This window comes from Enterovibrio norvegicus DSM 15893, assembly GCF_900115495.1.
GTDB classification, from domain to species: Bacteria; Pseudomonadota; Gammaproteobacteria; order Enterobacterales; family Vibrionaceae; genus Enterovibrio; species Enterovibrio norvegicus.
Window position 1 is genome coordinate 1 of the sequence record NZ_FOWR01000043.1, and the last position, 43,210, is coordinate 43,210.

The 43,210-nt window shown below is 47.6% G+C and carries 36 protein-coding genes; 21 read left to right on the forward strand and 15 right to left on the reverse strand.

Features of this window, described 5'->3' with window-relative positions; genetic code table 11:
* The first annotated feature begins 805 nt into the window (after positions 1-805).
* Both BM082_RS20550 and BM082_RS20555 read left to right on the forward strand, forming a co-directional pair.
* Positions 806-1,039, forward strand: a complete 234-nt coding sequence (locus BM082_RS20550; protein WP_017014285.1) for a DUF2789 family protein — start codon at positions 806-808, stop codon at positions 1,037-1,039.
* A gap of 98 nt (positions 1,040-1,137) precedes the next feature.
* Positions 1,138-1,419 (forward strand): hypothetical protein, encoded by a 282-nt coding sequence (locus BM082_RS20555; RefSeq protein WP_017017477.1) that lies wholly within the window; start codon positions 1,138-1,140, stop codon positions 1,417-1,419.
* On the opposite strand, the gene BM082_RS20560 is transcribed toward BM082_RS20555, so the two are convergent.
* Both BM082_RS20560 and syd read right to left on the reverse strand, forming a co-directional pair.
* Positions 1,420-2,193, reverse strand: coding sequence for a Zn-ribbon-containing protein (locus BM082_RS20560; RefSeq protein WP_074928431.1), 774 nt, complete (start codon positions 2,191-2,193; stop codon positions 1,420-1,422).
* Positions 2,194-2,197: 4 nt separating this feature from the next.
* The gene (syd, locus tag BM082_RS20565; RefSeq protein WP_017017476.1) at positions 2,198-2,743 is read right to left on the reverse strand and encodes a SecY-interacting protein; all 546 of its coding nucleotides are present in this window, start codon (positions 2,741-2,743) and stop codon (positions 2,198-2,200) included.
* Between the two features lie 62 nt (positions 2,744-2,805).
* Here syd and queF point away from each other — a divergent pair, with 62 nt between their 5' ends.
* The 5 genes from queF (at position 2,806) to xni (ending at position 10,165) form a co-directional block, all read left to right on the forward strand.
* Positions 2,806-3,651, forward strand: coding sequence for an NADPH-dependent 7-cyano-7-deazaguanine reductase QueF (queF, locus tag BM082_RS20570; protein WP_074928433.1), 846 nt, complete (start codon positions 2,806-2,808; stop codon positions 3,649-3,651).
* 105 nt (positions 3,652-3,756) lie between these two features.
* The gene (locus BM082_RS20575; RefSeq protein WP_074928435.1) at positions 3,757-6,027 is read left to right on the forward strand and encodes a tetratricopeptide repeat protein; all 2,271 of its coding nucleotides are present in this window, start codon (positions 3,757-3,759) and stop codon (positions 6,025-6,027) included.
* 130 nt (positions 6,028-6,157) lie between these two features.
* Complete coding sequence (locus BM082_RS20580; RefSeq protein ID WP_017012221.1) at positions 6,158-7,714, forward strand: GGDEF domain-containing protein; 1,557 nt, start codon at positions 6,158-6,160, stop codon at positions 7,712-7,714.
* Between the two features lie 231 nt (positions 7,715-7,945).
* Positions 7,946-9,313: a nucleotide 5'-monophosphate nucleosidase PpnN gene (ppnN, locus tag BM082_RS20585; RefSeq protein WP_017012222.1), complete on the forward strand. Its 1,368-nt coding sequence runs from the start codon at positions 7,946-7,948 to the stop codon at positions 9,311-9,313.
* A gap of 81 nt (positions 9,314-9,394) precedes the next feature.
* Positions 9,395-10,165: a flap endonuclease Xni gene (gene xni / locus BM082_RS20590; protein WP_017012223.1), complete on the forward strand. Its 771-nt coding sequence runs from the start codon at positions 9,395-9,397 to the stop codon at positions 10,163-10,165.
* A 69-nt stretch (positions 10,166-10,234) separates the two neighbouring features.
* Here the strand turns inward: xni and rlmM are convergent, their stop codons facing one another.
* From rlmM to BM082_RS20610, 4 genes are all read right to left on the reverse strand, one after another.
* A complete protein-coding gene (rlmM, locus tag BM082_RS20595) occupies positions 10,235-11,302 on the reverse strand; it encodes a 23S rRNA (cytidine(2498)-2'-O)-methyltransferase RlmM (RefSeq protein ID WP_017012224.1) in 1,068 nt (355 codons plus the stop codon).
* Positions 11,303-11,393: 91 nt separating this feature from the next.
* The gene (locus BM082_RS20600) at positions 11,394-11,768 is read right to left on the reverse strand and encodes a DUF423 domain-containing protein (RefSeq protein ID WP_017012225.1); all 375 of its coding nucleotides are present in this window, start codon (positions 11,766-11,768) and stop codon (positions 11,394-11,396) included.
* Entirely contained in the window at positions 11,765-12,385 is a 621-nt protein-coding gene (locus BM082_RS20605; RefSeq protein ID WP_074928438.1) for an alpha/beta family hydrolase, read from the reverse strand. Before BM082_RS20605 ends, BM082_RS20600 begins: the two co-directional genes overlap by 4 nt.
* A complete protein-coding gene (locus tag BM082_RS20610) occupies positions 12,382-13,287 on the reverse strand; it encodes a transcriptional regulator GcvA (protein WP_017012227.1) in 906 nt (301 codons plus the stop codon). The genes BM082_RS20605 and BM082_RS20610 overlap by 4 nt, the downstream gene beginning before the upstream one ends.
* A 408-nt stretch (positions 13,288-13,695) precedes the next feature.
* On the opposite strand from BM082_RS20610, the gene csdA reads away from it, so the two are divergent.
* From csdA to phaC, 6 genes are all read left to right on the forward strand, one after another.
* Positions 13,696-14,919: a cysteine desulfurase CsdA gene (gene csdA, locus BM082_RS20615; protein WP_017017470.1), complete on the forward strand. Its 1,224-nt coding sequence runs from the start codon at positions 13,696-13,698 to the stop codon at positions 14,917-14,919.
* Between the two features lie 16 nt (positions 14,920-14,935).
* Complete coding sequence (gene csdE / locus BM082_RS20620; RefSeq protein WP_017017469.1) at positions 14,936-15,358, forward strand: cysteine desulfurase sulfur acceptor subunit CsdE; 423 nt, start codon at positions 14,936-14,938, stop codon at positions 15,356-15,358.
* Between the two features lie 550 nt (positions 15,359-15,908).
* Positions 15,909-16,649: an SDR family oxidoreductase gene (locus tag BM082_RS20625; protein ID WP_017012230.1), complete on the forward strand. Its 741-nt coding sequence runs from the start codon at positions 15,909-15,911 to the stop codon at positions 16,647-16,649.
* A gap of 17 nt (positions 16,650-16,666) precedes the next feature.
* Positions 16,667-17,878, forward strand: coding sequence for an acetyl-CoA C-acetyltransferase (locus tag BM082_RS20630; protein ID WP_017012231.1), 1,212 nt, complete (start codon positions 16,667-16,669; stop codon positions 17,876-17,878).
* A gap of 49 nt (positions 17,879-17,927) precedes the next feature.
* Complete coding sequence (locus tag BM082_RS20635) at positions 17,928-18,275, forward strand: phasin family protein (protein ID WP_017012232.1); 348 nt, start codon at positions 17,928-17,930, stop codon at positions 18,273-18,275.
* Between the two features lie 61 nt (positions 18,276-18,336).
* Positions 18,337-20,157, forward strand: a complete 1,821-nt coding sequence (gene phaC, locus BM082_RS20640; RefSeq protein WP_017014294.1) for a class I poly(R)-hydroxyalkanoic acid synthase — start codon at positions 18,337-18,339, stop codon at positions 20,155-20,157.
* 94 nt (positions 20,158-20,251) lie between these two features.
* Here phaC and tcdA read toward each other — a convergent pair whose 3' ends face one another.
* Both tcdA and BM082_RS20650 read right to left on the reverse strand, forming a co-directional pair.
* Positions 20,252-21,055 (reverse strand): tRNA cyclic N6-threonylcarbamoyladenosine(37) synthase TcdA, encoded by an 804-nt coding sequence (tcdA, locus tag BM082_RS20645; RefSeq protein WP_017014295.1) that lies wholly within the window; start codon positions 21,053-21,055, stop codon positions 20,252-20,254.
* A 96-nt stretch (positions 21,056-21,151) separates the two neighbouring features.
* The gene (locus BM082_RS20650) at positions 21,152-22,033 is read right to left on the reverse strand and encodes a LysR substrate-binding domain-containing protein (RefSeq protein WP_017012235.1); all 882 of its coding nucleotides are present in this window, start codon (positions 22,031-22,033) and stop codon (positions 21,152-21,154) included.
* A gap of 134 nt (positions 22,034-22,167) precedes the next feature.
* On the opposite strand from BM082_RS20650, the gene BM082_RS20655 reads away from it, so the two are divergent.
* The 3 genes from BM082_RS20655 to BM082_RS20665 all read left to right on the forward strand — a co-directional run bounded on the left by BM082_RS20655 (position 22,168) and on the right by BM082_RS20665 (position 25,429).
* On the forward strand, positions 22,168-23,487 hold the full coding sequence (locus BM082_RS20655) for an aspartate aminotransferase family protein (RefSeq protein ID WP_017014296.1): 1,320 nt from the start codon (positions 22,168-22,170) through the stop codon (positions 23,485-23,487).
* A gap of 9 nt (positions 23,488-23,496) precedes the next feature.
* On the forward strand, positions 23,497-24,330 hold the full coding sequence (locus BM082_RS20660; RefSeq protein ID WP_017014297.1) for a beta-keto acid cleavage family enzyme: 834 nt from the start codon (positions 23,497-23,499) through the stop codon (positions 24,328-24,330).
* A gap of 127 nt (positions 24,331-24,457) precedes the next feature.
* A complete protein-coding gene (locus BM082_RS20665; protein WP_017012238.1) occupies positions 24,458-25,429 on the forward strand; it encodes a TAXI family TRAP transporter solute-binding subunit in 972 nt (323 codons plus the stop codon).
* 117 nt (positions 25,430-25,546) lie between these two features.
* On the opposite strand, the gene mltA is transcribed toward BM082_RS20665, so the two are convergent.
* Positions 25,547-26,647, reverse strand: coding sequence for a murein transglycosylase A (gene mltA / locus BM082_RS20670; protein ID WP_074928442.1), 1,101 nt, complete (start codon positions 26,645-26,647; stop codon positions 25,547-25,549).
* A 240-nt stretch (positions 26,648-26,887) separates the two neighbouring features.
* Here mltA and BM082_RS20675 point away from each other — a divergent pair, with 240 nt between their 5' ends.
* Positions 26,888-27,109 (forward strand): hypothetical protein, encoded by a 222-nt coding sequence (locus BM082_RS20675; protein ID WP_017012240.1) that lies wholly within the window; start codon positions 26,888-26,890, stop codon positions 27,107-27,109.
* 13 nt (positions 27,110-27,122) lie between these two features.
* On the opposite strand, the gene BM082_RS20680 is transcribed toward BM082_RS20675, so the two are convergent.
* Positions 27,123-27,470 carry a DUF2850 domain-containing protein gene (locus BM082_RS20680; RefSeq protein ID WP_017012241.1) on the reverse strand — a complete coding sequence of 116 codons (348 nt, stop codon included), beginning with the start codon at positions 27,468-27,470 and terminating at the stop codon, positions 27,123-27,125.
* A gap of 173 nt (positions 27,471-27,643) precedes the next feature.
* Here BM082_RS20680 and argA point away from each other — a divergent pair, with 173 nt between their 5' ends.
* Complete coding sequence (gene argA / locus BM082_RS20685) at positions 27,644-28,999, forward strand: amino-acid N-acetyltransferase (RefSeq protein ID WP_026024753.1); 1,356 nt, start codon at positions 27,644-27,646, stop codon at positions 28,997-28,999.
* Here the strand turns inward: argA and recD are convergent.
* Positions 28,965-30,980 (reverse strand): exodeoxyribonuclease V subunit alpha, encoded by a 2,016-nt coding sequence (gene recD, locus BM082_RS20690; protein ID WP_017014299.1) that lies wholly within the window; start codon positions 30,978-30,980, stop codon positions 28,965-28,967. The two genes, argA and recD, sit on opposite strands and share 35 nt — an antisense overlap.
* The gene (recB, locus tag BM082_RS20695; RefSeq protein ID WP_074928446.1) at positions 30,967-34,521 is read right to left on the reverse strand and encodes an exodeoxyribonuclease V subunit beta; all 3,555 of its coding nucleotides are present in this window, start codon (positions 34,519-34,521) and stop codon (positions 30,967-30,969) included. The genes recD and recB overlap by 14 nt, the downstream gene beginning before the upstream one ends.
* 268 nt (positions 34,522-34,789) lie before the next feature.
* Between recB and BM082_RS20700 the strand changes: the two genes are divergently transcribed.
* On the forward strand, positions 34,790-36,397 hold the full coding sequence (locus tag BM082_RS20700) for a methyl-accepting chemotaxis protein (protein WP_017012245.1): 1,608 nt from the start codon (positions 34,790-34,792) through the stop codon (positions 36,395-36,397).
* A 96-nt stretch (positions 36,398-36,493) separates the two neighbouring features.
* Here the strand turns inward: BM082_RS20700 and recC are convergent, their stop codons facing one another.
* Both recC and BM082_RS20710 read right to left on the reverse strand, forming a co-directional pair.
* Entirely contained in the window at positions 36,494-39,910 is a 3,417-nt protein-coding gene (recC, locus tag BM082_RS20705; protein ID WP_074928444.1) for an exodeoxyribonuclease V subunit gamma, read from the reverse strand.
* 156 nt (positions 39,911-40,066) lie between these two features.
* Positions 40,067-41,026 (reverse strand): TDT family transporter, encoded by a 960-nt coding sequence (locus BM082_RS20710; protein ID WP_457851776.1) that lies wholly within the window; start codon positions 41,024-41,026, stop codon positions 40,067-40,069.
* Between the two features lie 105 nt (positions 41,027-41,131).
* Between BM082_RS20710 and BM082_RS20715 the strand changes: the two genes are divergently transcribed.
* Complete coding sequence (locus BM082_RS20715; protein WP_017012248.1) at positions 41,132-42,040, forward strand: LysR substrate-binding domain-containing protein; 909 nt, start codon at positions 41,132-41,134, stop codon at positions 42,038-42,040.
* A gap of 2 nt (positions 42,041-42,042) precedes the next feature.
* Here BM082_RS20715 and BM082_RS20720 read toward each other — a convergent pair whose 3' ends face one another.
* The gene (locus BM082_RS20720) at positions 42,043-42,729 is read right to left on the reverse strand and encodes a DNA-3-methyladenine glycosylase I (protein ID WP_017012249.1); all 687 of its coding nucleotides are present in this window, start codon (positions 42,727-42,729) and stop codon (positions 42,043-42,045) included.
* Between the two features lie 82 nt (positions 42,730-42,811).
* On the opposite strand from BM082_RS20720, the gene BM082_RS20725 reads away from it, so the two are divergent.
* On the forward strand, positions 42,812-43,105 hold the full coding sequence (locus BM082_RS20725) for a YebG family protein (RefSeq protein WP_017012250.1): 294 nt from the start codon (positions 42,812-42,814) through the stop codon (positions 43,103-43,105).
* The last annotated feature ends 105 nt before the right edge of the window (positions 43,106-43,210 follow it).

The window sequence follows — 43,210 nt, forward strand, 5'->3', positions numbered from 1 at the left end:
AAGGGGGGAATGGTGACGTTTTCAAAGCCAGAAAAAGAACGGGCGCGACATATAGTCGCGCCCTGAGGTCTTACTTGCAGCTGTCCTGCTACGAAAGTGCTCCCTGCATCATTCCTTGATCAGTGGCTGAATCCTTCAGCGTTTTCCTTATCTCTCCGTCCTGGAGGTGTCCTTCGGTCTTACCATGACCCATCGAGCTTTCCTGTCTCGATTCTCGTCCTCATCCTGAGGGTGTCCTTAACTTCGTCCTGAAGTGATTCCTTAAGCCCCCATCCTGGGTTGTCCTAAGTGTCATCCTGACCGATAAAATTCCATTTCATCGCTACGGTTCCATCCATTCCCTATTCCGTCTTCCTTGCTAGTAACACAATCCTTGCGTTACCTGCTCATCCTGAGCAACCAAGTCCATGGTTTAGTTCCTGTTCCGTGTGTCAGTATCCTTCCGACACCGAGAAGATTACGCTAACTGGAATTCTAAACAAGATACTGATTAGCGATCAAAATCACATTTTTAATCCAGCCCAAAGACACTAACTGTAAGCTGTTGTATTTAAATTAAATAATTATCAAGCATGCGTAATAACCATAAAAGAAAGCATGAAATACGTACGGTCTTGTAAGAGATATCTCACACCTCACCTCCCGTTTATCCCAACCCCACATTTGGCACATATTGATCTCGGTTACCTTTTGAACAATTTTATGTCACTCCCAGTATCGAGCCACGCTTTTTTCACCACGAATGCACATGCTGAACTAATGTAGAAAGGGTGTCGTTTGGAAATATTACTGCGGGGAGATAACCATGGAAGTGTTTACACACAATCTCGAAAGTCTTTTTCAACAACTCGGTTTACCGTCTGAGGGTGATGCAATTTCCTCCTTTATTGCAGACCACCCTCTCACCGAAGATCAATCGCTGATATCTGCAGTATTTTGGACTGTCAGTCAGCGTCAATTCTTGGAAGAAGCACAGCTTCAAGATGCAGACTGGACAGAACAAATAGATACTCTCGATACCCTGCTCAGAAAAACCTGACCCAACCTGCGATTATATGCTTCGTATTCGGCAACCTTTTCAATGTTTAGCGCTTCAGGTAACGTGAACAGAAAAATCGTTAACGTAGGAAACCAAAGATGCAAACGGACTATACCGCGATGCTCGAGCAAGCCATTCACTCTTTAATTGCTGATGGCAAAGAGCCTAGTGTCGCGTTGATAAAATCTCGCCTTACTGGCGCAGTTCCCATGCCGTTGATCATCAGTGCGTTGCAACGCTGGAAGAAAAATGGCGTGGTGCCAAAAATTGAAAAGGTATCAGTAGACAAGAGTGCAGAAGCACGTATTGCAGAGCTAGAGCAGCAAGTTAGTACACTAACAGAACGGATAGAGGCGCTGGAAAAGCGCTTCATCGAGTAATCACTGAAAGTCCCAAGACAGGTTTGACACGATACGGCAATCATCGCACTTAAAGTGGAAAACATCATGTATCGGTGAATCGAGACGCCAATCGCCGCCACACTTGGGACATTTCCGTTCAAGTTCAGACTCTGCACTATCACCACCCACGCGATATTGATAGTAGTACGTAGGTACCTTCGTTAAATACTCAATACGCCCACGAATGTCCCACCCTTTACGAAACAATCTACTGTCAGCATCTTGGATTTCAGCGAGAGCTGCATACTCAGCATTGAACGAACCTGCCATTTGAATCTCATCGCAAGCCTGCCATTCCGTTTGCCATTTCACTACCGCTTTATGATCGCCATTGAAGGTAGCTGGAAGTCGATGTAAAGGAATGGGTAATAAGGTTTCACCACAACGAAGCGGTGAGCAAGTGTGCACATAAGTGGTATAAAGCACCTGCCAGCTGCGTGGCGTGTCTTCCGCACTGGCTTCTGAATTGATGTCTCGGCCAAGCACTTTCATTTTGGGTGAAAGCAAAGAGGCTTCAGACAATTGGCGAATCTTTAACGCGACTTGTGGGCTATGAAACTTCGGGTTCAAACTGTCTTTTTCAGGACAAACCGCACGTACATGAAATTGCCCATCCCCCATCACCATAGGAAACTCACGCCCTAACACCTGTCCGTTATACCTCAACGCATCCATCAAGCCATTCACAGCCAGATCGACGGCTGAAACAGTGGTGTCATCAAAACACTCAAACGTCAGTTCTACAACGTACATGGCGTTACACCTCCGGCGAGAGATGTTGAAGAAAGGTTTCAACGTTGGGCGCGAGCACATCACGGATCTTAGTGCCAATGCGCTCTTTGATGACTTCGCCCGTGACGTTACAGATGGAAATTACATCCAGCTCATCATCCGTCGCAGCAATAAACACGGTTGGGTTTTGCTTCAAACGCTTTTGCATCAACAAATGCCCCAACATGTTCTCTTGCAAGCGTGGTAAGTCTTCATCGCTCCACACTTGAATCAGTTCCAGGCTCAGGCCTTCAAATTGCGCCGTCATGTCGCCGCAATAGAGACCCGCGTAAAAAGAGATCACATCTTCATGCAGAGAAATGCCTATCCCCTCTTCAACATTACTGAAATCGGCGAACGCATCACGTTGAATAGGTTGCCAAATCACCACATCATCCGTCTCTTGCACAATGCACGGCGATGCTAAGCCAATATATGCATCACTTTGCGGCTTTGAGCCATGTTGTTCGTTCCACGCAGAGACAAAGCGCTCGCTGAATGACCAAAGCGCGTGAGTGACAGAGTGATTCATTAGCAAGATTCCTCAAGATTCAGTAAACTTTGCGCATTCTAATCGATCCGTGGCAAAACCGTATGAGCAAATATCAAGATGCAAAAGAACTTGCTGGCCTGACGCTAGGTCAGAAAACGGACTATCAGGAGCATTATGCCCCTGAGCTTTTACAACCTGTTCCACGAAGCCTTAACCGCGACGATCTCGATATGGGAGAGACGCTGCCTTTTACCGGTTACGATGTTTGGACACTTTACGAACTGTCTTGGCTTAACGCAAAAGGTTTGCCTCAAGTGGCAATCGGCGAAGTGCGCCTGCCTGCAACCAGCCCAAACTTAATTGAATCCAAGTCATTCAAGCTTTACCTCAACAGCTTTAACCAGACAAAATTTAAAAACTGGCAAGAAGTGGTCGACACTTTAGCGAAAGATTTGTCAGCGTGTGCTGGCGAAGATGTCGACGTGACCATTCTTCCAGTGGAAGAATTCACCAACACACCCGTGGTTGCTTTCGGCGGCGAGAACATTGATGAGCAAGACATCACGATTGATGACTATGTATTCGATTCTCGCCTACTGAAAGGTGCCGCAGACGGCCCGATGGTAAGCGAAACCCTTAACAGTAACCTGTTAAAATCAAACTGCCTGATCACCAGCCAGCCTGATTGGGGTTCAGTGCGTATTGCTTACAAAGGCAAACGCATCAACCGCGAAAAATTGCTGCGTTACATCGTGTCTTTCCGCAGTCACAACGAATTTCACGAGCAATGTGTTGAACGTATTTTCACGGATATCATGAAATACTGCCAACCAGAGTTGCTAACGGTTTACGCGCGTTACACACGTCGCGGCGGCTTAGACATTAACCCATACCGTACTAACATGGGTAAAACACCAAGCGAAAATAATCGACTCGCTCGACAATAACTGAACGACTGGCCTGTTTATCACCCCGACCAACACTCGCTGAATAAGCATGTTGAGGTTACTGGGTAAACAGGCCAGATTCACTTCCAACGACAAGAAACCAACATGCGATTATTGCCAACCGCACTGCTCTTTTTTTCAATGCTGTTCAGCCTGAATGGACAAGCAAGGATGTATTCCCCCCCTATTCTTTCTGAAGCAGAAGAAATGGTGGTGACGGCCCCTGAACAAGCGTTAGAAATCACCGAACGATATTTAGAGCAGCGCCGTTTATCGAAAGCGACTAATCGCCCACACAGCAACAACGAAACAGATCGTTCTATTCGCACCCCATTAAACACCGTTCACGCCTACCTCATTATAGGTAAAGCACAAAGTACTCTGGGTGATCACAATGCCACATGGGAAGCCCTTGCGACAGCAAGAAGCATGGTCGAAAAAAACAGCTTAAAGCTCGCAGAGCTTGAGCTTCTCTTCACAGAAGCCTCTGTGCTGTACTATCTCGATGAAGACAAACAAGCAGCAAAAAAGGCGCTTGAAACCGTCATCAGCGAAATTGGAAAGCGCGACCCTAAACGTGCAAATACCATTGCCAACCTGACATTCGAAGCGTTGTTGCTTAATGCCATCATCACGTCAGAAACGAACCACAGTGCTGAGACGATCGCGCAATTCGATGCAGTAAAAAATGAACTGGGTGATACGCCTGAATTAAAGCAAAAGACACGATATCAAATTGCACTCGGTAACTACTTCCTAAACGAAAAATCTTACGAGCGCGCGCTGTCTGAATTACTCAGTGCCTATTGGCTCGCCAGCGAAAATGACTTCGCCATTCAAATTGCCAGTGCCAACGTTTCTCTGACCAAGCTTTATCAACAGCAAGGTGTACTCGACAAGGCATTACAACACGCCAACCAAGCCGCTGAGTTTTACGAGAACTTTGATTTAGTCCGAGGCTTGTCTGAAGCACAAACCCTACTCGCTGATATTTACAGTCAACAAGGGCGATATAATTTTGCGCTGGTGCATTATTTCAATGCGCTCGACATTGAACAATTGCTCGATCGTACTAAAAACATTGCCAGCATCAACGTATCAATCGCCAGTACTTACCTTAAGTTGCTCAGATATAAGCAAGCAGAAGAGTACGTAGCGAATGCCATTGAAATCGCAGAAAAGGCCGTACTCACTCGCCCACTGACAAAAGCCTACATTCTTCAAGGTGAACTGGCAGTCATTACTCAAATGCCTGATGTCGCCATTGATGCATTGAAGAAAGCCTTCGGCGGTGCAGAAGTCTTGCGTGACCGCACCCTCATGCTTGAGTGCCTTTCTCGCCTTTCCCGAGCTTACGAGCAAAAAGGGGAGTATCAGAAAGCGCTCGAAATTCAACGTCGCTATGACCAAATCAGCCGTCGAAGTGAAAACCGCCGACAAATTCTTGAAGCCGAGTCATTCATAGAACGTCAACGCGTGATCGAGCGCCAACTGCAACTTGATGATATTGAACGCCGACAAGGTGAAAACGTCAGCTCCTTGGTAGAACAGAAGAAAATTAACCTTTTCTTGCTGGGCAGTTTAAGCGTCATTTTATTGGTGTTGATTTTACGCCATCGCGCCGCTAACCAACGACTTGGTGAACTGCAAGATTTACGTAAAGCGCTTTACACCCACCCTCGCAGTGGGCTACGAAACCTGCGAATGCTCAATGACAGGCTATCGAATTCACTGGCGAAAACCAGTGCCAACTTTGAACAGTGGTATTTGGGTGAGATGATCCACGAGCCACTCAGTGACAAACTGAGTTTTGCCATGTTTGAAGTGCCTTTCTTGAAAGTGGTGTATCTCCAGCATGGCTACCATCAAGGTCTAGAATTGGAACGCGAACTGGGTGACTACCTTGTGTCTCAGATATCTGACCCCGCACGCGTGTATCATTTTTCTGATGCCATGTTTATCTACATCGAGCCAGATTCCGTCACACTCAACGACCCTGATAAAATGGCAAAAAGAATTCAATCCATGGTGAATGATTTTGTCGTTCACGCGAAATTGGATGACGTGGATGATCGTCTTCGTATTGGTATGGCGGATTACCCATTTTTGCCTCGCGCATTTACATCAATCAATGACAAAGAACTCATCGATATTCTCTTAATGGCCACCAGCGCCGCGCGCCAAGCCTGTAAGGCTGAACAAACCAGTCAATGGGTACATTTAAGCGCAATTGAATCCACACCCGCAGCATGTTTTGCCAATACCAATGTGCGAAAAGCCTGCTTTGACGCCATTGGTTCTGGCTTAATTAAGGTTAAAACTTCAGCAAGCGAAGGCATTAACTGGCAGACGCTTCACGAATCTGACAAAAATTAGCGCCAGCTTATTGATAACCATAGTAATAAACCGTTATAGCTAGAGGCTGTGCCTGTAACTTTTTCAGGCACGACACCCTGTATTCAGTGAGTTTTTCACTGTGCGTTGTTTGGAGCCGTCGTCGAGTTTTATGTCCAACTTCTCATCAGATGAAGAAGTCATCACACTGAAAGAAAAGTTGCAGCATTCTCAGCTGGTGTTCCGAGATTTAGCCCTTAAATCTCGGCGCGAGACGACGATCCTGAAAAGGTTAATCTCCCGACTGATTGCCGCTTCACAAGCGCAAGATGATCCATTGCTCCATGAGCGACTGTCTCAGATTCGCCGAGAACTTGAAGCGCAAGATGATGTCAGTCGAATAATTCCTCAGCTCGCATTGGTGGAGCGAATGGTCAACCGACATACTCATACTCAGAAAAAAGCCAGCGATGCCCTAGAATGCCAATTTCAGCAAAGCGGTGAGACCCTCAAATGCTTAACAGGCTTACCCGCACAGCTAAAGCGTGACCTTCGAAACTTACTTCAAAGTTCCGGCTCGGAAAGCAAAAGCAGCACAGATAAGATAGTGGCATTGCTTCAACTCTATGAACGTGCACTCAAATTGCTCTCTCTGCCATCGAACGGATTGTCTGCCAAAGAACTCCTGAATATTGACCGCATCTCTCAGCTTTCAAGTGAACTTCAGCACTTGATCACTGAGTTAGATTTCGATGATGAAGTGGGTGATCGCCTGCTAGACATCCGCAATAGACTCTTGCTGTCGCCCGATGCACAAACCTTGCTTGAGCTGACATTAGAATCGGTGCAGCTCATTCTGGATGGCACACGTAACGAGAGAAAAGCCTCTCAAGCTTTTTTGTCGCAATTGAATGAAGATCTATCAATTCTCCAGCGCCACAACGGCCGCTCTATCGACAACTCTCAAACCATCTCCACCCAACGTAGCGCCTTTAACGAAGAATTAGCGTCTTCCGTGAACGCCATCGAAACACACCTTGAGGAAGCCGAATCGTTAGAGCAAGTAAGGCCTCACCTTTCTCAAGTCGCAGTGAATCTGTCATCGCTCGTTGCAAGAAACAAAGAACTGGAAGAGCGTGAACAACAGCTACTAGAACAACTCAAACACAACGACCAAAAACTGGAAGCGCTTTACCAGCAAACCATGGATTACCGTCGTCGTTTAGGTGACCAAGAACGAAAATTGCTGCTCGATCCGCTGACCAAGGTGTACAACCGCGCCGCTCTTGATGATCGTTTAGAACATGAGTACCGCTGCTGGTTGAGGTATCAAACGCCATTTTGCCTAGCCATGATCGACATCGACCACTTTAAAAGCGTGAATGACACCTACGGGCATTTAGTGGGTGATAAAGTGCTCAAGGTCGTTGCTCGCTCCATTCACCAATGCCTTCGAGACACCGACTTCATTGCGCGATTTGGTGGCGAAGAATTCGTGGTATTGCTTCCAGATGCAAAACCCGAAGAACGTGAAGAAATGCTCAATAATGTACGAGAAACCGTGTCCAAACTTCCCTTCAAGTTTAAGGACAGCCGTCTCACTGTCACCGTGTCCATCGGCGCAAGCATGTTCCAAGACGGCGACAGCACGGTGACCGTGCTAGAACGCTCGGATGGCGCACTCTACAACGCAAAAAATAATGGCCGCAACAAGCTAATTTGGGCATAACAGCACTGTCAATGGCAGTGCTGTTTACCCCTCCCCTCGCTCTCTCCCGCCACCCGCTTTTTTCTATTGATAACTGGATAAACTAAAAGTCTGTGTGTATGGTTAATTAACACACTGATTTTTATAACAATGAAAGTGTTGATTAATTAACCACCTGTAATCTTCATTGAAATAAAATTCTTAGGGTCCCCCTCTAATACAAAGTGTGTTTTCTCTGCACAGGAGGTGACTATGATCACGCATATCAGCCCAGTCGGGGCAATGGATCTACTCTCCCAACTTGAAGTCGATAGGCTCAAGGACACCGCGAAAAGCGATCTGTACCGCTTGTACCGTAACTGTTCGTTAGCGGTACTTAACTCTGGTAGCCACACTGACAGCTCTAAAGAGCTACTGGAACAATATAAGAGCTTTGACATTCGCGTCATGCGTCGAGAACGCGGCGTGAAGCTCGAGCTCATCAACCCACCTGAACATGCGTTTGTTGATGGAAAAATCATTCGTGGTATTCAAGAACACATGTTCTCAGTGCTTCGAGACATCATTCACTTAAACATGCAGCTAGAACACGCCAAAGTGTTCAACCTGACCAATTCCAGCCACGTCACCAACCTCATCTTCGACATTCTGCGCAATGCGAAAGCCTTGGTGCCGGGGCGAGATCCTAATTTGGTTGTCTGCTGGGGCGGACACTCCATCAATGCCATCGAGTATCAGTACACAAGAGAGGTAGGTAACGAGCTGGGGCTACGAGAGCTGAATGTATGCACGGGGTGCGGACCCGGCGCAATGGAAGGCCCAATGAAAGGGGCTGCCATTGGCCACGCCAAGCAACGTGTGCCCAACAGCCGCTTCCTTGGCATGACTGAGCCATCAATCATCGCAGCAGAGCCACCAAACCCTATCGTCAATGAACTGGTTATCATGCCAGACATCGAAAAACGCTTGGAAGCCTTTGTGCGCTGTGGCCACGGGATCATTATTTTCCCTGGTGGCGCAGGAACAGCAGAAGAGTTGCTGTATTTACTGGGTATCTTGATGCACCCAGACAATGCAGATCAGCCGATGCCCGTGGTGCTGACAGGACCAAAAGAAAGCGCGGATTACTTCCGTGTGATAGACGAATTCATTCGAGATGTTATTGGTGAAGAGGCCACAAAATATTACGAAATCGTCATCGGTGATCCGGAAAAAGCCGCGCGTATTATTAAGCAAGCAATGCCTGCGGTGAAAGCTCACCGCCAATCAACAGGCGATGCCTACTCGTTTAACTGGTCGTTAAAAATCGCACCTGAATTCCAGCTGCCTTTTGCACCCACACACGAAAACATGGCGAACCTTGATTTGCACATGAATCAACGCCCTGAACTTCTCGCATCTGCACTGCGCCAAGCGTTTTCCGGCATCGTCGCCGGCAATGTGAAAGAAGAAGGTATTCGAGAAATAGAGCGCCACGGCCCGTTCAAGATTAACGGTGACGCGGAACTCATGAAGAAAATGGACAAACTGCTGCGTGGTTTCGTTGAACAACAACGCATGAAACTTCCAGGCACGGCTTATGTTCCTTGCTATGAGATTGTCCAAGGGAATGGCAACTAATCGCAGTTGTTAACCTTTCATTTATCTCTCAAGCAATTAGAATGGCCCTATCGGGCCATTTTTTCATTTAGCGGACACATCATGTCTATCCACCTTGTCATCATTGATGCAATGAACCTTATCCGTCGCGTTCACGCCGCTCAGCCCAACCCTGATGATATTGCCTCTACCGCGCAAGTCTGTTGCCGCGCTTTAACCAAGATCATTCGTTCATCCGAACCCACACACATGGTCGCAGTATTTGACCATACAGAACAAGATCGCGGATGGCGTGCCGAGCTCGTGCCTGAATACAAACAAGGCCGTAAGCCGATGCCTGAAGCACTACAACAAGGGTTAGATACAATCCAAGATGCGTTTTGGGAAATGGGCATTGATTCATTGTTATCATCAGGTGATGAAGCCGACGACATGATTGCGACGCTGGCGTTAAAAGTCGCCAGCCACAATGGTCAAGTAACAATTGTTTCTACCGACAAAGGCTACTGTCAGCTTCTGCAGCCTACATTACGTATTCGTGACTACTTTCAACAGCGTTGGCTGGACAGCCCGTTTATCGAAAAAGAATTTTCAGTCGCGCCCCAACAACTGACAGATTATTGGGGATTGGTCGGCATCAGCTCCAGCGGCGTCACCGGGGTGCCGGGTATCGGCCCCAAATCAGCATCTAGCTTGCTCAACCAATATGGCACACTTGATGATTTGTTTGCAGCAGAGAATATTGAGCCAAAGTGGCAAAAGAAACTCGAAGGCAATCAAGGACTGGCCATGCGCTGTAAGCAAGTTGCTACCTTGAAAACAGACATAACGCTCGGGTTCAACCTGCAAGATATTCGGTTTTCCGCTAAGTAACATTCCTACCCTATCACGCACAAAAAAGGGCAAGTATCGTACTTGCCCTTTTTTCTCAGCAGAACGTAATCAGTTTGTGCGTCGAATATGCACAGTCACTTCATCACGATCATGGAACAGGTGTTTTACTTGAATATCGAATTTAACGCCGTTTTCTATCAGCTGTTTTTTCAAATTACCGATGTCTTCAGTCACTTGCTCGTAACGGCGGCTCATTGGCAACTTCAAGTTGAAAATGGTTTCTACAGCCCAACGTGCAACTAACCATTTACCAATTAAAGGCGCGACGCGATAGGGTTTTTCGATCATGTCACACACCAGCCAAGTGATGTTTTTTCTTGGTGGCTCAAACTTAAAACCGTCCGCAGCATGATATTTAACCTGCCCCGTTTCCATCAGGCTTTCTGCCATTTGGCCATTATCCACCGCGTGGATGAACATAGAGCGCTTCACCAGTTGATACGTCCAGCCCCCCGGACAAGCACCTAAATCCACCGCTTTCATCCCAGGCGCCAAACGCTCATCCCATTCATCTTTTGGAATGAAGGCATGGAAGGCTTCTTCTAGCTTAAGCGTAGAACGGCTTGGCGCTTCAGATGGAAACTTCAAACGATGAATACCCATGTAATGCGGGGAGTTGTTGTTTGATACAGAGTAACCAACAAAGCAACAGCCAGGTTCCGTAAAACACACATGCAATACCGGTTTTTTCGAATGCTCTTTCGCATACAAAACACCACGTTTACGCAGCGACTGACGCAATGGCACCGTAAACTTACGGCAGAACTTCAGCAGCTCTTTCGCTTGGTTGGTGTCTGGCGTTTCTACGCGAACATCACCACATTTTGGCAGTTCCCCCCCCATCGCAAGGATAGGAGAAATGCGGTCACCTGGGTCCAAATCACTCAGTTGACCCACCACAACAATCATTTGGCGCGCAAAGATCAACGAACTAAATGGAAGCTTCTGAATCAACTTTTCTGCATCGCCTTGCTGGTAACACTCAAACACTACATACCCAGAGTTTTTGACCACTCGTGGGAAGCCATACACTTCTACCTGTGTCGCTTTGTCCTGAATTTCACCCGCACACTCTTTCTCAAAGCCTTGGCGGCAATACAATAAAATCTGATTCACACGATGCCTTTAACTATGCCGTGGTAAAAATAACGCGCCATTATACCCAAATTGCCCAAAGTTTCAGGTTTACGTGACCGATGAAACACAATCAGGCGCTGCGCCAAAGTCCCCAGGCTGCCAATGCCCATCCCACAAGGAAGCTCAGTCCCCCCAAAGGTGTGATAGGCCACAACCATGTCCAATCCGTTAGTGCTAGGCCATAAAGACTGCCGCTAAAGCAAACAACACCGAGAGAAAGAAACACGCCTGACAGCGCAACGTACGTGCAATCCGTTTGTTTTTGCCACAATGCCAATGCAATGAGGGCCAGCGCATGCCAGAACTGATAGTGAACACCTTTCTCGATGATCGACAATTCATATTCCGAAAGATGTGCCTTTAACCCGTGCGCAGCAAACGCACCAATGGCCACCGCTATACCAGCAAAAACACACCCTAAAGCTGCCAGCCGATTGTTTTTCATTGGCATACCTCAACGATAAAAGCGGCAATTTTATCCGCAGCAAGTTGGCGATTATCTTCTTCCGTGTGGCCTGAAGCTTTACGCGGTTTTAGACTATGGTCGCCATCTGGTACAAACACCAAAGAAACGGACGATGAAAACGGGTAATTTTCTAATTCAGCACGGTTTCCGAATGTGTCGCGTTCACCTTGCAAAATCAGTGTCGGTTTTTCGATATGGGCAAGATGTTCCCCTTTGTCCTTTTCAGGTTTACCCGGTGGATGGAAAGGAAAGCCCAAACACGCGATGCCCACCACACGCGACTCTTCGCTCAAATGACTCGCCATCCTTCCACCCATAGATTTACCGCCAATCACAGTGTGTTTACTGCCGTATGTCGCGATGATTTCTTGGTAGTGCTCTAGCAACTTTGGCGCACGATCGGGTGGCCGTTTTTTCCCATCTTCCGAGCGCTTCACCATGTAGGGAAAGTTAAAGCGAACGACACGAATACCATGGGCAGCGATTTTCTTTGCGACCACTGCCATGAACTCATGTTCCATGCCAGCACCCGCACCATGTGCAAAAATAAACGTTGTGTCAGCCTCAGAAGAGCCATCGATAAGAACCTGATTCATGCAGAAATACTCTCCTGTTCTGCGGCGGCTTTCGCCAACACCCAGTCCCTGAACGCGGCAATACGCCCAGAATCTGCGTCCTTTTGTTGGCTCACTAAATAAAAGGCGTTTTTACTCATCAAGAAATGATCAAACGGACACACTAAACGTCCAGACTCAAGTTCGGGTTGTGCCAGAACGTTATTGCTCAGTGCGACCCCTTGTCCAAGCGCTGCAGCCTGCAACACCATGGCTGAGTGACTAAAAATGGGGCCATAGTTTAGATTAATGTTACTAATCTGATAGTGCTTTGCGTACGCGGTCCAGTCGCGACGAGATCGATCATGCAGCAAGGTATGATGTTTCAAATCATCAAATGAAGTCAGTGGCTTATCCGCGCTCAATATAGAAGGGCTGCACACGGGCAATAAAAACTCAGGATAGAGTTCATCACACCTCAGCCCAGGCCAGTTGCCTCGCCCGTAATAAATCGCGACATCAACGTCATCCGTTAATGAACCGTCTTCTAAATCAACCGCTTTGATCCGCACGTCCACCTCTGGATGCTGTTGATTAAAATCTGACAGTCGAGGAACAAGCCACTGGATGGCAAAACTTGGCGGCAAACTGATGGTTAGTGCCCCCTTCGCGCCGCGCTCTAATACACGATCGGTCGCATCAGCAATAGATGTAAATATATCTTTAATATCAAGAAAATAGCTTTGCCCTTCTTCTGTCAGAAGTAACGAGCGATTCCTGCGACGAAACAACTTCAAGCCAAGAAACTCTTCAAGAGCCTTGATTTGATGGCTAACTGCAGCCTGCGTCACAAACAACTCTTCGGCTGCTCGCGTAAAACTTAAATGCCTTGCAGCAGCTTCAAACACTCGCAACGCATTTAAAGGAGGTAATCGTCTAGCCATACCGCTCCCTACACATAAGATTTTCTAATATAGAACATTATAAAATGTCCATTGTTCTGTCACCAGAGAAAACCTATAGTTCGCGGGCACCAATGAACAAGCGTACCCTACGCACGTTTTTTCTTGGTTGCGATGTTGTGTTTGCATTTTTTCGGCTTTACCGAGCCTCAGTAGCATTAGCTACATTTTTATATACGCTGCGTATATTTCATACTATCTACACAAAGATTTATCGTGCACTGAGCTGATGGCTCGGTGCTTTTTTTTATCTTTTTTGCTCCCTTTCACCAAATTAAACACACCAGCGACACGATGTTTTTCTGGCACAGCGCGCCAACACTTGAGTTAACCTCAGAGAAAAGCGATCATTCCCTTCATCAATAGCCCAGTCGAGCGACTAACCCTACTATGACAAGCCGTACCTTTCATCTCGATAGCATTCGACGCGTCTTTCCGTCGTTGAATCATTCCATCAATGGCCAGCGATTGGTGTATCTCGACAGCGCAGCGACAGCACAAAAACCGTTGCCAGTCATAGAATGCATCAGTGATTACTATTCAGGGGCGACGGCAAATGTGCACAGAGGTAGCCATTCACTCACGGCAACAGCGACCAATCGCTTTGAAGCAGCCAGAAAAACCGTCGCGACGTTTTTAGGTGCGAGTGAAGAATGCGTTGTTTGGACGCGTGGCGCGACAGAAGCACTCAACCTCATCGCGCAAAGCTATGGTCGACAAACACTGAAACCAGGCGACGAGATCCTCATTAGCGAGATGGAACATCACGCGAACATTGTCCCATGGCAATTGGTCGCCGAACAAACAGGTGCGAAAGTCGTAAAATCTCCGATAAATACGGACAGGTGCACGCTCGACATGCGCGCCTTCGATGTCTTGCTCAATGAAAAAACTAAAATCGTTGCAATTGGCCACATCAGCAACGTCACGGGCACGCGTAATCCTATCGAAACCATCATCCAAAAAGCACATGCTCATGGAGCAATAGTGGTCGTTGATGGCGCTCAAGCCGTGGTACACGAAGAGGTGGACGTCGCGGCACTTGATGCTGACTTCTATGTGTTTTCCGGCCATAAATTGTTTGCACCGGCGGGTATCGGGGCGCTTTATGGCAAGGCGGAACTACTAGAATCCATGCCTCCTTGGCATGGCGGCGGAAAAATGGTCGAAAGAGTCACGTTTGAAGGGACACAATTTTCAGCGTCTCCGGCCAAGTTTGAAGCAGGAACCCCAAACGTCGCTGGCGCATTAGCGCTAGCAAAAGCCATTGATTGGCTAAACACGCTCGATAAAAAAGCCGCGGAAGCACATATCGCTACCTTACAAAAACAATTGGTTGAAGGCATAAAGGACATTGATGATCTTTTTCTCATTGGTTTGCAGGCTGGAGCAAGTGTGGTGGCTTTTACACTTAAGGGAGTTCATCACTCTGATATTGCCACCTTACTGGATCAACAAGGCATAGCGGTACGCTCAGGACACCACTGCGCTCACCCACTGATGGATGCACTAAACATCAAAGGTTGTGTGCGCGTATCCATCGCTTTGTATAATACACAAGAAGACATTGAACGCTGCATCGCTGCCATTCAAAAAGCCTGCGACATTCTTTAACCACTATTGAGCAAACATGAATAACTTTCCCAAACATCCATTCGGTACTGAAATCACCAACACCTCAATCCTTCGTGATATGGCAAAGTGCCGAAGCTGGGAAGATAAATATCGACTTGTCATCCAATTAGGAAGAAAACTTCCCTCTTTAGATCAGTCACTTAAAGCTCAAAGCGTGGACATACCCGGTTGTGAGAGTGAGGTTTGGTTAATCTGGCAAGAGATTGACGGGGTCTATCATTTTTCGGCAGACTCTGACGCCCGAATTGTAAAAGGGCTTATTTCATTAATTCTGGCGGAAATTGAGGGTAAAACACGTGAAGATCTTCGAAAAATTGATTTTGATGCCTACTTCGACGCCATGGACTTACTCAATCATTTAAGCCAGTCTCGCAGCAATGGGATTCGCTCAATCATCGAACAAATAAAGAAAATATAATTCTGCAATTGTTGCGGTGATTTGATACGCATTTCACCGCATATAGACGCTACTTTACCGTACAATCCTCATTTTAGCAGTGCGACGCTGGTCAATTATTCCTCTCTTTTTTTGCATTAATCCCCCTCTAATTCTTAAATAATACTGCTTTATTTTTATGCCGCATCGTTTCTTCTTTAAACAGCATAAAAAGACATGTTTCTATAAAAAGCAAATACGAAAAACACAAAAAAAACCACAACAAAACACGAGGTACACTCCATTTTAACATCCTGTTAACTTTGGCTTATTTTTTGTCGAGCTAGATCTTGTTTCCACAATTATCACCTCCATCCTTTTGCCTTATTCACCAGATTGTATATCTTTGTTCTCGGTGGTCATAAAACCATCACAATAATAATTTATTTTATTTGAAGGCTAATTAAGTTTCTAAGCCTTAACCCTTATCGCGCTAAAACTAAATAATTATCGGTGCCTGTATTTTTGGATAACCAAATGCAGTTACAGGGGTCAATTTTAATTGCTTGTTGTTAAAAGAATGGAGTCATCAATGAAAAAACTCGCGCTCATCACCGGATCGAAAGGTGGTATCGGCTCGGCGATCACAGAAAAGCTGGTCAGCCAAGGCTATCGCGTGATTGCAACGTATTTCACCGGGAACCTAAGTTGTGCCGAGGAATGGTTCGAGGAGAAAGGATTCAACGCTGATCAAGTACGCCTCTTAGAACTGGACGTGACCAACACACAAGAGTGTGTTGAACGTCTGCCTCAACTTCTTGCCGAAGAAGGCACTATCGACGTTTTAGTTAACAACGCCGGTATTACCCGTGATGGTCAATTCAAGAAAATGGTCGCTGATAACTGGCATGCTGTTATCGATACCAACCTCAATAGCTTGTTCAATGTCACCCAACCTCTGTTTGCCGCCATGTGCGAAAAAGGCAATTGCCGAGTGATCAACATTTCTTCAGTAAATGGTTTGAAAGGTCAATTTGGCCAGACGAACTATGCTGCTGCGAAAGCAGGCATGATTGGTTTTACTAAAGCATTGGCTTTTGAAGGTGCACGCTCAGGCGTCACGGCAAATGTTGTTGCCCCTGGTTACACTGGTACGCCAATGGTAGAAGCGATGCGCGAAGAGGTGCTTGAATCTATCAAAAACGAGATCCCAATGAAGCGCCTTGCGCGTCCTGAGGAAATCGCAGAAGCAGTCGCGTACCTTGCAAGTGATGCAAGTGCTTACATCACCGGGGAAACGCTGTCCGTCAACGGCGGCTTGTACATGAACTAAGCAAGGAAATTTTTCACATGGAAAAAGTGTATATCGTTGCAGCCAAACGAACTGCTATCGGCGCATTCACAGGTTCACTAAAAGACACACCAGCAGGTCAACTTGCTGCTGTTGCAATCAAAGGCGCACTTGAAGCCGGTAACGTTGCTCCAGAAGCGGTTAACGAAGTTATCCTTGGTAACGTCGTTAGTGCAGGACAAGGCATGGGTATCGGTCGTCAGGCTGCTATTTTTGCAGGTTTGCCACAAACCGTTCCAGCTTACGCAATCAACATGGTTTGCGGAAGCGGCATGAAAGCTGTCATGGATGCAGTTACACACATTCGCTGTGGTGATGCTGATGTTGTCGTCGCAGCCGGTGTAGAAAACATGTCTCAAATCCCATTCGCGGCGTCAGGCTCACTGCGCGGCGGTCAAAAAATGGGTGATATCAGCATGAAAGACCTTCTAATTACTGATGGCCTGACTGATGTCTATAACCAATATCACATGGGCGTTACTGCAGAAAATGTCGCTGAACTTGTTGGCCTTACCCGCGAACAGCAAGACACCTATGCAGCACAAAGCCAACAAAAAGCCGTTGCAGCCGTTGAAGCAGGTCGATTCAAAGATGAAATCGTCCCTGTGGAAGTGAAGCAACGTCGTGAAACGGTTTCGTTCGATACCGATGAATACCCGAAAGCTGATACCACACAAGAAGGCCTAAGCAAATTGCGTCCGGCGTTTAACCGTGAAGGTACAGTTACCGCTGGTAATGCTTCTGGTTTGAACGATGGCGCAAGCGCAATCATTGTTGCTTCTGAAGCAGCAGTGCAACGTCTTGGCTTGAAGCCGTTAGCTGAAATCACCAGCTACGCACAAGTTGGGTTAGATCCAAAAATTATGGGCTTAGGCCCTGTGGGTGCAGTAACCGAAGCGCTGAAAAAAGCAGAGCTTTCGATTTCCGACGTGGATCTGTTTGAGCTCAATGAAGCCTTTGCGGCACAGGCGCTGGGTGTTGTCCACCAGCTTGCTGACACACACAGCGTCAGTCCTGAAGCCATTTTAGAAAAGGCAAATGTGAATGGTGGCGCAATTGCGTTGGGCCACCCTCTAGGTGCATCAGGTAACCGCGTTCTCGTTTCCCTGATCCACGAGTTGGAAAAGCGTGAAGGCACATATGGTGTGGCTTCACTATGTATTGGTGGCGGCATGGGTACGGCAGTTGTCGTGAAACGTGCTAGCAACTAACGAACGTAAAACCCCTTTGGAACTAATTCAAACACTTAGGAGATACACCATGTACACAGATATGTTTAAAGCATTCTCAGAGCAAACTGAAAAAACACTTGCCCCTTACGTTAAATTCAACAAGCTTGTTGCTAAAAATGTTGAAACGTTGACTGAACTTCAACTAAACGCAGTTCGCACTTACAGCGAAATGGGTCTAGCTCAAGTTAAAGCAGCAAGCAGCGTGACTGATGTGACTTCTTTGACGTCATACAGCAGCCAACAACTTGCAGCAATGACTAAGCTTTCTCAACAAATGATGGATGACAGCACGAAGCTTCAATCTGTTGCTAAAGAGTTCAAAGACGATTTGGAACAACTGACTTCAGAAAACCTTAAAGCGGCTACTCCAGCTTAATCAAGGTCACCGCCCTCCTTTCTAGGAGGGCGGTGTTGTATCCGATCAAGAGGGTTTACACATGTTTCAGAGCTTCTTCTCGGACTACCTTGAAAAACTCCAAGAGAGTAACCAGAAATGGTTTAAGGATCTTGAGCAAGGCAAGGCAGCCGTAAACACCCCCCTGAACAAAGCAATGCAAGAAATGAGTATCAATGATACAACTCAACTTCTTGAAAATGCCGCAAATCAACCTGCTGCAATGTTGCAAGTTCAGATGCAGTGGTGGGAAAAGCAACTCGAAATCTGGCAAAACGTGGCGCTCGCTTCAAACTGCGAAGACATTGTTGGCCCAGAAAAAGACGACAAACGATTCCAAGACAAAAGCTGGCAAGACGAAGCGTTTTATAGCTTCATCAAACAATCTTACCTGCTATTTGGACGTACTTTCCTTGAAACCATCAATGCCGTAGAAGGCCTAGATGAAAAAGCGAAAGAACGCCTCACTTTCTTCTCTCGCCAAGCCATCAATGCGATGTCTCCTAGCAACTTCATTGGGACAAACCCAGAGTTGTTTCGCTTAACGCTTGAGCAAAATGGTGAGAACTTAGTAAAAGGACTTGAGCAGCTTCAAGAAGACCTTGAATCTAGCTCTGACATCCTGAAGGTCAGAATGACAAACAACAATGCTTTCCGCATTGGTGAAGACATTGCGAACACCCCAGGTGATGTGGTGTATCAAAATGAATTGTTTGAACTGATCCAATACCGCCCAATGACAGAAAAGGTCAACGCAACACCATTATTGGTAGTGCCTCCTTTCGTCAATAAATACTACATTCTTGATCTTCGCGAGAAGAACTCGATGATGCGCTGGTTGGTTGAACAAGGCCATACCGTATTCATGATGTCATGGCGCAACCCAGGCGAACAGCAACGAAACGTTGAGTTTGGTGATTATGTCACTGAAGGTGTTGTTAAAGCAGTCACTGCGATTGAAGACATTACCGGTCAATCGCAAATCAATGCTGCAGGTTACTGCATCGGCGGTACTGTATTAGCAAGCACCATTGCTTACTATGCGGCAAAACGCATGAAAGCGCGTGTCAAATCTGCATCGTTCTTCACAACGATTCTCGATTTTGCTCAGCCTGGCGAAGTAGGCGCATACATTAACGATAGCGTTGTCAATGCAATTGAAGCACAAAACACCGAAAAAGGTTACATGGATGGCCGCTCACTGAGCGTCACCTTCAGCTTGCTTCGTGAAAACAGCTTGTACTGGAACTACTATGTCGACAACTACCTCAAGGGGAACAGCCCTGTCGACTTCGATCTCCTTTACTGGAACAGCGACAGCACGAATGTTGCGGGTGCAACTCATAACTTCATGCTGCGTGAACTTTATCTGAACAATAACCTAGTGAAAGATAAAGGCGTGAAAATTGGTGGTGTGTGGATTGATTTGAACAAAATCAAAGTCCCGACCTACTTCATTTCAACCAAAGAAGATCATATCGCACTTTGGCAAGGCACTTACCGTGGCGCGCTCAATGTCGGTGGTAACAAAACCTTTGTGTTGGGTGAATCAGGACACATTGCAGGCATCGTGAACCACCCTAGCCGCAACAAATACGGTTATTGGGTGAACTCTGAGTTGAGTGAATCTGCGGACGAATGGTTTGAATCCGCAAGTCACAACACAGGGTCATGGTGGCTTCACTGGGACAAATGGCTTGAAGCATATAGTCCGAAAGAGAAAATCGAACCCTATGCACAAGGTTCAGAGAACTTTCCTGTACTCACCGTTGCCCCAGGCAACTATGTGAAACAGGTACTGCCTATCGAGCCTAAAACTGAAAAGCCAGAACCAACAAAAGCACCAGCGAAAGCTGAAGCATAATGTTGAGTTAGGTGTACTTTAACACCAAACGCAAAAAGGCCGCTTCTCCATGAAGCGGCCTTTTTTATGTTCAACTTTTACCGCATTTTTCTTTTTATTTTTTCGCCGTCAATTTGGCAATGATGCGTGATACTGCTACAAAACCAAACGTTGCTGTCACCATGGTCGCCGCACCAAATCCGCTGGCACAATCCATGCGTTTAGGCCCTTCTGCACTCGCTTTGGTTTCGCACACGCTGCCATCAGGTTGCGGGTACTTCAATTGCTCTGTTGAGAACACGCAATCAATACCAAACTTACGCCCTTGAGTCTTGGTGAAGTTATGGAAACGACGTAGATTATTGCGCAGTTTCGCCGCCAAAGGGTCTTGGATTGTTTTCGTCAGATCGGCAACTTGAATTTGTGTTGGGTCGATTTGACCACCAGCACCGCCTACCGTGATGATTTTGATCTTGTTACGCTTACAATATGCAAGTAACGCGGTTTTTGGTTTGATGCTATCAATAGCATCTAACACGTAATCAAATTCTTTCGTGATGTACTCAGGGATATTGTCTTCTGAGATAAAGTCATCAATCAGATTGATTTGGCAATCAGGGTTAATGGCTCGCACGCGATCGGCCATCACTTCAATTTTGCTCTGACCAATGGTGCCAGACATTGCATGGATCTGGCGATTAATATTGGTGACACAGATGTCGTCCATATCAATCAAGGTCAACGTACCCACGCCGCTGCGCGCCAAAGCTTCTACAGCCCATGACCCAACACCACCTATGCCGATAACACACACATGTGATTGACGAAGGATCTCCAGTTCAGACATACCGTACAAACGGCGTGTACCGCCAAAGCGTTGTTGGTAGCTTTCTGATGCTGGTGAAGGTGATGTAGACATAGGTAGTGGCTCTGTTTCAGTTTGCATTGATGGACTGCGGTTTATACGCGTTTGACGTGAAAATGTCCACGCTCACAAAGCGTACTCTCGACGCTATTAAGATCTGATGATTTCACATTTCAGCCAATCGATCACTTGCTTTACAGCCGCTAAACGCCGCTTATGACCATGACAAAACAGGAAATACCCATACGCGCTATCAAAGCGCAATGACAAAGGATTCACCACCACACCTTGTTTGATAGATTCTTGAATCATAAATTGCGGGATGAGGGCAATTCCTTGACGGTGCCTCAGGGCCTCGAATGCCATATAGAAATGCTCAAATCCGCCACCATAGGTCGGGCTATCTGGTGACACCCCAAGTTCATGCCAAAACTGATTCCAGATCTGAGGGCGCGTGATGTGGCTTATCGACGTCAAAGATACCAGCTCAGAGATATCACGAATAGGCTGCGGACATTGATCTGGGTTTGCCACCAGCATCAGACGCTCACGGATAAGTAACTCTGCATCTTCTTCATGGGTTGAAAGTGGCAAACAATGTATCGCAATGTCACCTTGATAGTGGTTTTGAGTATCTGATGTCACGCTGGCGCGGATCGCAAGATCGATATTTGGGTGTAATTGCTTAAACCTATTCAATTTAGGAATAAGCCACATACTCGCTAACGACGGCGGCACAGAGATGTCTATACGACTTTGCGTCTCAGAGGTTTGCATTACGGTGGATGTTGCGTGCTGTAAATTTTCTAATGCTTCAACGACCGACGGTAAATAGCGCCGGCCTGCATCCGTCAACTCGACTTTCCCACCATTTCTTTCAAACAATGAACATCCCATCAATTCTTCCAAGTGAAGGATTTGTTTGCTGATGGCACTTTGCGTCAAATTCAAAATCTTCGCCGCTTTCGAAAAGCTCAACGTTTGCGCCACGATCGTAAAGGTGCGCAATGTTTTCATGGGAGGAATTGGCATCGCCATTCTTTACAGCCTCGCTACACTATGAGTTTTTAGCATACCCTCCGAATTTATATCGTTTGCTGTTCATTTTCCAACCCGTTAATACTAACTGTTGAATACTTCTATTTTTAGGGCGGCGCAGGGATACCATGACCCACATTTTACAAAGACATTGTCATTCTAAACTTCCAACGGTTACAGGCGGTGAAGGTGTTTTTCTTCTCGACACTGAAGGGCGTCAATACCTAGACGGTTGCGGTGGTGCAGCGGTTTCTTGTTTAGGTCACAGCCATCAAGGCGTGTTGAGTGCGATTCAAACTCAGCTGAATACTATTCCGTATGCTCATACTGGCTTTTTTACGTCTCCTGCTGCTGAAGAGTTGGCGGAGCGCCTTTGCGACAGAGCACCGGGGCCACTGAATCATGTTTACCTCGTTAGCGGTGGCTCGGAAGCGGTGGAATCCGCGCTAAAAATGGCACGTCAGTATTTTCTAGAGAAAGGCGAAACGTCACGTACTCGCTTTATCGCCAGACGACAGAGCTACCATGGTAATACGCTAGGCGCATTAGGTGTCGGTGGAAACATGTGGCGCAAAGAACCGTTCGCCCCTCTGCTTCAAAATGGGGAGCTCATTGCTCCTTGTTACGCCTACCGTGATAAACACGCTGATGAGACAGACTTTGATTACGGTCAGCGCGTGGCGAATGAACTTGAAGAGCGCCTACTGAGCGTTGGCCCGGAAACCGTCATTGCCTTTGTTGCTGAACCCGTCGTGGGCGCTACCGCTGGCGCGCTGGTTGCCGAGAAAGGTTACTTCAAACGCATCCGCGAAATCTGCGACAAATATGGGGTGCTCCTTATTCTCGATGAGGTGATGTGTGGTGCAGGAAGAACAGGCACCTATTTTGCTTATGAGCAAGAAGAGATCGTGCCTGATCTTGTCACACTCGCCAAAGGCTTAGCGGCAGGCTATCAGCCTATTGGTGCAGTCATGGTGCATGAGAAAATCTACAACGCTATCGCTGGTGGTACTGGCTACTTTCAGCACGGTCACACTTTTATGGCTCACCCCTTGGCGTGTGCAGCTGCGTGTGCCACGTTGAACGCTATTGATGCAGGACCATTGAACGAAGTGACCGAAAAGGGCCAATACCTAGTCAAACGTTTAAGCGAGACATTCGATGCTCACGACTATGTCGGTGACATTCGCGGGCGTGGACTTTTCATTGGTATTGAAATGGTGCAAGACAAAGCCACGAAAACCCCGTTCGCGTCATCGCGTCCACTGCACACCGAAATAAAGAAAACCGCGATGTCACAAGGACTAATGTGTTACCCAATGGGCGGCACAATCGATGGTCAGCAAGGGCACCATATCTTGCTTGCACCACCTTTCATCATTTCTGAAAACGAGATTGATGAGCTTGTTCGCCGACTCTCTCGCACCATGGATAACGTATTTGCGTAAGGATTGACCGTGCAAAAAGGAAGAACCATCATCGTCGCGCCCAACGGGGCGCGTCGAACCAAGGAAGATCACACGCAATTACCCATGACGCTCGACGACATGAATGTCTGCCTACGAGACGTTGCAAACGCGGGGGCAGCCATGGCTCACATGCATGTGAGAGACGTTCATGGAAAACACACCTTAGATGTTGGACTTAATCGAGAGTGGCTCACTGAAATGCGTGCTTGCTTCGATTCCGACTTGGTGATTCAACTCACCACCGAAGCTGTTGGCATGTACCAACCTGAAGAACAAATCGCCCTTGTTCAAGGCACTGAGCCTGAAACCGTCTCCCTCGCCCTTCGCGAACTTCGCCCCAACGCCAGTTATGAAAAAGCCGCGAGCCGTTTTTTCTACGAACTGGCTGAACGTCGAATCTATGTTCAATACATTTTGTATGATGCAGCAGATTTGTCGCTTTATTTTCAGATGGTTAATGACAAGACATTGCCTTATAACGGTCATCACCTACTATTGGTACTGGGGAAATACAAAAAAGACATGTTGTCGACCCCGACTGATTTACTCGAATTCGATATTAAACGTCTAACGAATGAGGGAATTTCTTGGGCGACATGCGCTTTTGGGCAATATGAACATCAATGTCTAAGCGCAGCAATGTCGCTAGGTGGTGATGTCCGAGTAGGATTTGAAAATAACCTAATAAATTTAATAGGACAGCATGCGGAAAATAATGCTGAGCTCGTCCATCAAATCACAAACTTGTCTCAAAAGATGGGTTTAAATATCAATTCTGCGGAAGATTTAAGAAAAAATATCTCTCGTAGCTTTGAAGCGTGAAGCCTATCTCTTGCGATCGGAAAAACAACTATTAGATAATCCTGTTGCAACTTGGATTCACATTCTATTTACAATTAGCGGACTCGCACCGCGAAAGCAATCACATCATCGACAAGGAACATAAAGCATGAAAGCGTTAAAACCTACGATCGTCGCAATGAGCTTTGCAGCTGCTTTAGGTACTGCCGTGCCAGCACAAGCTAACCAGTTTGTCACTATAGGTACTGGTGGTGTCACTGGTGTGTACTACCCAACGGGTGGTGCAATCTGCCGTTTGGTTAACAAATCTAAGAAAGACCACGGTATCCGTTGTTCAGTAGAAAGTACGGGCGGTTCTATCTACAACATCAATACCATCCGTGCAGGCGAGTTAGACATGGGTATTGCTCAGTCAGACTGGCAATTCCACGCGTACAACGGTAGCAGCAAATTCACTGAACAAGGTCCATATAAAAACCTTCGTGCAGTGTTCTCTGTTCACCCAGAACCGTTCACTGTTGTTGCTCGTGCCGATGCAGGGATCAAAACATTTGATGACCTGAAAGGCAAACGTGTAAACATTGGTAACCCAGGTTCAGGCCAACGCGGTACGATTGAAGTACTGATGGACGGCATGGGCTGGACAATGGACGACTTTAAGCAAGTGTCAGAGCTTAAAGCGGCAGAGCAATCTAAAGCGCTATGTGATAACAAAATCGACGCAATGGTTTACACCGTTGGCCATCCAAGTGGTGCGATCCAAGAAGCGACCACAGCGTGTGATAGCGTAGTAGTGGAAGTAAACAATGCAGCGGCTCAAAAGCTTGTTGCTGACAACGACTACTACCGCTCAGCAACTATTCCTGGTGGCATGTACCGTGGCAACGATGGCGATGTGAACACCTTCGGTGTTGGCGCAACGTTTGTTTCTTCAACTGAAGTACCAGACGAAGTGATCTACAACGTGGTTAAAGCTGTGTTCGAAAACTTTGACGATTTCCGTCGTCTACACCCAGCTTTCGCAAACCTGAAAAAAGAAGAAATGGTTTCTGACGGTTTGTCTGCACCACTTCACCCAGGTGCGGCGAAGTACTACAAAGAAGCAGGCCTAATCAAGTAATTGATTACCGAGTTTTGAAAGCAAAAAGGCGGGGTCAATACCCCGCCTTTTTCTTGTCTGTTGGAACATCGTTCAGCGCAGTTTAATCGCTTAGTTCATTCTTTTATTAATGAATGTCTATTTATCGGTTGCGTCTGGTGTTTCAGATACTGTTGCCTCTACAGGCTTTGTCAATTTCCACACACGACCAAAGTGTTTGTGATGACCCGCTTTAATCCCAGCCTCTTCACCCATACCATGGTACAAATCGAGATGGTTTTTCTTCACCGCACCGCCGGTGTCCAATGCCATCAAAAGTTTGAGAATATGTTGTCCATTCCAATTGCCTTGCTCATCAAGCTGAGGTATTTCTGCCAACAAAACAGAGCCCATAGGTAAGTATACACGATCTGCTGCAACAGACGCACCGGACAGCAGTGGTATACCAGCAGTGCCTGTCACTGGCGCTGCAGCTCTCGGCGCGAAGAATACATAAGACGGATTCTGGTTTAACAGTTCAACCACTGTCGCTTCATCTTGTTGAGCAGCCACCCAATCTTTGATGGCTTTTAACGACATTTTTTCTCTTGAAACTTCATCGCGTTCAATCAGCACTTTACCAATGCTGACATAAGGGTGGCCATTTTTCCCACCGTAGGCGAAATACTCAAGTTGGTCATTGTCACCAAAATCGATGAAGCCACTGCCTTGCACTTCCATGATGAAGTTATCAATCAAGGACGCGCTATAACCAAGTTCTAAACCTAAGCCGTCCAAAGCACCATTGTAAACTTCTTCGCGCGTAGGACATCGCTCACCACACGTTGGCTTCGCGTAAACCGGATAACGAAATAGCGCATCAGGTTGATGACGCATTTCGATCACTGGTGAGAAGTAGCCCGTGAACATCACATTGCCATTGCCATCACCACCACCCATTTGCTCGAGTTGGATGCCGTAATCGGTCAATGCCGTTGGCTCCCCGCTTTCCGCCAGCCACGCCTTAACACTGTCGTAAAGAGGCTGATTAGGTTGAGACAAAGAAGGCGACAAGGTTTCTACTTTTTCCAACTGCGCAGGGAAAAGCGAATAATCCTTGGTTTTATCTGAAGCTACCGATGTGACGGGATTAAGCACATCGCCAAAATTACCATCGATATACTGTTGCCCACGGTCTGTTGGGCGAGCACAAGCGGCGAGAAGTAGAGAAAAGCCGACAACAAAAAGAGTGCGATTCACGTTAAATCCTGATCGTAAAAACTGAAATAAAAGGGTGACAGATGCCCGTGTCTTCTGCAACGGAAACCGAGTTTCCCCTTCTTTTATCGAGGATAAAAAATGCGATCCAACACAACCATAGAGTTCAATGACTCAGCATTGAAACAATTTGTCACAAAAACGTAACTTTCATCCGTTTAAATGACCGACATAAAAATGTCTTAAAAGCTAAACAAAATTAAAATAAGAAGGGAGTTTGAAATGGACTTAAAAGTTGGCAGAAAAACCCTATTAGACCCTGATGCCGTTGAGTATCAATGGATAAGGACGCTCGCCAGTGATGGCAGTACCGATGAAATGATCAACCACAGCATTCGTCGTTGTTTGGGTGGAAATGAAGACACCGCAGATAAAATAAGACGTGTTGCATTAGGGATAGCACCAATGGCTGAACTCTTGCGTTCATTGCCGACGCACTACTAACCCCCTTTGAGTATCAGCGTACCTTTTCAAAAGGCGTACTGTAATGATACGGCTTTTCCCTTTGCAGTGTTTGCTTGTCTTCAACCGTATAAAGGTAGGTATTGTTACCCACGGTATAAATCAGCTTACTGCCCGTAAACTCGAAAAAGCTCGTGGTACGGGCACCTTTTATATAGATCCCATCTTTTCGTACTTCAAAACGGTCAGCAGCATAAGGGGCAACGCCCTGCTCTACCCACTCTCCGTAGATTGCAGATTCATCCACCTCGGAAAAAATATGCACGCCATTTGAAGTAAGGAAAATGACAGCACTAACAACAAGGGCAACAAACAGCGCAATAGATTGTCCAATTATGCCCACGGCCAAAACTCTCAGAAATAAGAAAATGCATTATTAACAATACTATTATAAAAAATCTGGTATTGCCTTCAAAGTCATATATTCAGAGTTTGAACCCGAATCACGCCTATTGCCAAACAGGGAATAGTTAGTCAATATGAGGACATAAACAGTCATAAAAATGGAGTAAGGTGTTGAAACTTCGCAGTACAGCACTTGTAAAAGGATTTAGGCAATCAGCCCCCTATGTCAATGCGCATCACAACAAAACCATTGTGATCATGCTAGGCGGCGAAGCCATTGCGGATGAAAACTTCGCCAACATCGTCAATGACATTGCCCTTCTTAATAGTTTGGGAATTCGATTGGTGCTGGTGTATGGGGCTCGTCCTCAAATTACCCATCAACTAGAACGCATGGGAATGGAAACGCCATATCATAACGGTATTCGCGTCACTGACTCCGCCGCACTCGAGGCCGTTAAGCAAGCCGCAGGACAACTCCAGCTTGATATCACGGCGCGCCTATCCATGAGCTTGAACAACACGCCAATGGCCGGTGCGCAAATCAACGTTGTGAGCGGCAACTTTGTTATCGCACAACCTCTCGGCGTCGATGAAGGTGTGGATTATTGCCACAGCGGAAGAGTGCGTCGAATCGACATTGACGGTATTCATCGCCAGCTAGATCAACACGCCATTGTGCTACTCGGCCCTGTTGCCAGTTCGGTGACAGGCGATTGCTTCAACCTCACGTCAGAAGAACTTGCAACACAGCTCGCGATTCGGTTGAAAGCCGACAAGCTGATCGGTTTTTGCTCGCTACAAGGGGTGATTGGCCCGAACGGCAATGTCATCTCTGAGCTTTTCCCTCACCAAGCTGAATCTATCTTGCAGCAGCGCGAACAAGCGGGTGACATTAACTCTGGCACAGTGCGTTTTCTGCGTGGTGCTGTGGCGGCATGTCGTTCAGGCGTAACGCGAAGCCACTTGCTCAGCTACAAAGTTGATGGCTCGTTGATTCAAGAACTGTTTTCGATTGAAGGTATCGGCACGCAAATCGTCACAGAAAGCGCAGAGAAAGTGCGCCAAGCGACGATTGATGACATTGGCGGTATTCTTGATTTGATTCGCCCGTTGGAACAACAAGGCATCCTCGTGCGGCGTTCTCGGGAACAGTTGGAACAAGAAATTCCGTTGTTTACTGTCATTGAACGGGATGATCGTATTATCGGGTGCGCAGCGCTCTACCCATATCCTGAATCTTTGAGCGCAGAAATGGCCTGCGTAGCCGTCGACCCTGAGTATCGTGACAGTGAACGTGGTACGCGTTTACTCCACCACATTCAACAACGCGCTTCTCAGCGAGGATTAAAGACCATCTTCGTCCTAACGACACGAAGCATTCACTGGTTCCGTGAACATGGTTTTGAAGAAGCCGATGTATCGGCATTACCGGATGCAAAACAGCAGCTTTACAATCTGCAACGCCGTTCAAAGGTGCTGACGCTCGACCTTAATGGTCAAGCAGCGCGTTTGCCAGCCCGCTAAATCGTTGTGTTTTACGTCTTACCGCCCGCTCCAAACTGGCGCGGGTGGCATAGATGTCCAACCTGTCTTTCGCTCGCGTCACACCTGTGTATACCAGCTCACGCGTCATCACAGGGGTTGGTGTCGGCGGCAATACCAAAATAGTATGTGAAAACTCCGACCCTTGGGATTTATGGATTGTCATGGCATACGCGGTTTGGTGCTCTGGCAGTCGGCTCGGCAGAAAGGCTTTCAAGCTGCCATCTGACATTTCAAATACCACACGCAGACCATCTTCTTGTTTAACCACAATCCCGATGTCACCGTTATACAGCCCTAAACCGTGATCATTTTGCGTCACCATGATTGGCCTTCCTGAATAGAACAGCTCTTCACCTGGTGCAATTAAACGGTTTGCCACCAGCGCTTTTTCAATGGCACGGTTAAGCCCCGCCACACCAAAAGGTCCTTCCGCTAACGCACAGAGCAAACGCACCTGCGTGAAACGTTGGATCACCGCAAGGTGCGACTCGCCTGCTGACAATGCCGTGAGATACCCTCGATAACCATCAACCGCCAATTGAATGGACGAAGCATACACATCACCATCCAAATCATGCAGCGCGATATCGCCATAGCCTTGCGCCAACACACGGTGCAGTCGCTTTGCATCGCCGTCATTAATCGCAAAAGCCAACTGACCAACACCTGATTTGGCATGAAAGCGGTAGCTCTTACGCAATAAACACACGCCGTCTGCCACCGACTGATTGGCATCGGCCGTTGATAGCTCAAACCCAGTCAATGCCGACAAAAATGCCGCTCGCTCTTTGCTGTAATGGTTATCTGCTTGCGCGCAGATATCCCCCAGCACAGCGCCGGCTTCGACCGAGGAAAGCTGATCGCGGTCACCCAGTAAAATGACGCGCGCATGATCGGGCAACGCCGATAGCAAACGCGCCATCAGCGGTAAATCCACCATTGACGCTTCATCCACCACCAAGATATCAAGGTGAAGGCGGTTGCCTTCATGATGACGAAACTCAACGCGGTTTGGGATCGCCCCGAGTAAGCGGTGGATCGTTGACGCTTGAACAGGGATCTTTTCTCTCACTGACTTGTCGACAGGCAACGCAGCAACGGCTTTACCAATCGACTCTGTCAGGCGATTAGCTGCTTTTCCTGTCGGGGCAACCAGTTTAATGTCAGGGCCATTGGGTTTATCGCTACTAAAAATCAGTGCGGCGAGCAGTTTGGCAACCGTGGTTGTTTTCCCTGTGCCAGGGCCGCCGGAAATGACCGAGAAGCGATAACTTAGTGCCGCTGCAGCCGCAACCTTTTGCCAGTTCAACCGCGCGTTCTCAGGCACAAGAGAAAACAATGTATTCGCTGTTGCTTTGGCGGCGAGCTGATGTTGAAGTTCTGCAAAGTTAATGGCGTCAGGAAACACGATATCCAATGTGTCCACCAGCTTTTGTTGCAACGCATCTAACGTCAACGATGCATCAACCCAATCGGCATACCGTGCCGTCAAATCTGACATGTCGGGTGCGAAGAGTTCATCAAGAAACGCCTTGGTGTCACCGGATAAATCGATACTAACAGCGCGTTTCTTTATCTCATCAGCCACTCGCTTTTCTGCTTGCCAATAGCGATGTAAATATAATCTTGAGCCTTCAAGCACAAGAGGCGTTGGCGAGGTACCATCACCAACAACTTGTGTACCTTGTAACAACGCCACTGCATTTTCAGGTTCTAACAAGGCAGCGACTTGCGTCGATTCTGCAGCAGGCAAATCAAACAGCTTACTGGGATCAAGTGCCGACAGGTCAACACACACGTTCCCCTTTCCAAGCTCGAAACTCACCAAGGCTGCCCAACCGACCACGGAAGAATTCTCATCCCCCATTTGCTGAGCGATAAACTGCGCGAACTGGCGATCAATGGCGCGAAGTGTTCCACGCTGATACAGCGTTTGAAGCAGCGTATTATTCGTCAACATGGCGTTCTCCCATAAACAATGCATCCAACCCTTCAATCAGTGCTTTTGAAGGCTGGGTATAGAAAATGCCATGCCGCGTGCCCGCTTCGATACCACGAACAAACAAGTAGTAAACCCCACCAAAGTGCTTTTCCATATCGTAGTCAGGCAGTCGCTGACGCAAGAAACGGTGCAGAGCCAACGAATAGATTTGGTATTGGAAGTCGTAACGGTGATCCGCCATCGCTTCCGATAGTGCTTCTTCGGTGTAATCCGCGGGCGTATCGCCAAGATAATTCGATTTCCAGTCGAGCACGTAATAGCGCCCGTTCCAGCAAAACACCAAATCGATAAAGCCTTTGAGCATGCCGCTGGCGGTCTCGAACCCCAGTTCACCTGCACGCGCAGACAAAGGGTCATGTTGCTGAATATGTCGATTCACCGCGTGGCACTGCAAGCTATCGACTGGCATCACGAATTCCATTTCCGTCAGCCTTGCAGGTTCATTTACTTGCGACAAGGTTAAGCCATCATCAAGTGGTTGCGATACCACATCAGTGAGCAGTTTTTGCAGCACAGGGATCCAGTCATCATCATAGTTTTCCAGTGCCAAGGCATGGCGGATCATGTCGGCGACGTCATCGCCATACATGTCTTGTCCAAACTCGACGTTTTCAAACAAGGTATGAAGGAAAGTACCGGGTCTCGCCCCTCGCGGAAACTGAAAAATAGACGCGAACGACTCGAGCACTTCTTCGGTGTCCTCCACTTTTTCGTCCACAGCATCGAGGTCGAAAGCGGGTAACTCTGGCAACGCAGAGGTGTGACCCTGCTTAACCAATCCGGAGTAACTCGTGAGTCGCCAGTTTCGACGAATGCTGCCGATGAACGTTCGGGCGGCTAACGCCTGCGTATCTCCATCGTCAAAGACCAGCTTCTCAACGTCATCACTCGGCGGTAACACCACTTCCATGAATGACTGATTCTCAATGAGCGCATTCACCGATGCGTGCAACCCATCGATATCAGCTGGCTCACCGCGTTGCAGTAAATAGCCCAGAGCCGATTTATGTAACCCGGTGTCACCTGTCGATTTTCGGCCATCTTTCAGCGGAGAAAGACCGATGAAACACCCGTATACTGCGCGGGTTAACGCCACATAAATCAGTCGTAAGTCTTCCGCGAGACGCTCTTTATCTGACAACTCAATGGCAGGCTCAGGGTTAGTAAGTGCTAACACTGGCTCATGGTCATCACCATGAAAGAAAGGACGATCAGACGGACGGAAGTTGCAGGCAAACGGCAGATAAACCAGATCATATTCCAGACCTTTCGATTTGTGGATCGTGACTATCTGCACCAAGTCGCGCTCTGACTCCAAGCGCACTTGTTGTGTTTCAGCATTGCCATTGGGGTTATCAATATGATCTGCCAACCAACGAAGCAATGCATGGTGACTGTCTAGCGTTTGGCTCGCTTGCTGCAGCAATTCGCCAAGGTGCAATAAGTCAGTAAGTAATCGCTCACCCCCGTCTTCTTTTAAAAGACGTTCCGCAATCCCACGACGTTGCATGACCTGACGCAGCATAGGTAATACACCGCGACTGAACCAAACATGTTGGTACGTCGAGAATTCAATCACGGCACGTTCCCATGCTTTTTCATCGTGGTTGAGCGCATCGATGTCTGTCGCCGTTAAGGCAAATAGTCCACTGGCAAGTGCAGCGCGCAATGCGCGTTCATTGTCCGGAGTCAGCACGGCAGCAAGAAGTCGCTGCAAGTCTGTCGCTAACGGGCTCACAAACACGCTGTCGCGATTAGAAAGATAGACGGATGCGATGCCTAACCTTGCCAGCGCATGCTTGACTCTCGCGGCCTCTGTTCCTGTTCTCACAAGCACAGCAATGTCACCGGCTTGAATCGGCGTTTTTTTCTCACCACGTTGGAAGTGCGCGCGATCATCCATGGCGGCGTGAAGAACGGCGTGAATACTCACCGCGGTTGCTTGCGCCATTGATGCTTCATAATCACTTTTGGTTTGAAGCTCAGTCTCTTCGCCTAACCAAAATGTCATCGCCGCTTGTTTGTCGCCATTCATCACCCATTGCTTAGTATCTGCATTGGGTGCATGGCTGACTTCAAGGAAAGGAATGTCATTCTCGTAAATAAACGGGGCATTAGCATGCTCAAAGACCCGGTTGACCGCTGCCACCATGTCCGCGGTTGAACGCCAGTTAGTGGAAAGGTTGTAGTGCTCCGACACCTGACGGCGAGCGTGAATGTAGGTGAAAATATCGGCACCACGAAATGCATAAATCGCCTGCTTCGGATCCCCGATCATAAACAAGCCGCAGTCCGGCGAGGCATCATAAATGTCGTTAAAGATTTGGTATTGCTGCGGGTCCGTATCTTGAAACTCATCAATCATCGCAACGGGGTACAAGCCGCGGATCCGCTCGGCGAGTATGCCGTCGCTGTCTTGATGCAACGCTTCTGCGAGCTGTGATAGCAAGTCATCAAACGATAACCAGCCAAATCGACGCTTTTCTTGCGCCAGTAGCAATCTCACTTCACGAATAGCATGCGCCGTTAGTGCATCTTTTAATGTCGGCGGGGAGGCCATTAAACGTTCAATGGCATCAAAAACGGTATGTTGTGGCACCTCGCCTTTCTTGGTTTTCTCTGCCAGTGTGTTGGCGGAAAATCGCTCAAGGTTTGTTGGTAAATCGTAATTCGACGTGGTCTGGGCTGCCCACGCCCCCACTTCCGCTAACCAATTTGGCAACGAACGTTTGCTGTAGCTGCGCTTATCAACGCCAGAACCTGAGATTATCGCTTCTAAGTCAGGCGCCGCTTCACGCCAACACGTTTTGACCTCATCAATGCGCAGGATATTTTCGGCATGTAAATCCGCCAAATGGTCTGGCATAGCAGGGGCCATAATATTGACCAAAGGCCCTGAGAGATAAGTGCCGATGTCTTTCAACAACACAGCAGGTGCAGCCCAATAGCTTTTCACTACACCCGCCAAAGACTTCGCTAACGGATAGAACTGACGACGCCAAAAGTCCGCCACCGCGCGCTCTCGCAATACCGTTTCATCCGTGATGAATTCATTGGTAAACAAGCTGCCCGATTCAAACGCATTTTGCGTCAACATACGCTGGCAAAAACCATGGATGGTATAAATGGCGGCTTCATCCATTTGTCGCTCGGCTTGCAGCAAGACCCGCTCGGCATAGTGATGGTCGAGCACGTCTTCAAGCAAAAGGGCGATCACCGGGTCATCACTCGTGCCACGACTGAATGCCAAACGCGCATCATGAATTCGCGATCGAATACGGTCTCGCAATTCCTGCGTCGCCGCTTCGGTAAAGGTCACTACCAGTATTTTCTCTACGCTAAGTGGTGTCTGATGTGCGGTCTCAGTCGACCCATGTCCGAGTAGCAGCCGCAAATAGAGACCAGCAATGGTAAAGGTTTTCCCTGTACCTGCAGACGCTTCGATTAAACGTTGCCCGTGTAGAGGAAAAGACATGGGGTGAAGCGTTTGAGTTGGCATGCACGCGAGCTCTTTAAAGTTGATAAGCATTATTTTATCAATGCTGCGACGGTTTGTAATGAAAATCAGCAGACTTAAAAACCATACACCTCACGTTATGAAAACTAGGCGAACCATTGATTAAATTGATACTGTCGAAAAGCGCTGCGATTCATATCACTCAAAAACACCTATACCCTTACAGTTCCTATATTGATAGATTGCTCAAAATCCGCACACTGGCATGTCTCGTTTTTTACTTCCCACTGCCAGATAGCGAATACACAGAATGAAGTTTATTGCAGATCTTTCGGTTCGATATAAATTACTGCTCATTGCCGCCGTCTCGGTGATTAGCATTATTGGGTTAACGTTTTTCCAAATCTCAAGCCTTCACAAGGACTTACTCCAAGAGAGAAAAACCAACCTAAAACAAACCGTCGATATTGCTTGGCAAATCATCGACACTCACTATCAATCAGATAGCGCGGACGCGAGTCGAGAAAAGGCGATGGCCGCCATACAATCATTGAAGTTCGGCAAAGATGGTTATTTCTTTGTTGTCGATGAAAACGGCACCATGCTTGCGGGGGCGAAGAGTTGGATTGGCAAGGATTTTTCCATTTTTCGCGACAGTCATGGCTCCGCGGTGTTGAATGATATGCGCAACGCTGCCACCTCAATGGATGGTGGTTTCAGCAGCTATTGGTTTGCAAAGCCCGGCGGAAAAGAGGCACTGGAAAAAGTCAGTGCAGTGAAGCGCCATGCACCTTGGCAACTTTTAATCGGCACGGGCATTTATGTCGATGACTTGGAAGCGCTCGTTTGGCAAGAAGCCAGCAAATCTGCCTTACTTGCTCTCGCCATCACAACATTGCTGATACTTGTATCGACATTTCTGTCTCGTATGTTGGTGAAATCCGTCAAAGAGATTCAACGTGCACTCAATGATGTTGCTCTGGGTAAGTTAACGGCACGCGCTAACGTAAACAGCAACGATGAACTGGGGCAGATGGCACAGCATCTCAATGAAGCCTGCACGCAACTTCAATCGCTGCTGACAAATGTCGATCACACCCTCAACCAGCTTGATACTGACAGTCGCACCATGGCAGACCTAGCTAACCGTTCAACTGATGGCATTCGTAACCAAAGCCAAGAGCTCGATTCCGTTGCAAGTGCCATGGAGGAAATGTCTTCAGCAATTAAAGATGTCGAAGCAAGCACACTACAAGCACAGGATGGTACACGCCATTCAAAAAACTTGGTGAGAGAAGCAGAAGTTGCCTTGTTAGCCTCGCTCAACAAATTTGAACAGGTGAACCTTGATGTCATCGATGCGGAGAAAAATATTCGAGAGCTTGCCGCTTCAAGCGATCAAATCAGCGATGTTGTTACGGTGATCAATGACATTTCCGAGCAAACCAACTTGCTTGCATTGAATGCTGCCATCGAAGCCGCGCGAGCAGGCAGTGCGGGTCGCGGTTTTGCTGTTGTCGCTGATGAAGTCCGTAAATTGGCACACTCAACAAAAGAGTCCACAACACAAATAAACGCGATTATCGAAACCCTGCAAGAGCGTGCTCAGGTTGCGGCAAAGATCATGAGTCGAGGCACAGATAAAACAGCAGAAAGCCTAGAGCAAGCCAAGCAGACACAAACCCAACTGGCCGCGCTATCTGCCCTTATTACTGAGCTCGAACAAATGAATACGGCAGTGGCAGCATCCACATCACAGCAAGCTTCTGCATCACAAGAAGTCGCACGCAGCGTGGTCAATGTCAGTGACATTTCACACCACAACCGTGATGCCAGTGAAGACACATTGAACTTGAGCGACAAAGTGAAAACGCTGAGTGATACAGGAAGGCATCAACTGGCTAAGTTCAGTATTTAGCATTTGGCCTATGATGTTCTTTTAACCCGTATTTGAACCGAAAAAACAGGGGCGCAAAGCGCCCCTGTTTCATTCAACGAAGGCCGTTCTTGAGAATTATTCTACGTCTCTTTTCTCAGCCATTAACACTGGCAACAAAACCTGCATTCCCAGCGCAAAGACATCATCTAGCAATGCATCAGACGCTTCAGGCCATACACGGGCGATGTAGGTATTTTCACCTTCACCAATGGTCAAATACCCACTTTGAAAAGCACTGCGCATTTTCTGTTTTGCCTTTTCACGTGCCGCCTCGTCATCAACCCATTGTCCCTTCTTATCAATGCAGGCTTGTAAACCGGCCATCGCTGTTTTCGGTAAGTACGGGTATGGCCTATCTGCACCATCAAAATAACGTTCGATGTAAAACGTCAAGTGATTGATCGCCTCATCCACTGACATAGGCGCAAAGACAACTTCGTCATCCACACCGAAAAAGCGCGTATCGACTTGCTCACCCGAGGCGCATTGGCACAAATGATCAATCCACGTGGCTAATCGGTCCGTCGCTCTGACTTTGCCACTCCGATACAAAATACGCCCTGCACGATATCGCTCATCCAGCCAACCTTGAAGCTGAACGGTGCCGCGCGAGGTCGGAATACTGACATTCACCTCAAGGGCCTGTCGGCGATCAGCAAGGAAAGGTTTTAATGTATCGAATTGCGCTAATGTTGCCGCTTGCTCGCTTTCTAACGCGAGTTCACCAAAGTGACTCAGTGGCAACGTGCCTGATGCTTTTTGGTATTGATAGAAGCGTGCTAACGAATCTTCATCCCGCCCGTGCTCAATCACATGTGACAGCAAGGCATCACGAAGTTGGTAACGGTTCAGGTTATCAAGCGCGAAAGGCTCAACCTCTTCCATCGCCCCTTCTGGCGCTTCAAAGAACACTTTCAATCGACGATTAAAGAAATACTGTATCGGCAAACGCCAAAAGCGCTGCAGCTCTGCCAATTCAATCACGGAGGTATTCAGTTCCCCTTCCCTTTCTTGCAGGCCATCAACAGCGGTTTGGGCATCAAAGAATGGTGAAGCTTGCTGACCATCCCCTTTTGCAGCAGGTAACCATTCACTTGCATAACTCGCGCGGGGTGAATTAAACGATCCTTTACTGAATGGCACCAAAGGATTGTGATGAATCAGGTGCGACAGCAACTGCTCGCCAGACAAGACCTCTGGCAAGCCCTGACCGCCTTCAACACAATACCCTTGTCGACAGTAATCCAGTAATTCCGTGACCAACACGGAGGGGACTTTGAGGGAGTTATCTTGCACCGAACGACCGACATAACTGATGTACAGTTGCTGCTGTGCGGACTGAAGCGCTTCTAGGAATAGGTAGCGGTCATCATCGCGTCGTGAACGGTCACCCGCGCGAGCACGCCCCGCCATCAGATCAAACCCAACGGGTGCGATAGTTCTTGGGTAATCCCCGTCGTTCATGCCAAGCAAGCACACCACGCCAAAAGGAATGGAGCGCATTGGCATCAAGGTACAGAAGTTAACTTGCCCAGCAAGGAAGCGCTGACTGATGCGCTCGCCACCCAACTTTTCTTTCAAGTAATCACGAACAATGGCGAGAGACAGTGTGTCGGCAAACCCTGCATCTGTCAGTTGAGTCAGCCAATTATCAAGCTGGTCTCGAATGAGTTTGCCTGCAAGCTCTTCGTCGACATCAAGCGCGAAAATATCATCAAACAACGCGGTTAGCGCAATGGCCCACTCGTCCCCTGTTTTGTCTTTGGTCAACAGCGCTTGGGCATGGAGCAACATTTGGAAGAACTCGCCCAGCTTACCGGCGACATCCGCTTCAAGACCTTGAACCTCATCGTAGGCCAAAACGTCATTGAACAAACCACTTTGGCTTGGCATTGCATAGCCTAAAAGCATGCGATTCAAGCCAAACAACCAGGTGTTTTGGTGTTGGTCAGGCAGGGAGAATTGCGCTGCAGTGTTGTCATCCAACCCCCAGCGAATCCCCGCTTCCTCAACCCAGAATTTCACTTTTTCAAATTGGCGGTTATCGAAGCCGAATCGACGCAATACCGCCGGCACTTCGAGCAACTCTAAGAGCTCTGCTGCACTGCATCGGCTGTCAGGTAAGCTCAATAGACGCAAGAAGGTCGTCAGGATTGGGCTTTCTTGATCCGCCGTTCTGTCCGAAATCGAAAAGGGAATATAACGCTCGCCAGGTGCATTACCGAAAACAGCTTGAATCGCAGGGCTGTATGCATTGATGTCTGCCACCATGACAATGATATCTCGTGGCGTCAGTGATGGATTGCTTTCCAACATTTCGAGCAGTCGATCATGCAACACTTCCACTTCACGCATCGGGCCATGGCAAACCTCAATCATGAGGGAACGGTCTTCTGGAGAGATCTCCCGTTTACTCTCACTGGTCGCCGTTTCTAGTATGTTGCCCGGCTCCAGCAGATCAAGAATATCCGCTTGGATGTGATGAAGAAGTGAGTCACGAGCTACATCGACAAAGCCCTGATCCACTTCCTGGCATTGCAGCTCTGAAATCAGCAGCAAGTTGTCACGCCCAAGCTTGCCCATTGACGCCAGTAAGCTGTTGCCAACCTCAGCACTGTCATCTTCCCCAGCAAGCGGTAAAGCAAACTGCGCAGGCTCAGCGTCATCATTAGTTGCACGACTAATGCGGTTTTCAAGCATTGCTGCGCGTCTTGCCAAATAGCGCTTATCGCGAATGTCCCCCCAGTAATAGCGGCATGGGTTGGTAAACATGTAATGCACATCAACGTGCTCACCAATGGCTTTCAGCGCATCAAGATAACGAGGCGGCAAGGCTGAAATACCAAACACGAACACGCGATCGATACCTGAAAGTCCTTCAGGTTTGTTCGCTTGAGCGGTCAATGCATCAATAAACTCTTCGTACAGATTGGCGCGGTGAAAAGGCGATTGTCCTTGATCCAAGGTGTAGTCATAGAGTGATCGCCACAATTTTGGTTGCCAGCGTTTTTCTTCTTCGAGCTCTGGCACCGCTTGTTCGTTTTCCCACGCTTTGATCCACTCAGGGCGATACACCAAGTATTGGTCATAGATATCCGCGATTTTCCCCGCTAGCTGATAACTCTTTTGTTTGTCGTCATCACCTTCGAGGTAGCGTTTCAATTCGGCAAAGTCAGGATCATCTAGCTGTTCAGGCAGCACCTTCATCAACTTCCACGTCATGGCTTCTTTGTTGAAAAAGCTTCGCTGCGGTACATCTGCCAACACTTGCGTGAACATCTGCCAAATGAAGGTGGCAGGGAGCGGGAATTCAACGTTAGCAACAATGCCTTGTTCCTTCGCCATTTCAAGCTTTAGCCACTGCGCCATACCGGGGCTTTGAACCAAGATCAGCTCTTTCTGCAACGGATTCTCTAGGGGCTTTTGCTGCACTAAAGCAACCAACAGGCTTTTCAGCAGATCCAACTGATTTGAGTGATAAACAGTAAACACAGGGCAACTCTCAAAGGCGATAATGGTGAGATTGTGGCGGAATGGTCTTAAGAGTGCAATTTGATGCGTTCAAGCAAGTGTCATTGACGTGATAACAGAAACAAAAAAAGCCTGCGGGTGCAGGCTTTTTACAAACAATTGTCATTACTCGGTCAGTTAAGCGTTCGACAATGGTGCTTTCCATTGAAGAGAAATAAAACGGCGATAGTGCATCGCAACATACCCAACAACAACAGTCGCCACGATCAACTCAATGAACGCTATCACAGAGACTTGATTCACGTACTCTGACGCTACCCCAATGGATTGCATCCACGCTGCGGTTTTATATAACGCGGTCGCACCGATAACCATCGGGAAGGTGAAGGCGGCGTAACCGGGAGAAAATGGCAAACGCATCAACCTTAGAAAAGACACGTAAATCACCGCGGTCATCAAGAGTGCAATACCCAGCAACACTGAAACGATTAACGGTGATGGTGCTTGGCTCACTGTTAGGTAACCCGCTAGCGAGAGACTCGCTGGCGCTGCCATGATCGCAATGGTAGGTTTTGCACCATCAGGAACCTCACCACAGAAAATAAGGCGATAAACCATCAAAGGAAGTAGCACGGCATAAGCAATCAAACCGAACAATAAAATCGCGTCAGCAATCGGTCGTAGTGCTGGGTTTCCGGAAAAAGCCACGTCTGCAACCACAAGACCAACAGGCGGCACAAACCAGCTAGGGACCATGTGATCTAAAGAAAATGATTTTGCGCGATGAAAGATAAAGGAACCAAGGAAGACGACATGCGCTACCACAGCTGCCAGCCACAACGCGTCCCCCATCACTGGCGAAACATCACCCAGCGAGTTTGAAACAATCATCAACCCCATAGCAAAGGTTGGCACTACGCTACCCACGACGGGGTGTTGTAGATCTTGCCAAAGCCCTTTAGGCGATAAGGTAAATTTGGCCGCAATCAGTAATAGCATGACACCGCCAATGAGAGCCCCTGCAGCTTGTGCAGACCCATTAAAGTTAGCGGCATTTTCCCAACACCAGCCAAGGCTTGCGATGGCAAGTGCCAAACCCGCCATAGGGGTTGGAAGTAAAGTCAGTCGTCTACGCATCATATTTTCACGTATTGAGAAGTGGTACACATAAATATGATAGGTCGACACTATAATTTAGGATATCTGAATCTTTTTAAACCCACTTTAAGTTTGACTTAACGCATGTCTGTATCACTTCGCCAGCTACACGTGTTTGTTACCGTTGCTCAAGAAAAAACCATCACGGCAGCATCTGCGCTTTTATACCTCTCAAAGCCTGCGGTGAGCATGGCGCTGACGGAACTCGAAAAGCACCTTGGTCACAAGCTTTTTGAACGAGTAAACAATCGATTAATGATCAATGAACATGGCCGTCGCTTGCTTCCTCTAGCGGATGAGCTACTGACGCGCAGCCATGAGATTTCAACGGTTCTTGATCACGATGATACGTTGACGGGACATTTACGCATTGGGGCGAGTGATACCATTGGCAATCAAATGGTGCCTTTTCTATTGCGAGATTTCAGGGCGGAAACACATCACACCGATCAGGAGTTAGTGATTTCAAACAGCCAAGCAATCATCGACCAACTGGCAGCGTTCGAGCTAGATGTAGGATTAATTGAAGGCCAAGGTGAAAGCAAACATCTGCTCAATAAAACCGATTTGGTCATGACACCCTGGTTGTCCGATGAAATGTGTATTGCATGTGCCGTCGATGATCCGCTCACCAAGCACGAGCAACTGACGCTATTTGCGTTAGAAAATCACACATGGGTGCTGCGCGAACCGGGTTCAGGAACGCGGGAGCACTTTCTTTCGAGAGTCGCACCTCGGCTTGAAGAATGGACTATGGCCTTTGAACTTAGAAACACAGAAGCCATTATTAACTGTGCATCTGCTGGGTTAGGGCTCGCGTACCTATCAAGGCACGCAGCACGACACGCCGTTGCTGACAACCGACTGAGCTTATTGGAATTACCACTGGATTTGCGCAGACAATACTGGCTCGTTCACCACAAAGACAAACACTTCTCGCCACTGTTGACGCGCTTCGTCTCTTTTAGTCAGCGCTGGCAAGTATCCGATTAAACCTAGACGCGGTTATCTCCAACGCTAAATGCAATGATCTGGCTAATCTGGCAAAGCGGCCTTCCACTTTCCTGCTGCCATTGGTTAAACGCCGCTTGTGTTGCGTTGATCGATTTTCGTGTATCACGTCCACCTTCAATGACTTTTTGTGCACGTAGGTAACCTTCCACATCACCTGAAAGTATAAAGGTGTCTTTCCCCAGCAAACGCAACGTATAAGGCCCGGTGTTTCCACCTAATCGTGCACCGTGTTTCTTGAGGTACGCCCAAAGACCCGTAATGTCGTCTGCTGGCCACTGAGCAATAAAATTAGAAAAGCTGCCATGCTCTCGCGCTGCGCGCTGAATCATTTGTGCATTTGTGGGAATGGTCATCACCTTGCCAAGGTGTCGAATGATCGCAGGGTTTGTGGCCTTTTTTTCCCACATTTCTGGGGGTGTTAAGCACATTTTTTCGATATCAAATCCCCAGAATACTTCTTCAAAGCCCGGCCATTTATTTCTGACTACCTGCCAGTTCATACCAGACTGAAAGATCTTCATGGTAAACATCGCCAACCAACGATCATCAGGGATCGATTGCAGCTCCTGGGAGGAAAGAGGGTGAGCCAACAATTGTTCAAGATCGCTGTTCGTTCCTTTACGGTTTGCTGCTCTGTAATAGATATCTGAGAACTTTTCTAATGTCATCACACTAATCGAGGTTAAACTAGACACTAATTAACACTCTACTGTATAAACAGACAGTGAACAAATTAAAGAGAGACTAACCATGGCCGTTATCGTCAAATATGTGGTGGAGCGCAACGGAGAAGAGAAAATGACTTTTACCTCTAAAGCGGAAGCTGATGCCTACGACAAAATGCTCGACATGGCAGATGAACTGTTTGAATTGCTAGGTAAAAGCGATGTTGTTGCTGATGAAGCACAACGTGAAGAGCTTTCCATGTTCTTAGCGCAAAACCGTGAAGATGTACTTTGTGCGTTGGGTGCTAAACGCAAGCCTACGCCAAAGCCAGCTAAGAAAAAGGCAGAAGCAAATCAAGACGACGCTGAAGCTGCATAAAATACTAAAACGAGACTGTAACTAATTTTGTGTAACTGGCTATCACACCATACTCTAATGAGAGTTAAGGATAGGCAGATGCGCATGAACAAGAAAGAACTCGAA

Bases quoted from the DNA above. Each gene is read 5' to 3' on its own strand.
- queF (WP_074928433.1), top strand. From the start codon at position 2,806: ATGAGCAAATATCAAGATGCAAAAGAACTTGCTGGCCTGACGCTAGGT.
- BM082_RS20650 (WP_017012235.1), bottom strand. From the start codon at position 22,033: ATGCCAATTCCTCCCATGAAAACATTGCGCACCTTTACGATCGTGGCG.
- recB (WP_074928446.1), bottom strand. From the start codon at position 34,521: ATGCCAACTCAAACGCTTCACCCCATGTCTTTTCCTCTACACGGGCAA.
- BM082_RS20675 (WP_017012240.1), top strand. From the start codon at position 26,888: ATGGACTTAAAAGTTGGCAGAAAAACCCTATTAGACCCTGATGCCGTT.
- phaC (WP_017014294.1), top strand. From the start codon at position 18,337: ATGTTTCAGAGCTTCTTCTCGGACTACCTTGAAAAACTCCAAGAGAGT.
- BM082_RS20625 (WP_017012230.1), top strand. From the start codon at position 15,909: ATGAAAAAACTCGCGCTCATCACCGGATCGAAAGGTGGTATCGGCTCG.
- BM082_RS20715 (WP_017012248.1), top strand. From the start codon at position 41,132: ATGTCTGTATCACTTCGCCAGCTACACGTGTTTGTTACCGTTGCTCAA.
- BM082_RS20700 (WP_017012245.1), top strand. From the start codon at position 34,790: ATGAAGTTTATTGCAGATCTTTCGGTTCGATATAAATTACTGCTCATT.
- syd (WP_017017476.1), bottom strand. From the start codon at position 2,743: ATGAATCACTCTGTCACTCACGCGCTTTGGTCATTCAGCGAGCGCTTT.
- csdA (WP_017017470.1), top strand. From the start codon at position 13,696: ATGACAAGCCGTACCTTTCATCTCGATAGCATTCGACGCGTCTTTCCG.
- BM082_RS20600 (WP_017012225.1), bottom strand. From the start codon at position 11,768: ATGAAAAACAATCGGCTGGCAGCTTTAGGGTGTGTTTTTGCTGGTATA.
- BM082_RS20580 (WP_017012221.1), top strand. From the start codon at position 6,158: ATGTCCAACTTCTCATCAGATGAAGAAGTCATCACACTGAAAGAAAAG.
- BM082_RS20710 (WP_457851776.1), bottom strand. From the start codon at position 41,026: ATGCGTAGACGACTGACTTTACTTCCAACCCCTATGGCGGGTTTGGCA.
- BM082_RS20635 (WP_017012232.1), top strand. From the start codon at position 17,928: ATGTACACAGATATGTTTAAAGCATTCTCAGAGCAAACTGAAAAAACA.
- BM082_RS20630 (WP_017012231.1), top strand. From the start codon at position 16,667: ATGGAAAAAGTGTATATCGTTGCAGCCAAACGAACTGCTATCGGCGCA.
- BM082_RS20725 (WP_017012250.1), top strand. From the start codon at position 42,812: ATGGCCGTTATCGTCAAATATGTGGTGGAGCGCAACGGAGAAGAGAAA.
- csdE (WP_017017469.1), top strand. From the start codon at position 14,936: ATGAATAACTTTCCCAAACATCCATTCGGTACTGAAATCACCAACACC.
- BM082_RS20720 (WP_017012249.1), bottom strand. From the start codon at position 42,729: ATGACATTAGAAAAGTTCTCAGATATCTATTACAGAGCAGCAAACCGT.
- BM082_RS20575 (WP_074928435.1), top strand. From the start codon at position 3,757: ATGCGATTATTGCCAACCGCACTGCTCTTTTTTTCAATGCTGTTCAGC.
- ppnN (WP_017012222.1), top strand. From the start codon at position 7,946: ATGATCACGCATATCAGCCCAGTCGGGGCAATGGATCTACTCTCCCAA.
- xni (WP_017012223.1), top strand. From the start codon at position 9,395: ATGTCTATCCACCTTGTCATCATTGATGCAATGAACCTTATCCGTCGC.
- recD (WP_017014299.1), bottom strand. From the start codon at position 30,980: ATGTTGACGAATAATACGCTGCTTCAAACGCTGTATCAGCGTGGAACA.
- BM082_RS20665 (WP_017012238.1), top strand. From the start codon at position 24,458: ATGAAAGCGTTAAAACCTACGATCGTCGCAATGAGCTTTGCAGCTGCT.
- BM082_RS20655 (WP_017014296.1), top strand. From the start codon at position 22,168: ATGACCCACATTTTACAAAGACATTGTCATTCTAAACTTCCAACGGTT.
- BM082_RS20555 (WP_017017477.1), top strand. From the start codon at position 1,138: ATGCAAACGGACTATACCGCGATGCTCGAGCAAGCCATTCACTCTTTA.
- BM082_RS20610 (WP_017012227.1), bottom strand. From the start codon at position 13,287: ATGGCTAGACGATTACCTCCTTTAAATGCGTTGCGAGTGTTTGAAGCT.
- tcdA (WP_017014295.1), bottom strand. From the start codon at position 21,055: ATGTCTACATCACCTTCACCAGCATCAGAAAGCTACCAACAACGCTTT.
- BM082_RS20560 (WP_074928431.1), bottom strand. From the start codon at position 2,193: ATGTACGTTGTAGAACTGACGTTTGAGTGTTTTGATGACACCACTGTT.
- BM082_RS20550 (WP_017014285.1), top strand. From the start codon at position 806: ATGGAAGTGTTTACACACAATCTCGAAAGTCTTTTTCAACAACTCGGT.
- BM082_RS20605 (WP_074928438.1), bottom strand. From the start codon at position 12,385: ATGAATCAGGTTCTTATCGATGGCTCTTCTGAGGCTGACACAACGTTT.